This is a genomic window from Streptomyces sp. NPDC002232 (genome assembly GCF_042890295.1).
GTDB lineage: Bacteria > Actinomycetota > Actinomycetes > Streptomycetales > Streptomycetaceae > Streptomyces.
The window spans coordinates 282,589-338,908 of the sequence record NZ_JBIARV010000004.1 but is presented as its reverse complement, the minus strand read 5'-3'; the positions used below and the strand labels follow the sequence as shown (position 1 = coordinate 338,908).

Sequence of the window (56,320 nt, the reverse complement as noted above, 5' to 3'; positions counted from 1 at the left end):
CCTTCCTCGGGGAGTGCCCGTCCTTCCCTGGGCGCCCGTCGGGTGCCCTCCTTCGTGTGCCCGCAGGACTCCCCTCTTCGAGCGCTCGTACGGCTCCTCCCGGCGCCGCGCCCGTGGTGGACCGCCGCCCGAACCGCCTCTCCCGCTGCCGGTCCCGGCGGCCCGGGCGCGAGAACGTGGGCGCGGCCCACCATCCCGCTGTGAGGAGATCCCGTGCTCGAAGGCTTCGGCGAGGCGCTCGCGGACCGGGAGTACTACCTGCCGCTGACCAGCGTGGCCGACCCCGGACCGCGCTTCGCGCCGGGCGAGGTGCCGCCCGGTGCGCGCGGCTCCGACCACGGCATCTGGACGCTCTGGGCCCCTCCGGGGACCGGGCTCGCCGACCAGGGCTGGAAGATCCACGTGTCGGCACGCCTCGACCGGGCGCAGCACGTGCTCGACACGGTCGCCGGGATCTGCTTCTCCGAGGGCGTCCCGTTCAAGCACCTGAGCGCCCGGCTCCCCTTCCTCTTCCTCCACCACAAGCACGCCCCGCGCGCCCAGGCGGGCAAGTTCTGCGCCGTCTACCCGCCGGACACGGCGACCGCCCGCCGCCTGCTCGAACGCCTCCGCGACGCGCTCGACGGGGAGGAGGGGCCGTACGTCCTGACCGACCGGCGCTTCCGCGATTCGCGGACGGTCCACTACCGGTACGGCTCCTTCGGCGGCGCCCGCAGCCGCCTCCGGGCCGACGGCACCCGGGAGGGGCTGGTCCTCGACGGCGCGGGCCGCGAGGTCGTGGACGCGCGGCTGCCCGCCTTCCACCTGCCCCCGGGGATCACCGACCCCTTCGCGGAGCGGGAGGAGGAGCCGCACCGGGGCCCGATCCTGATCCGCGACTACGAGGTGACCCGCGCGGTGCGCCTGAGCAACGCCGGCGGCGCCTACCAGGCCCGTGACCGGCGGACGGGCCGTACCGTCTTCCTCAAGGAGGCCCGCGCGCACAACGGCCTGGTCTTCGACGGGACGGACGCGCGGCAGCGGCTGCGGCACGAGTACGAGGTGCTGCGCGAGCTGCATGCGGCGGCCCCGGGCGTGGGGCCGGAGCCGCTGGACCACTTCACGGAGTGGGAGCACGACTTCCTCGTCACCGAACACGTCGCGGGGCAGCCCCTGGTCGGCTGGCTGAGCCGCTCCACCCCGCTGGCCCGCGCCGACCGCACGGCCGCCTCCGTCGCCGCCTACCACGAGGCGTGCCGACGGCTGCTGGCCTCGCTGGACGCCTCGCTCGGGCGGCTGCACGCGGCGGGCTACCGGTTCGGGGACGTCAGCCTGGGCAACATCCTGGTCACGCCCTCGGGCGGGGTCCGTCTCGTGGACTTCGAGGCGGCCTCGGCCCTGTCCGCCGCCCCGTCCCGGATGGGCACTCCGGGATTCACGCCGCCGCCGGGGCTGCGCCGGGCCGAGACCGACCCGCTGCTGCGGGACCGGTACGGCGCGGCGGCGGTCGCGCTCGCCTTCCTGGCGCCGTTCCACGAGACCGCCGAGCACGTGCCCGGCCACCTCGCGCTGCTGCGCCGTGACCTGGCGGACGTGGCTCCGCCGGAGGACCTGTGGCGGCGGGCGACCGCCTTCCACCTGTCCGAGGACCGGGAGCCCACCCCGTACGGTCCCGGGCGCGCGCCGTCCCCCGCCGAGCTGGACGCCGATCCGCGCGGCTGCCTGACCCGGCTGGCGGAGGAGGTGACCTCGGGACTGCTGGAGACGGCCGACGCCGACCGGCCCGAGTGGGCCTTCCCGCCCTCGCCCGAGGCCTTCCGGACCAACACCGTGTGCCTCGCCCACGGGACCGCCGGCGTCGTGCACGCCCTGCGCCGCGTCGGGGCTCCGGTGCCAACGGAGATCCGCGAGCGCCTGCGCCGCGACGCGCTGGCGCTGCGCGGAGCGCTGCCGCCCGGGCTGCTCGTCGGATCGGCCGGGATCGCCCCGGTCCTGGCCGGCCTCGGCCTGGTGGACGAGGCCGTCGCTCTGCTCCGGGACGCCGACCGCCACCCGCTCACCGCCTCCTGCGCCACCCTGTCCGGCGGGCGGGCCGGGGTCGGCCTCGGCTGGCTCGCCCTGCACCGGCTCACCCGTGAGGCGGACCACCTGGAGCGGGCCGTCGCCGCCGGAGAGGGCCTGCTGCGCGGCGCCGACCCGCGGGCCGACCTCGGCGCGCACGACGCCCGGGGCCTGCTGCACGGCCGCTCGGGTCTGGCCCTTTTCCTCCACCGTCTGGCCCGTGCCACCGGCGAGGACCGCTTCCTGGAGGCGGGCCGCCTGCTGCTCCACCAGGAGCTGGACCGGACCTTCGCGCTGGACGACGGCGCGCTGTCCCTCTCCGACGACGCGCGGTTCACCCGCGCCATGCCCTACCTGGCCACGGGCGCGGCCGGCCTCGCGACCGCGCTCACCCGGTACGTGGCGACCGCGCCGGACGAGCGCTGCGCCGCGGCCCTGCCGGGACTGGTCGCCGGGATCCGGGTCTCCCGCGCGACGAAGGAGGCGGGGCTCCACCGGGGCCTCGCCGGACTGGCCTGGTTCCTGACCGGGCACGCCGAGCTCACCGGGACGGCCGCGGCCCGCGAGGACGCGGTGCGCGCCGCGACCGGCCTGTGGAAGTACGCCGTGCCGTACCGGCGCGGTGTCCGCTTCCTCGGGGCGGGCGGGCAGCGGTTCACCGCCGACCTGTCCACGGGCGGGGCCGGTGTCCTGCTGACTCTGCACCGCCTGCTGGCCGGCCCGCTCCTCGACGAGCCCCTCCGGGCCCGCTCCCACCCGGCTCCGCCCCGGCTCCCGGTGCCCGTCTGACGGCGCCGTACGCCCTCCCCCGATCCCCGAGGCACGGCGCGACACCGCCCCGTGCCGAGGTGCACCACCCCGACGCACGACCCCGACGAAAGAGGAGATCAACCATGAGCCAGATCCTCGCCCTCCAGGCCCTGGAGACCGAGCCGGAGGCCGATGCCTTCGCCCCCTGCTTCAGCGTCGCCTGGAGCATCAGCGACATCTTCCCCGAGCCGATGTGACGGACCGGAGGTCACGCGGGCCGGGACGGGGGGCGGTTCCCCCCGTCCGAGCCGCGGACCATACTGGTCGGGCCCCGATCGCCGACCGAACGGTTCCATGGCCAAGAACAGCGTTTCATCGACCGCCGTCCCCGACACCGCCTGGCTCGGGCGTGGGCGTCACCTCGGGCCCGAGCCCGAGCGGGACGTCCGGCGCAACCTGCTCGCCCTCAAGGCGGCCCGGGTGATCGACGACTTCCTGGACCTCGACCCCGTCGAGGCGGCCCGCTCCACGGACCTGTATCCCCGGGACGAGTCCGCCGACCCGGGCCCCTCGGCCCGCCGCGTCTTCGAGGCCCGCTGGCGCCCGGCGGAGGGCGTCACCGTGCGCGCGCAGCTGACCACGTACGCACCCGAGTCCCGCCGCTCCGAGGGCGAGGGCGTCACCTGGGTCCTCGGCGCCGAGGCCGAGCGGCCCTGGGAGGCGGACTGGCCCTCACCGGCCACCGTGTTCTGGCCCGACAGCGACCAGGTCGTGTGGGACCACGACACGGTGGCGGACGTGCGCCTGCGGACCGCGAACCACCTGCCGCAGGACGACGGCGAGCTGCGCCGCCTGCTGCGCGCCTGCACCCGGCAGAGCTGGTTCCTGCACGTCGTGGTGCACGAGGCGATGACGCCGGACACCCTGGGGCGCCGCCCGGTCACGGCGTTCCTGCCGCCCGGCCTGCGGCACCGGGTGGTCGAGCACCGGGCCGCTCCGGACCAGGTGCTGGCCGTGGACTTCGCGATGAAGCGCGAGCTGGGCGTCGGGCTGTCGCGCGGCGGCGCCGTCGTCCTGCCCCCGGCGTCGTACTCCCTCGACGACACGGAGCACCTCACCGTGCGCAACGTCTTCCTGGACGGCACGGAGCCCACCGAACTCCTGGGCAAGATCGCGGAGTTCGCCGCGCTCCCCCAGCGACTGCCGGCCGACGCCGAACCGGTCCTGACACGGCTGCGCCAGGGCTGGCACCTGCTCACCCCCGACGAGGAGCTGGCTCACGCCCGGGGCATGGTCACCCAGTACGCCAGGGCGCTCGAAGCGATGACGGCGTCCTGCGACCTCTACCGGGAGGCCGCCGAGTCCGCGCTGGAGGCCCTCGCCGAGGCGAAGGGCGGCGACAGCGCGCCCCGGGCCGCGTCGCCGGCGACGGCCAGGGAGGAGGCCTCGCCCTGGAAGAGCCTCACGAAGACGCTCAGCCGCTTCCGCGGCCCGGCGACCCCCCACGCGCCGGGCGCCACCGAGACCCCGGAGCCTCCGCACGGTTCCTGAGGGAGCGGGGTGACCGGACCGGCCGCGCTCCGGTCACCCGGGGGATGCCGGTCGGCGTCCGGTGTGCCCGTGGCGCCGGACGAGGCCGTACGGAGCCCCCGGGTCAGGCTCGGCCCGGCGGGCTCAGTTCGCGTGCGAGGGCGGACACCGCGAAGGCGTGCGCGGAGGTGTCCTGCCAGCGGGACCGTCCGAACATCACGTCCTCGGAGAGTCCGCTCAGCATGGCCACGGCCCGGACGGTGAACTCCGGAAGGTCCACTTCGGCGAAGCGTCCCAGCTCCCGGCCCTCCCGGAGGATGGCTTCGAGTCGCTCGTCCCAGCCGTCGAGCAGGGCGGTGAGGACGCGACGGCCCTCCTCGTCGTGGCGCTGGGCCAGGACCTGCGTCCAGAGCGCGTACCGCTCGTCACCCTGATGACGGGGCAGGTAGAAGCGGACGAACAGGTCGAGCTTCTCCTCGGGGGACGCGGCGGCGTCGACGGCCCGCTGGAACTGGTCCCAGAGGTCCGCCTGGCTCCAGGCGAGGACTTCGAGCAGCAGCCGGTCCTTCTTGCCGAAGTGATAGAGGATGTGGCCGGTGCTCATGCCGGCCCGCGCGGCGATGTCCGACATCCGCACGGCCGCGGTGCCCTTCTCCGCGATGACGCTGATGGCCGCGCGCATCGCCCGCCCCCGTGCCTCGTCCCCGCTCGGCTGACGCTTCCGGTCCACCGGGGCCCGCACCGCGGACCGCGCGGCGGCGCCGGTCCCGGCGACCGCCGCCCCGGACGCGCCGTCCGGCGGGAGGAAGGGGTCGGGCGCCGTGCCCCCGGTCTCTGACGTCGGCATGAGCTCACTTTCGGTCACGGAAATCCGGTCCCAGTGTAGGTTCCGTAACTCTAGACCGTTAGTCTAGACTGAAGATCTAGTCAGCACGATGGGGAGTGTGACGACCGGCTGTGCCCGGCCGCCCCGACGGCCAGCGGCCGCGCGTGCCCCACTCACGGACCCAGGAGACACCCGTATGACGCGCGGATTCGATGTCGTGGAGACCTGTATCGCCGACCTGCGCGAGGCGCTGGAGAAGGGCGAGACCACCTCCGTCGAGCTGCTCGACGCGTACCTCGCGCGGATCGACGCGTACGACCGGCCCGGCACGGCCACCGCCCTCAACGCGATGGTCGTGATGAACCCGGACGCCCGCGCCGAGGCGGAGGCCTCCGACGCCCGCCGCGCGCGCGGCGAGACGCTGGGCCCGCTGGACGGCATCCCGTACACCGCGAAGGACAGCTACCTCGCCAAGGGCCTGACGGTCGCGTCCGGCTCCCCCGCCTTCGAGCACCTCGTGGCCCAGCGCGACGCCTTCGCCATCGAGCGGCTGCGCGCGGGCGGGGCCGTCCTCATCGGCCTGACCAACATGCCGCCCATGGCGAACGGCGGCATGCAGCGCGGCGTGTACGGGCGCGCGGAGAGCCCGTACAGCGCCGAGTGGCTCACCAGCGCGTACGGCTCCGGTTCCTCGAACGGCTCCGGCACGGCGACGGCGGCCTCGTTCGGCGCGTTCGGCCTCGGGGAGGAGACCTGGTCCTCGGGCCGCGCCCCCGCCTCGAACAACGCCCTGTGCGCCTACACCCCGAGCCGCGGTGTGATCTCGGTCCGCGGCAACTGGCCGCTCGTACCGACCATGGACGTCGTCGTCCCGCACACCCGCACCATGGCCGACCTGCTCGAACTGCTCGACGTCGTCGTCGCCGACGACGAGCAGACCCGCGGCGACCTCTGGCGCGCGCAGCCGTGGCTGACGCTGCCGTCCCCGTCACGGGTGCGCCCCGCCTCCTACCCGGCCCTCGCCCCCGCCGACGCCGAGTCCGCGTCCGACGCGCTCGCCGGCAAGCGCGTCGGCGTGCCCCGGATGTACATCAACGCCGACCCCGACGCCGGGACGAACCCCGACGGGGGCATCGGCGGCCAGACCGGACAGCGCGTCGACACCCGCCCCTCGGTGATCGCCCTGTGGGAGGCCGCCCGCCGCGACCTGGAGGCCGCCGGCGCCGAGGTCGTCGAGGTCGACTTCCCCGTCGTCTCGAACTACGAGGCCGACCGCCCCGGCGCGCCCTCGCTGTTCACCCGCGGGCTGGTCAGCCGCGCGTACCTCACCTTCGAGATCGAGGACCTGTCCGCCTGGGCGTGGGACGACTTCCTGCGCGCCAACGGCGACCCGGCGCTCTCCAGCCTGACCGAGGTCGACGGCAGCCGCATCTGGCCCAAGCAGGAGGGCGAACTGCCCGACCGCTACGAGGGGTTCGACGACACCATCGGCGACTACCCCCGCTTCGTGCGCGAGCGCCCGTACGCCTCCCTCGCCGACATGCCGCTCCTGGAGCAGGGACTGCGCGGCCTGGAGGAGACGCGCCGGGTCGACCTGGAGCTGTGGATGGACGGCCTCAGCCTGGACGCGGTGGTCTTCCCCGCCGTCGCGGACGTGGGCCCCGCGGACATGGACGTCGACGTGGCGTCCGCCGACCTGGGCTGGCGCAACGGCGTCTGGGTCGCGAACGGCAACCTGGTCCCCCGCCACCTCGGCATCCCGACGGTGACCGTGCCCATGGGCACCATGGCGGACATCGGCATGCCCGTCGGCCTGACCTTCGCGGGCCGCGCCTACGACGACAACGCCCTGCTCACCCTCGCCGCGGCCTTCGAGCGGACCGGCAGTCGGCGCACGGCGCCGACGCGCACGCCGCGCCTCGCGGCGGAGTGACCTGACGAGGACCTCGGGACAGCCCCCGCCGGCCGCGAGAGCGGCCGACGCGAGGGGCCATGGGGCCCCTTCCCACTGTGCGGGGGAAGGGGCCCTTTTCCGTGCGCGGGGGACCTCTCCTTGTACGTGTGCGGGGAAGGGGCCCCTTCCCCGGGCGGGCGTCCGGCACCCGGCCGCCCGGGACGCCCGTCGTCAGGCCGGCAGACCCAGGAGGAGCAGCGGGGTCGTGGTGGGCCGGGCCGATCCCGCGACCGGTTCGAGGGTGAGGCCGACGGCGCTGGCGTCGGCCGGGTCGCCGTCGAGGGCGACGGTGCCGTCGGAGTGGATGAACCCGGCCGGCCTCATCGTCCCGTCGTGGTCGAGCCACAGCTGGTACGTCTTGCCCGGCTCCGGTGCCGGCAGACCGGTGGCGGTGAAGACGGCCCGGTTCTGCCGGTCGGAGCTGACGACCGTGGTGACGGCACCGTTGGTGGCCCGGCCGTGGACGGCGCGGGCGTCCGGTGCCGCGAGCACGGCACTGACGGAGTCGAGCTGCTGCTCCGCCTGCGCCGCCTGCTGCCGGGCGTCCTGGTTCTCCTGGTACTGCCAGGCGGCGAGCCCGCCGAAGGCGACGGCGGCGGCCACGCTGGCCGCGAGGGCCAGCGGGACGGCCTTGCGCCGCAGGGTGCGGGTGATCCGCCGGGCCGAGCCCGTCGCGGGCACCTGGGGCGGGAGCTGGCGCACCCCGTCGATGGCCGTCAGGGTCAGCTGCTTCAGGGCGGGCGGCGGGTCCTGGGCCGCGGCCCCGGCCAGCCGGGCGGCGGTCGCCTCGAACTCGGCCACGTCCCCGCGACAGTCCTCGCAGTGCGCGAGGTGCGCGACGAACGCGTCCCGTTCGGCGGGGTCGAGCGCGTCGAGGGCGTACGCGGCCGCGAGGGTGTGCAGGTCGGCGTGGTGCTGGTTCATGTGGTCACCCCCATGCAGTCGCGGAGCCGGATCAGTCCGTCGCGCATGCGTGTCTTGATGGTGGGAAGCGGCGTGTGGAGCGTTTCGGCGACTTCACGGTAGGTGAGTCCCCCGTAGTAGGCGAGGGTGACGGCCTGGCGCTGTAGTTCGGTGAGCCCGCGCAGACAGCGGCGTACCTGCTCGCCCTCCAGCCGGGTCTCCACCTGCTCGGCGACCTCGTCGAAGGCGGTGGCGTGTTCGCGGGCGGCCTGGGCCTGCTCCCGGTCGGTGGCGGCCTGGGCCGAACGGACGCGGTCCACGGCCCGGCGGTGGGCGATGGTGGACGCCCAGGCGGTGACGCTGCCCGAGGAGGACTGGTAGCGCGCCGCCTGCCGCCAGAGGTCGATCATGACCTCCTGTGTGACCTCCTCCGACTGGGCGCGGTCGCGCACCACTCTGACCACGATGCCGAACACCATCGGCGCGAGGGCGTCGTAGAGGGTGGAGAACGCCCGCTGGTCGCCCTGGGCGACCTTCCCCATCACGTCGGCCAGGGCGTGACGGGGGGACGGGCCGGGGTCGCCGACGGGATCGGGCCGGTTCACCGGGCGGGCTCCGTGCGGAGGGACCAGGCGCAGCCGTCCGGTACGGCCGTCCGGGGGCGGGGTGTCCATCGCATGCGGGTCCTTGGTCGGGAAGCGGGGCCGCCCCGCGGGGCGCGGCTGCGGCCACAGTACCGGTGGCGGCCTGTGCAGTGCCTTCGTAGCGGACAGCCGTACGGATGGGGGGCGTTTCCACCGCCGCCTCCCGGGGGGATTCACCCGTACGAGTGAGAGCGGGCCGAGACGCTCCTCGGCCGGGCCGGTGTCGCCTACGGGGCGGCCCCGGGAGGCGGGCGGTGCGGCACCGGGCCGACCGGTGCCGCACCGCCCTTCGGGGTCCCCGGGCTACTTCGGCATGAGGACGGTGTCGATGATGTAGACGGTGGCGTTGGCGGTGGGCACGTTGCCGCAGACGATCTTGGCGGAGTCGTTGACGGTGAACATCTCACCGGAGCCCTTGGTGGTGATCTTGCCCTTCTCCAGGGTCACGAAGGAGCCGTTCTCCAGCTGCTTCGGCGTCAGCTTCTCACCGACCACGTGGTAGGTGAGGATCTTGGTGAGCGTCGCCTTGTCCGAGAGCACCTTGTCCAGGTCGGCCTTCGGGATCTTCGCGAATGCGTCGTTCGTGGGCGCGAAGACCGTGATGTCCTTCGCGTTGTTCAGCGTGTCGACGAGTCCGGCCTTCTTGACGGCGGTGACCAGCGTCGACAGGGCCGGGTTGTTCGAAGCGGCGGTGGCCACCGGGTCCTTGGCCATGCCCTCGAACGAACCGGCGCCGTCCTTGGGGACCCCGGCACAGCCCGGACCGAACGGGCCGTCGGCCTGCATGGCGCCCGAGGACGACGACGCGGCGGGCGCCGCGGAGGAGGACCCGTCGGACGACGCCGCGTTCCCGGAGCCGGAACAGGCGGTGAGGGCGAACGGCAGGGCGACCGCGGCGGTGACGACCACCGCGGAACGTCGGAAGCGGAGGGTGTTCATGAGGTGCTCTCCTGTAGGTGTCGCGTGCGTGCGGAGGCTGCGGAGAGCATCCGGCCGCGGCCGCTCGCACCACTCGGCGGTCGCCGGTGGCGGAGGGTCGTCACGTCGGTGCTCATGTCCCTGATTCGGAGCGGAGCCCTCACCGGATGGGTGCCGTCCCGCGCCGCGCCGGGCCTGGGCCCCCGGCACGGGCGCGGCCGGGTGCTCCGTCCTGTGGCCCACGGGGCTCGGCGTACCCCCGGATGGCGCCGCTTGACGCCACGTGAGGTATCGAATGCACCACCCCAAGTCGCCGTTCCGGCAGCGGCGGCTGACGGTGAGCAGGTCGCTGCGGTTCGAGAAGCCGACAGACAGTCAGCCGACGCATGCGACGGAAGGAAGTTCATCGATGCGCTCTGCCCGCATTCTCTTCGCAGCGACGGCCGCCGCCGGCACCCTGGCGCTCGTCGCACCCACCGCCTACGCCAGCACCGCGGGCGACTGGGACAAGGACGACCAGTCCCACAGCCGCCAGCAGGACCACGACAAGCCGCACGGCGGTATGCACACCGGCTCCGGCGCGCTCTCCCTCGTCACCGGCGACGACTGGTCGAAGGGTGACCAGGAGAAGGGCGACCACGACAAGGGTGACCACGACAAGGGCGACCACGAGAAGCCCAAGGGTGGCATGCACACCGGCTCCGGCGCGCTCTCCCTCGTCACCGGCGACGACTGGTCGAAGGGTGACCAGGAGAAGGGCGACCACGACAAGGGCGACCACGACAAGGGTGACCACGACAAGGGCGAGCACGAGAAGCCCAAGGGCGGCATGCACACCGGCTCCGGCGCGCTCTCCCTCACCAACGGCGACGACTGGTCCAAGGGCGACCAGGAGAAGGGCGACCACGACAAGGGCGAGCACGAGAAGCCCAAGGGCGGCATGCACACCGGCTCCGGTGCGCTGTCCCTCGTCAACGCCGACGACTGGTCGAAGGACAAGGAGGCCGAGAAGGACAACGGCTCCAAGTCCGAGAAGGACAACGGCTACAAGCCGGAGAAGCCGTCCGGCGGCATGCACACCGGCGGTGGCGGCCTGGCGGACACCGGCACGAGCGTGACGGGCGCGCTGGTGGTCGCCGCGGGGCTGGCCGGCTTCGTCATCGTCCGCCGCAGGAAGGCCTCCGCCCAGGCCTAGCAGGACCCGGACGCGGGGGCACCGCCACGGCGGTGCCCCCGCGTCCGGCCCGTACGGTATCCGCCCACATCCGAAAGGTGTCCTCCGGTGACGACCCCACCCGACCCCGCCAGCACGGGATCGCCCCGACGTACTTCGCGATGGGTCGTCCGTGGCGTGTTCTGGGCCCTGGCACTGGCCGTGCTCCTGTACGCATTCGGCGGGAGGATGTTCCATACGGACGCCATCTCCCCGCCCGCGCCCCCCGGACCCACCGCGACGCGGCAGGCCCCGGCGCCCGCACCGCAGCCCGCCCGGCCCAGCGCCTCCGCCCCGGCCGGATCCGGCACGAGCTCCGCGAGCAGCCCGGTCATGCCCCGCTCCGCCCCGATCCGGCTGCGGATCCCCAAGATCCGCGTGGACGCCCCGTTCACCGGGCTGAAGATCGGCCCGAGCGGCGCCCTGGACCCGCCCCCGGCGGACGAAACGAACCTGGTCGGCTGGCAGAGCGCCGGGATCTCGCCCGGTCAGCGCGGTACGGCGATCGTCGCGGGCCACCTGGACACGAAGACCTCCCCGGCGGTCTTCGCACGCCTCTCCGAGCTCGCACCCGGCGACAGCTTCGAGGTCGACCGCGCGGACGGCACGACCGCCGTGTTCCTGATCGACTCGGTGGAGAACTTCGACAAGGGCGACTTCCCCGACCAGCGCGTCTACGCGGACACCCCCGACGCACTGGTCCGGCTGATCACCTGCGCGGGCGCCTACAACCGCACCGCACGCGACTACACGGAGAACCTCGTCGTCTTCGCCCACCTCGACGCCATCGCCTGAGGCACTGCACCTGCGTCACCGGGCGGGTCCGCCGCGAGCTGCATCCGGCCCAGCGGCATCGGACCGTCCTGGCGCCTGACCGCTCGCGGGGGCGGGCACCAGGACGTGCTGACCCGCGCGGTGCTCCTGGCCATGCCTCAGCAGGCCTCCTCGCTGCCGATGGCCCGTGTGAAGGGCTGGTCCACCCCTGACCGGAATTGGTCGGGTGTCCCCCGGGACGACGCCAGGCCGCCCCGTCTCACCACGCCTTTGGTACGCGTCAGAGGGGCGAGCGCGCGAGGTGGACTCGAGCGGACGACGTGGCCGGCGGACTCGGGGGCGCTGTCGATCGCTGCGCCCTCTCCGCGCGGGGACGGTCTGTGTCCTATCCGTTTCCTGTTGCCGCGCGGATGGTGAGGCCGAGTCCGACGGCGATCACGAGGAGCGAGGTGAGGATGGGCCCGGTGCGGGCGATCCTGCGGAGTAGGAGGCTTTCGCGCAGGGCGTGGGTGCGGTGGTGGGCTTCGATGTGTTCGCGTACGCGGACGAGGAGGAGTCCGGCGAGGGTGAGTGTGGCGGCCATGCCGAGTCCGTAGCCGATGACGAGGGTGACGCCGAAGGCGGTTCGGCCCAGTGCGACGGCCCCGAGGAGGACGATGAGTGCGGAGGGGCTCGGGACGAGGCCGCCGGCGATGCCCATGCCGATGAGCCCGGCCTTCCCCGGACGCCGGACGGTCCTCGGCGCAGCGGGTTCCGTGGGAGGGCTGTGGGTGTGGTGCGCGGGGGCGAGTGTGGTGACGCGGCCCGTTTCCTGAGGCCGACCGCTCGGAGCGTGACGCCTGGAGGGGATCAGCGTGCCAGTGCCGTGCGGAGGCTCGCCCCTGTGATGGTCATGGTGGTGGGTGTGATCGTCCGCGTGGCTGTGGCTGTGGCCGTGGTGATGACCGTGGCCGTGGTGGTGTGAATGGTCGTGATCGTGGGTGTGCGCGTGGTTGCCGTGGTGATGGTGGTTGTGGAGGGTCTTGCCGCGTAGTGCGGCAGCGAGGAGCCAGAGGCCGATGCCTGTGACGAGGAGGCCGCTGGTCGTGCCGAGCAGGCGGAGTACGGATTCTCCCGCGAGGTGGGTGGCGGCGGGTAGGGCGAGGCCGAGGACGAGGACGCCGGCGGTGTGGGTGAGGGTGACGGTGGCCCCGACCGTGACGGCGTCGCGGCGGGTGCCTCGACGGCCTGCGAGGTAGGCGGCCATGATGGTCTTGCCGTGGCCGGGCATCGCGGCGTGCGAGGCTCCCAGTACGACGGCCAGGAGCAGGGCCAGCAGTCCGATGGGCAGGGTGATCTCCCTGGCGCCGACGAGTGAGTCGAACACGCTGGTGACCTTGCCGATGGTCCCGGTGATCAGACCCGCACCGGGGAAGTCCACCGCGGCGGGTGCCGTGCCATGGCCCTGGCCGGGTTCGGTGTGCAGGTTCGCGGTGCGCTGGTCGAGGGGGGACGCGAGGGGGTCCTGCGGGTAGACGCGGAGTTCGTGGGTGCCGGAGACGGCTGGGACGTCGGACCGGGTGATCTTCAGGTCTCGCGCGGTGACCGTGATCTCTCTCCAGCCGATGCGCCGGGTGTCGTAGGCGGTCGCCACGGAGATGTCGGCAGGCTGCGTGAGCACGGTGGGGGCGGTCAGTTCGCAGGTGAGTCTGCTGGTCTGGAGGCCGGCCTCGCCCGGTTGGAAGGTGAGCCCGGCCGACGTCGCCTTCCAGTCCGCGTCGCGGCTGCCCGCGTGGACGTGGAGTTGGCGTTGGAGGACGGCGCAGGCGTTCTCCGCGTAGACACGGGTTTCGGCGGCGCTGACGCTGCCGTTGTGATCGGTGTCGACGAGGGTGCGTTCCTGGAGGGCGGAGATCTCCGCGCGATCGACGACCATGCGGGCGTCGATGCGGTCGGGGCGCAGGGTCAGGCCGGTGTGGTAGTTGACGGTGAAGTTGCCCAGCGGGTGGGCGTTCGCGGCGGGGGCGAGGGCGACGCTCACGGTGGCGGCGAGAGCGGCGGCGGCCACGGCGGTGAGGGGAAGGCGCAGGGCGTGGTTCATTCGGTGGTGTCGATTCGCTGGAGCAGAGCACGGGCGTCGCCGGCGTGCAGGGGGTGGAAGCCGGGCTGGCGCAGTGCCTGGTCGAGGTCCTGGCGGGCGCCGGTACGGTGGCCGAGAGCCTGGCGGATGGCCGCGCGATGGTAGTGGTAGAGCGCGCTGCGGGTGCCCAGGGCAAGGGCTTGGTCGGCCTGTTCGAGGGCTTCGGTGTCGCGGCCGGCGCGGTGCAGTGCCCAGGCGTAGGCGTCGTGGACCGCGATGAACGGCCTGGTGCGCAGAGTCTCCTCGGCCATGGTGATGGCTCGCTGGGGGTTTCCGTGGTCGGCTTCGAAGAGGATCGCGTCGGTATCGGCCGGTGCCTTGTTGTTCACCCGGATCCGATCCTGTGCCCTCAGCAGGGCGAACTGGGCCTCCGCCTGGTCTTGGCGGCCGAGGGACTGTTCCAGTTCCCCCAGGCCCAGCAGATAGTGCGGGAGCGGGGCGACCGCGATGGCCGCCCGGTAGTCGGTGGCCGCCTTGGCGGGCCGGCCCACGGCTTCGTGGGCACGGGCCCGCGCTTCGAGGAGTGCCGAGTCGCCGGGCGACGCCCGAAGACCGCTCTGTGCCTCGGCCAGCGCAGTCCGGGCATCACCGTCCTGGAGGGCCAGCGATGCGAGGACGGCGTGGGCGAAGGCCGAATCGGCCGGGGTGGCGGCCGCGGTGAGGGAACGGCGCATCAGGTCACGGGCCCGGGGGACGTCGCCCTTGAGTTCGACGGCGTAGGAGGCACGGGCCAGGGACGCCGCGTCGGGGCGCAGGTCCGTCATCCTCTGGACGGCCGCCTCCGCTTCGTCGTAGCGGCCCAGCTGCGTGTACGCGTCTGCGAGGACTCCCTGGGCGGAGGCGTTGTACGGGTCGCCCGTGGTGGCTCTGAGGGCCCAGGTGAGTGCGGTGGGGAAGTCGTGCCGCGCTGCGGCGAGGGCTCCCATGCCGATCTCCGCGTCCGTGTTGTCGGCGCGTTGCACGGTCAGCGAGGTCGTCAGGGCCTTCTCCGCACGCGCGTACGTGGCCGGGTCCGCGGTCGTCCGCCCCTGCTGTACGTACGCCATGCCGAGCGCCGCCCAGCCTCCGGGGTCCTTCGGCAGGCGCTCCACGCGCGCCCGGAGCGCCTCGATGGAACCGGGTGCCGGGCCTGCGGGCCGGGCTGTTGGGGACCCTTGCGCGGAGGTTGCGCCGTTCGGGTTCAGGGCGACCGCACCGACGGTGAACATGACCGCCCCCAGAACCAGCACGACTGCGGTGCTGCGTAGCCGTCTGCGCCTGCCTGACGGTGGTGGTGTGGGTCGGCATGCGGTGGCGTGGTGCTGCACGAAGGGTCCTCCCCGGATCCCGGATGGCGTGTCACGGCCCGAGGGTGCGTTCCCGGGCCGTGACACCGTTGGTCGCGGCCTGTCCTGGGGCCACGACCGGGGTTCAGCTGTTCTTGTTGCGGCGGCGCAGGCGGAAGCCGCCGGTGCCGAGGAGCAGTGCGCCGAGACCGCCGATCGCGGCGGCGTGGGTGGTCGTGAGGGCGGGGGCTTCGGCTGCGGAGTTCTTCATCGAGGCCTGCCCGGCGTTGCGTTCCGGTCCGTTGGGGCCCTGGTTGACGTTCTTGGTGTGCGGAAGCGCCACGTAGGGGAACGTGTTCCCGAACGGGACCTCGTTGGTGTCGACCCTGTCGCCGTCGGCGAGGGCGGGGACGAGGACGCCCGTCTGGGCGGCTCCTTCGACGGCCTGGAGGGAGATGTCGATGACGTCGTCGGCGAGGCGGCGTCCGTTGGGGAAGCCCGCCAGGTCTCCGGCGAGGACCCCGAGACGGTTGGGCCGCGCGGTCGGCGGGACCGCGGTGTTCAGGCGCAGTTCCTCTGCGGGGACGATCCTCCTGAGGTTGGCGTCCTTGTTCAGGCGGTGTGCGTTGAGGTCGGCCTGGATGGGCCCGCAGGCCTTGCAGATGCCGGTCAGATAGATCTCGAACAGGTCCCTGCGCGGGGTCGCGGGCGCCGGGACCCCGTACACCTGCTGGATGAGCTTGGGCAGAATCGGGTCCAGGACCTTGTCGACGACGGGCTGGACGGTGCGGTCCTGGGACGGGTTGAGCGTGTTGAAGGCGTCCTTGTACTTGATCGGGACGACGACCTCGTTGACCAGCGGGTTGCCCAGTCGGGAGACCTGCTTCCAGTCCTTCCCGTGCTGCGCCTCGCGGGAGTCGCTGAGGGTGACGCCCTCGCGCTCGGTGGTCGACCAGATGCCGATGACCGGGTTGCGCGAGCTGTTCCCGTTCAGCGCGAGCTGCCTCTTGGGGACCTGGATGGCGATGGTGTTGACGTTGTACCCGGCCAGGGTGTCCTGGCCGCGCTCGCTCAGGTCGCCGCCGTAGAGGAGGTCGAAGACCCGCAGGTCGGCGAAGAACGGGTCTTCTGCCTGGCCGGCGTACGTCTTCCCACCGCCCGGCAGGTTCAGGGTCGCCTGATTGCGCAGCGCGGCGTAGTTCGGCATGGACGCCTTGCCCGTGCGGGAGGGAGCGGCCGGCACGTTCCGCAGGATCGTTCGGCTCTTGTTGCCGGTCGTGACGACGAGGTCGTAGAACTGGCGGAAGTTGAGGTCCGGGTCGTTGAGCGAGGTGACCTGGCCCGTGTTGTACAGGAACTGGTTCGCGGCGTCCCGGTAGCGGTTGTGGAAGCGCCAGGTGTACGTGACGTCGCAGTTGCCGTCGCCGTCGTTGTCGATCTTGATGTTGTAGCGGAGGTCGTCGCCGAACGCGTAGAAGTTCGGGCCGCCGTTCGGCTCCTCCATCGGGATCCAGTTCGCCACCATGGTGACGGTGTCCGCCTTGTCGGGGCTGGTGAACGCGTACACGTCGGTGTTGTCCGCGCGCGGGTCCCCGGCGATCAGGGGTGCCTCGCGGTGGCTGGAGGCCGCGCTGATGCCCGGCGCGAGCGTCATCGCACCCAGGCCGGCGGCCAGGGTCGTGGCGCCGAGGACGAGCAGGGACTGGTCCAGGACCCGTCGGGAACGCGGCCTGACCTGAAGAAGCTTCACGGCAATCCTTCTGTCTGCGGACACCCCGGCACCGGACACCTCACGGCATGCGTGCTGCAGGGGTGAGCTGTTGGGGATGGCGGCCGGCACAGCGGCGAGACTTTCTCGCGCCACCCGGGCAGGCATGAGACCTGCCGACAGGAAGGCCGAGGCGCTCTGGCACGCCACCACGCAGGAGATGCGCAGCGGTAGAAAAGCACGCCGAAACGCTGCTCCGTGCACAACGCGGACCAAAACTGCGGAAGACATCGCGTCTTTTCACGCGAGAAAAGGCCGGTGGGGCAGGCAGTAGAGGCCTGGAATGCACGCGCGGAATCCGCTCTCGATACAGTTGAAGTCGCTACTCCAAACGAGTCAAGACCGCCTTATTGCAAGCTATGCGCAATAGTGGAATCCGTAGGCCTTCACTCTTCTCGCGCATGCGGGCGGACGACCGATAGGCTCCTGAGCTGTCAGACCACCCCGCCCTGGGGATCGGCTTCCGCAGCCAAGGAACGCGCCGGCAGCTGAAGGGCCACCATCGACGGGTTCGTTCCGCCACCAGAATGAATTTCCAGGACTGGGCCAATCCGCACGCGCATGGATTTCGAAGAGCAATTGAATCGCTTGTCGACCGATTATTCGCCTTCAGCACAGAACCAGTTCTCGTCGCCGATCCCGCCCATGTCCCCGAGGTCGTGCTGCCCTTCGAGATGCGCGGCATCGAACTGAGCCACCGGCACGACGAATGCAGCTTCGAAACGAGCTTGCGGGTCCACCGCCTCACACCGGCCAGGGGCATCCTCTGCTCGTCCATGACGGCGCGGGTGAGCGGCGGTAGGGCCCAGCGCTCCGATGCCAGGAGTTGATCACGGGCGCTGCTTTTGCAGGTGAAAGATGACGAAAGCCTGACGGACGGGCGTCAGCCCTGGCCCTGGGCGAAATCGCCTGGTCGAATCGCTGCCATGGATGACGTCGAAGACGGGAACCGGGGTGCTCCGGTCGGCCGACGGGTCGTGCTGGGGATCCTCGGGCTCGGCGCGGCCGGAGTGCTCGCGGGACCACGGCTCCAGCGCGCGCAGGAGGCGGTGGTGAGCAGGGACCCGAGCGGGCTGACGGCTGTGCTGCCTGGATCCGGTGGTTTCCGGTACTACTCGGTGACGTCTTCGGTCCCGGAGCAGGGCCCGGATACGTACACCCTGAGCGTGGACGGGCTGGTGGAGCGCCCCGCGCGGTACCGGCTGGCCGAGCTCCGGGCGATGCCGCAGCGCAGGATCGTGCGCGACGTGCAGTGCGTGACCGGCTGGCGGGTGCCGCACACTCCCTTCGAGGGAGTACCACTCGCTCACCTCCTCGAGGCGGCGGGTGTGCGGCCCGAGGCGCGTGCCGTCCGGTTCCGGTGCTTCGACGGGGTCTACACCGAGAGCCTCACCCTGGAGCAGGCCCGTCGTGACGATGTGCTGATCGCCCTGAGGCTCCGCGACGAGCCGATCTCCCACGCCCACGGAGGCCCTGCCCGTCTCTACGCCGCACCGATGTACTTCTACAAGTCGGCGAAGTGGCTGTCCGGCATCACCGTCACCGACGCGGTCCGGCCCGGATACTGGGAAGAGCTCGGCTACGACACGGACGCCTGGGTCGGGTCGTCGAACGGGCGTGACGATGACGCCACCGTCTGACCGCCTGCTTCGCTTCGACCGGTCCGTGCGCTGGGTGCACCAGGCCACGGCCGGTCTCATGCTGACATGCCTGGCCACCGCTGCCTGCCTGTATCTCCCGCCCCTGGCCCAGCTGGTGGGCAACCGGAGAACCGTCGTGCTCCTCCACGTGTGGTGCGGGACGGCGCTCCCCGTGCCCTTCCTCTGCGGGCTCGCCCTCCGGGCCGTGCGCGACGACGCGGCACGGCTGAGCCGCTTCGGTCGCGCCGACTGGGCGTGGCTGAGGGCCGTGCGCCGACGCCTGCCCGACCGGCCCGCCGGCAAGTTCAACGCCGGGCAGAAGCTCTACGCTCAGTGGACGTTGGGGTCGATGCTGGTGATGCTCGGCACCGGCCTGGCCATGTGGTGGACCGGTCTCGCACCGCTCGCCTGGCGGATGGGCGCCACCTTCGTACACGACTGGGTGGCCTGGGCGGTCGGGGCTTCGGTCGTCGCCCACGTCGTCATGGCGCTGCGGGACCCGGAGGCCAGGAAGGGAATGAGCACCGGCACGGTGGACCGTGGCTGGGCCGCGCGCGAGCATCCCCTGTGGAGTGGCGAACCGGACCGGGACGACGAGCCCATGGTGCAGGAAGGCCGCCAGATCTCACCCTGAACCGGTGGTGGGCCCGCAACAATCCGCAGCGGCGAGCGCAGGACACCCCCTGGGGCCCGCCCGACGGGGTGGACCCTGGGCAGGGTCAGCGGTGGCGGAGGACAGCTCGCACTGTCCTCCGCCCCCTGGCCGTTCCGTTCACACCTATGACTCCGCGACAGGCGGGGTGCGATCAGTCCGACAGGCCCATCAGCCTCTCCCGCCCGGACACTATCGGGAGAAGCCGACGACCTTCACCCGTACTTCGGACACGCATCAGGTACGGATGGGCCGGCTCGGCGCACTCACTCCAACGAGTGGCGGCGAGCCATCGCTGTGGCCGACTGCACCCCGCGATGCAAGGTCCGCAGCGCAGGATCTTCCTCGACCGCAGGGCGGGTTCCAGGGCCTGGTCAGGGCCCGGCACCGATGCCTGTGCGGTGGCTTCCAGGCGATCCGCATGATGACGTCCCAGTGTGGTGGGGACTGTCGCCCACCGCGCAGCGCTCATCAAGCCGGCGGCCCGTTTTGCCTGTCTCTGCCTGCGGACGGCGGGCTGCGGCATCAGGACGGCCCGTGCTGAGGACAGAGGGGCACCGAGCACTGCCGGCTCCGTGGCCTGATCAATCTCGGCGCTCCATGCTGTGGCGCGACTACCCCCGTGCTTGCTGCTCGGCCCTGGAGGCGGCAGGCGGGGTGCGAGGTCGCAGGCGCTCTCCCTGCGGTCCGAACATGATCAGGTACTCGACGGGACCGCCGGGTCCGGCGTTGGCGACCCCGTGGGGATGGCGGGTGTCGAACTCCGCGACGTCCCCGGCGCTCAGGACCAGGTCCTGGTCGCCGAGTGCGAGCCACAGCCGCCCGTACAGGACGCACAGCCATTCCCAGCCGTCGTGGGAGACCTGCCGGGGCCGTGCGGGCGGCTCCTCGACGGCGGGCAGGACGTGCTTGTGGGCGTGCAGGCCACCGACGTACCGGGTCAGCGGCAGCACCGCCTTGTCGTCGCCGAAACGCCGGAGCGCGGAGGTGCGTGGCCCGGTGGCGGAAGCGGTGCCGGCCAGCTCGTCCAGGGAGACGCCGTACTCCTCCGCCAATTGCAGCACCACTTCCAGGGTGGGCCTGCGTCGGCCGGTCTCGATCCGCGACAGCGTGCTCGGGGAGATCCCGGTCGCGCGGCTGACGCCGGTGAGCGTGGAACCGCGCTGTTCGCGTGCGGTCCGCAGCCGGGGGCCCATCGCCGCCAGCGCGTCTGCCACGTCGCCGTTCGTCATCCGCTCCGCCCCCTTCTCGGGCGGGTAGCTCCACCGCCCTGTCCTGCACGTTTGCCAGCATGGCAAGGGTAATCGCGGTGGACGGCCGCTGCGCCGCATGATCGACGCGTACCGCCTCCACCCGCGATCCGAGAGAAGACCCCCATGCGACCCGAGCCGTCCGCGCCTCTCCGCCACCGCACCATCGAGACCCCGGCCGGACGCCTGCACCTGGTGGAGCAGGGCACCGGCCCCCTGGTCCTGCTCGTGCACGGCTTCCCCGAGTCCTGGTACTCCTGGCGCCGTCAGCTCCCGGCCCTCGCCGCGGCCGGCTACCGGGCGGTGGCGATCGACGTGCGCGGCTACGGCCGCTCCTCCAAGCCCGCCGCGACCGACGCCTACCGCATGCTCGACCTGGTGGAGGACAACGTCGCCCTCGTGCACGCCCTCGGTGAGGAGAACGCTGTGGTCGTCGGCCACGACTGGGGCTCCCACATCGCCGCCACCTCCGCCCTGCTCCACCCCGAGGTCTTCCGGGCCGTCGGCCTGCTGAGTGTTCCGTACGCGCCGCCCGGCGGCCCCCGCCCGACCGATGTCTTCGACCGGATCGGCGGCCCCGAGCAGGAGTTCTACGTCTCCTACTTCCAGGAGCCCGGCCGTGCCGAGGCAGAGATCGAGCCCGACGTCCGGGGCTGGCTCGCGGGCTTCTACGCCGCCCTGTCCGCCGACACCATGCCGGCCCGGGGCGAGCCCGACCCGCACTTCGTCGCCCACGGCGGCCGGCTGCGTGACCGTTTTCCCGCCGGCGTCCTCCCGGCCTGGCTGACCGAGGACGACCTCGACTTCTACGCCGGAGAGTTCGAGCGCACGGGTCTGACGGGTGCTCTCCACCGCTACCGCAACATGAACCGCGACTGGGAGGACCTCGCTCCTCACCACGGAGCCCCGATCAAGCAGCCGTCCCTGTTCATCGGCGGCGCCCTGGACGCCTCCACCACCTGGATGTCCGACGCCATCGACGCCTTCCCCACCACCCTCCCCGGCCTGACCGCCTCCCACCTGGTAGAGGGCTGCGGCCACTGGATCCAGCAGGAACGCCCGGAGGAGATCAACCGTCTTCTGACCGGCTGGCTCGACACGCTCACGGGGATCAGGCCCGTGTGATGGACCGGCTGCTGACCGCCGGGCACAGCGTCGACGCGGTCATCGGCGTCGAGGGCGCGGGCAAGTCCACGCTGATGGACGCCGCCGCATCGCCTGGGACGCCACCGGCACCACCTACGCCGGGGCGTCATCAGCGCCGCCGTCGGCGCGCGTGTTCGGATCAAGGCGGAGGCCCAGGGTGTGGACGCTCCGGTAGAGTGCGTCAACTGGGTTGACGGCGTCGCGGTCGGGTGGCTTGCCGGAGTGGATGGTGAGAGGGCCGTGGAGCATTTCGCACGTCTGACGGCCAGCGTCCTTGGGGCGTCCGGCGCCGTGGTGGCCTCCGTCGTTTCCCTGCCCGGAGGTGAGGTACGGGTGGACGTCGTCGCAAGCAGACCCTCTCCGCTACCGGGGCCGAGAGCTGAGCTTTCCCACTGGCTGCGCCGCGTGGCGCAGGACGGCCGCCTTGTCGCCCTGGACTCCGGTACGCAGGGAGCCGCCGCTCTGGCGGACACGGGGTACGAGGCGTTCGCCGGAGTCCCGTTGTACGACGAGGGCGGCGCCCTGCTGGGAGTCCTGGCCGCCTTCGACACGGGCACACGGTCGTGGAGCGCCCAGAACGTGCAGGACCTTTCGGATCTGGCGGAGACGTGCGCGGTCGAACTGGGACTGCGCTCCAGTGAGGCGCGGGCCCACGATGCCCGGCGGGGTGCGTGGCAGGCCCCGTACGAGGCCAAAGCCGCGACAGGCCGGGCCCACGACGGCGCGCAGGACCTGAAGGGCCGCCTGGACCGCTCCGAGCTGATGCTGCGGGCAGCCGAGCTGCTGGGGAACACCTCCGGTCTGCACGAGGTGCGCCGTACCGTCGGTGAACTGGTCAGCGGGGACTTGAAGCCGGCCTACGTCGGCTTGACGCTGCGCGATGACGACAGTGCGCTGCGCAGAGCGGTCGATACGGCGAGGGGGCCGGCAGAGCTGGAGAAGCAGCTCCCGCGCTATGCCCTGTCCGACGACTGGCCGTCGGCGCAGGCCGCGCGGGAGAACCGTGTCGTGCTGGTGCCCGACCGGCAGACCCTCGTCGAGGGCTATGACCCGCAGACGGTGGCTGTCTTCGACGCCATGGGCCTGCACACGGCGATCTGCGTACCCCTGCCCGGTACGAGGAGGGCGACCTTGGGAACCCTGGTGGTCGCGTGGGACGAGCCGCACGAGATCGACGTGCACGAGCGGGCCGTGCTGACGGCGATCGCCGGTTACACCGCTCTGGCGGTTCAGCGCGCCGCGCACCTGGACGAGCGGGTCACCGTGGCCCGTCAGCTCCAGCAGGCCATGCTCACGGACCTCCCGGAGTTCGAGGGACTGGAGATCGCCGCCCTGTACCGGCCCGCGGCCGAACGCGACATGGTCGGAGGCGACTGGTACGACGCCTACCCGCTGCCCGGTGACCGCCGCGCAGCCGACCGGCGCCGAGCCCTGGCCGTCACGGTCGGCGACATCACCGGACACGACATGCACGCCGCCGCCCTGATGGGACAGGCCCGCAGCATGCTCCGCCAGGCCGACATCGAACGCGCCGACAGCCCGGCCGCCGCCGTCGCCTCCCTCGAGGACGCCAACGAGCACCTGAACATCAAGCTCAGCGGCACGCTCGTCCACGCCCACCTGACCCCCCGCCCGCACGGCGAGTGGCTGCTGAACTGGATCAACGCCGGACATCCCCCACCGCTGCTGGCCCACCCCCACGAGGGTGTGGAGCAGCTGGAGGAGCACTCGCTGCTCATGCACCCGGGGTTCGCGCCGAGCGGAGTGCGGCCGCAGTACGAGCGGGTTCTTCGGCCCGGTGCGCTGCTGCTGCTCTACACCGACGGCTTGATAGAACACCGCGGCCGAGGTCTCGACCAGGCCCTGGGCCACGCCGAACGCATCCTGGGCCGGGCAGCCGACGAGAACACCGCCCTGCCGCATCTGCTCGACCTGCTCGCCGACACCCTCGCCGGCCCCGAGCACGACGACGACATCGTCCTGTTCGCCCTGCGCGTCGAGGACCAGACGTAGGCCGGCCGGCCCGTTCACGCGGTAGAGCCCTCCTCGTCCCACTCCCGGGCGTGCGGGTCGCGCGGCGGTCGCAGGGCGCCGGTGGCCAGGACCGCCGTGCGGCGGTCTCCGGGCCTCGGGCGCGGGACGGGCGGCGGCCGACCCCGTAGCGTCCTCCCGCCGGTGCGAGGGTGTCCGGCCGGCCGTGGGCGGAGCCTGAGTATCCTTTGCCGGGGCGGGCGTTGTCGGCTGTTACAGACCGGGGGGAAGAATGCGCGTAGCGGTGTATCTCGCACATCCGCGTGCGGGGAGTTTCAACCACGCTGTTTTCGACGCCGTGGTGGGGGAGTTGCGCGAGCGGGGTGCCGAGGTGGTGGCTCATGACCTGTGCGCGGAGGGCTTCCCGGCGGTGCTGTCCGCCGATGAGACCGGAACGGTCGAGGAAGCGGGTCGCGCTCAGGAGAGTCAGGTGGCCCTGCACCGTGCGGAGGTGGCCACTGTGGACGCCATGGTGTTCGTCCACCCGAACTGGTGGGGTATGCCTCCGGCCGTCCTCGCGGGGTGGGTGCAGCGTGTGCTCGTGCCGGGTGTCGCCTACAAGCTGGGCGCTGCGGAGGGCGAACCCGTCGGGCTCCTGAAGGTGTCCAAGGCGCTCGTGCTGAACACGTCCGACACTCCGGCCGAGCGGGAGGACAGCGAGTTCGGCGATCCCTTGGAGAGGATCTGGTCGGCCTGCGTCCTGCCGTACGTCGGGGTGAGCGAGGTGCGTCGGGTCGTCTTCCGGACGGTCGCCGACTCGACGGAGGAAACGCGCGGGGACTGGCTGGACCAGGCCCGTCAGCAGGCGGCCGCGCTCGTGACCTGAACCGGCAGCGGCGGGTGTCTCCGGCGCCGTAGGACTGCTCGGTGCGGCCGACGCACCGGGCCACCCCTCGCGCCCGGCCGTATGCGATGTGGGTGCCAGGTTGTTGCGCGGCTGTCGGGTCGCCCCACGGTGGCTCCCGGTGAGGCGATTGTCCGTGGACGGACAGGTCTCTCGTGGCGTAGCTTCCCTCTGCACGCAGGTCCGCGGGCAGTTCCCGTTCCTTGCCCGTAAGGGGTCACACCGCCATGTCCTCGTCTCCTCTGGGCGCTCTGCGCCCACGTCCTGCCTTGCCCGACCGGATGCCCGGCCCCGGGCGCCCGTTGATCGTCGCGGTGTGTGTGCTGCTCGCGGGTGTTGCCGTATGTGATCTGTTCGCCGTGTACGCCGGGTTCCGGACCCACTTCGCGGTACGGGCGGACGGCGGTTTCAGCTTCGCCCGACAAGACGAACTTGAGTCGGCGGACGCCTTGTTCAGGAGGGTGGACCGGTTCTACGTTCTGGCCTTGACGGTCTGCGCCGCCCTGTTCGTCACCTGGTTCCATCGCATGCGGCGCGCCACCGGAGCCCTGGCGCCGGATGGCTTCAGGTGGGGAAGTGGCTGGGCGATCGGAGCCTGGTTCGTGCCCGTGGCGTTTCTCTGGATGCCGTACCGCATCGCCGTCGAGATGTGGGCCGCCGTCTCGCGGGGCCCCAGCCGTGGTGGTGCGGTCTCCAGCCCCTCCCTCTGGCCCGTGAACCTATGGTGGGGGACCTTCGCCGGCTCGCTCTTGCTCCGCTGGTATGCAGGGCGGAGCCATCAACGGGCCGACGGTCTCACCGCAGTGCTGGACGCCGTGTCTCTGGGGATGGTGGGCGACGCGCTGAACGTCGTCGCGGCCGGCGCGGCAGCGTACTTCGTCGTGCGGCTGACCCGCATGCAGGTCGCAGCCGGCCGTTGAGTGGCATCGAGACCGAGACCGGCCCGGTAGCTGCCGCGATGCTCTCGCACATGCCAACCAGGCTTTCGCTTCGCGCAGTTGGCTTCTTCACCATAGGGTCTGCTGCCGAGGGGGAGCCCTCGCTCGACGGGAGAAGGGGGGAGCCGTGGAGATCTATGCCCACTGGCTTGACGGTGAGCACCTGCGCGTGTCGGGGTGGGAACCGCGGGACACGTCGTTGGCCGTCATGCTGAAGATCCAGGCCCTGTTGGGGCACACGGTGGTGCTGAGCGACGTGCAGCTCATCGACAGCCACGCGGTGCAGGCGCTGTTCGAGACGGAGGACTTCCGGTCCTTCGTACGCGGCTGCCCGTCGTTCCTGCGCTGCACCACCGCCGCTCCGGCCGGCAGCGACCCGTTCGCCCTGGTGACCACCGGCCTGCACCGCGCCCTGGAGCCCGGCTGGCTCTCGTCCTCGTTCGACACGGCGGAGCCCCTGGTCAGGCTGTCCGAGGCCGTTCTGGAGCGCGGGGAGGCGAACCCCGGGCCGCTGTTCGCGCGGGGCACCGCGTTAGGTGCACGGTACGAGGAGGGCGGGGCGATCCGGCGCAGGCTCGAGGCCGTGGCCTGGACCCTGCACCACTTCTCCCGCGAAGCCGGAGTGCCGTTGGGCACGAGCGCCGTGGCGCGCCCCTGCTCGTACCGCGACGTGCTGGAGGAGGTGGCGGAGCTGCCGGGGCTTCCGGGCCACGACTACGCCCCGGTGGAACGCACGCTCGCCTATCTCGACGAGCACGTGGAGTCGTCGGACCGGCACCGCAGAGCTGTGCTCTTCGCCCGGCTCGACGCGACGAACCCGCCACACAGGACAGCGATGTGGAACACCGCGACGCAGGCCTGGAACGGGGCGGTGCAGCGGACTCTGGGCACCGACGGGGCGTCGCCGCGGTCGCTCCCGAAGGCGGCCGACATCGGGCTGTACCTCGGGCGTCCGACGGACGCACTCTTCGAGCCCGCAGGCCCCGGGGCCACGGTCCCCGCGGAACACGGGATGGCGCCGGGCAGCCTGGCGGCGGTCGCCGAACTGGGCTGGCAGGACATCGCGAAGATCCATCAGGACGAGGTCGTGACGCGTCGGCGCGACGCCTTCCAGGCGGCGCTGCGCGCCGGGGACGCGGCGGGGGCCGACGATGCCCTCGCCGCTCTGCTCCGGGCGGTCCGGCGGAAGCTGCCGGCCTCCGGGGAGCGGCCCGGCCGGCTCGCCTGGGCCGCCGCCGAGACCGGCCTCGGGCTCGTCGGCGCGGGGCTGGCGCTCGGCACCGGCGAGACCGTCGGACTCGTAGGACCGGTGCTGGCGTTCGGCCTGGCGGCCGAGCGACTGCTCCGGGGCGGGCGCAACCGGTCGCACATCGTCAACACGCTCATGACGGCCGGCGGAAGAGGGACCTGGACCCGTCGCGACGAAGCCTGACGGGGCGCCGGGGCGGCTCCGGGCCGGAGATGTTCCGTGCCGGCGGTCGCCGGGCCGGTGACGTGGCATCGGGAGTGCGGGCGGGTCGTCGCCGACACGGGCGCCGGTCAAGTCCTCCGCGCTCCGGGCGCGGGCAAGTTCGTCCACGTCGAAGGTGGTCCTGCGCGGGATCGAGCCGAGCCCGGCCCCGAGGCCGGGCATCGGCAGGGAGAACTTTGGTCCCATGGGCCGGCGTTGGTCTGTTCGTGCACCGCGGAGTGCACGAACAGCTGGCCCGCGTGCTGCCGGCCCCGGGACACGGCGGTGGACTGGGCGGAGAGCTCGTGGCAGGTGTCAACACCGGGTGCTGCCGCGACACGTCATGGAGGGCGGACGGCACTCGTGTTGTTGAGCCGAGGGCGCCGCCCTCTCATGGATGCAGAAGGCTGTTCGTCTGGATCGCTACCGTGTCCCGAGTCTGACGCTGGGCCGGAGGTTTGCGCCGGGATTCCCAGTGCGGGGCAAGCCAGTCGAAGATCAGGTGATTGTGCCAGCGGCCTTCCTTGAAGTCGACTTCGCGGAAGAGACCTTGCTGTTGTATTCCGAGGCTCAGGTACAGGCGCCTGGCTCTGGTGTTGTCCTCCCGGCACATGCACCAGAATCGGTGCAGTCCGAGTTCCTGGAAGCAGAAGGCCGCCGTCAGTTGAGCCGCCTCGGCACCGGCGAGGGACAGATTGCGTGCTCCGGGATGAAGGACGAAGGAGTGCACACACGCGCTGCTCCTCCCCTCCAGATTGACCGCCACGCTGCCGATGAGCGTGTTGTCGTCGTGCTGGGCGATGCCCAGGTGGTAGGACCGGCGCTGGGCCGATGTGGCCGAATGGGCGGCGCGCTCGATGGTGTCCTCGGCCATCTGCCTGCTCATCGGATCAGCGGTCAGGAATCGCATGGCACCGGAGTCGCCCCACATCTCAGCGGCTCGGTCGAGGTCGCCCGGAGCGAGTTCTCGGAGCAGGACGAAGCGGCCGGAGCGATGCGCAAGGGCGTTACCCATGGGCGGTACGCCTATGAAGCGGGTTGATGTCTTTCATGTGCTTTCGGCCAGCCGTTCTGATGCGTCGAGCACGCGAGCGTGCGGGATGGCACCGAAACCGCCACTCAAGCAGGCCGCCACGATCCTCCCGTACTCGTCGGGCAGTTCGACATGGATCATGTGCCCCGCGTCCTCGACGACCGCGAACCTTCCGCGCGGATAGCTCATGGCCAGCCGGCGCGCATCGCTGGGCGGCGTCAGGATGTCGTTGACACCGGTGAACACATGCACGGGCACGTCGGGCAAGGGGAGTGTGGCGTGCCCTGACGGGAACCAGTCGCGGTACAGGTGGTTCCGAAGGTCTTCGAGGACTCCCGGTTCCAGCGCACTGATCCGGTCCCTGAACAGAGGTACGGAGGATTGTCCCGCGCGTTCCTCGGACCCTGCCGCGGAACCGAAGAAGAGATGGCTGGCCACGTCGAGCAGGGTGGCCTGGTCTCCACTGTCGCTGGCGACTTCCGCGTTCTGCAGTTGAGCGCGTACCTGCGGACTGGGCCATGGACCCGCGGACACGCCCGAGAGAACGACACTGCGGACCCCGGGCCGGGGCTGGTGCAGCATCTGCTGGACCACGAATCCGCCCAGACACTGCCCGACGAGGTCGTACTGGCTGAAGCGCAGGTATTCGACAGCTCGCCACGCGGCTTGCGCGAGAAAGGAAGCGTCGCAGGACGGAGGCGCGGGATCGGCCGCCCCGAACCCCGGCAGGTCGACGGTGACGACCGCCCTCTGTGACGTGAGTACTTTCTCCAGCCTTCTGGCCCACCCGTGGTTCCGGTGCAGCGCACCTCCGAAGAGGAAGACCGGCGGGTCGGATCCGTCGGGCCGGCGATTGATGCGACACGAGTAGCGGAAGCCCTCGTGACTCAGCGAAACAGTCTCTTCACTCACATGTCCTCCTCGTCAGCGGGGCGGAGAGGCCGACGGGCGCGCGGAGGCGGTCCGTCAGTTTTCCGTATGCCGTCGCCGCAGTGGCGGGACTGCGTAGTCGCGGGGGCAGGCAGCTCTCGCCCTGGACATTCATGCAAGGTCAACGAATGCGTCCTGCGGCCGGACACGGGCACTGTCTGGTCTTCGCCATGTCTGGAGTCACGGCTGATCACCCGCACGGGCACCGACGAGCGCACCGCGCGCGATTACACGGAGACCTCGTCGTCTTCGCCCACCTGGACGCCGCTGCCTGAGCGGGACCCGTCAGGCCCCCGACGCATGGGGACGCCGTGCGACGGGCCGTCCTCGTGGGGGCGGATGAGCCGCTCGTCGGGTCGCGGCTCTCAGTGGACCAGTGGCCCCTTCCCGGGGCGCAGGCTCTCAGTCGCCGCTCCCCCGGCCTCGGCCCCCGCGGGGGCGGCCGGACCAGACCGGTTCGACCTGTTCCCACTCCCGTTCCCAGGCGGCGAGCCTTCGGCCCTCGGCCCGGCGACGGACGAGGAGGACCACGCCTGCGCCCGTCACCCCGACGACGGCTCCCGCCGCGATGCCTCCCGAGAGGGACGTCAGCGCCCGGTCGGCCGTACTGCCGGGAGGCCGGGCGGGGATCCCCGCGTCGTCCACCCAGATCGCCACGCTGTGCCCCTGGGGCGTCCGGGGCGGAACGTAGACGGTTCCGGACCGGTGGACGTGGGCGGGCTGTTCCCACACCGCGGGCGCGACGGCCTGCGGCTTCGTCCCGAAGCGGGCGGCGGCCGGCGGTTCCCTGGCCGGCCCGGTGGTGGTGGCCTGGACCCGGTGACGGTGAGCGGCGAGGTCGCGGTCGGCCCTTCCCCCGAAGGTCCACAGCGAGCCGGCCGCCACGACACCGCAGATCAGAGCGGCCACCAGCACGAACACCAGGGCCCCCCGCCCGGAGGGCTCCTGCGGTCGCGACGCGGCCCCTCCGCCCGGTGACTCCTGGCGGGACACGGCGGGCCTACGGTTCCACGGCGCCGCTGAAGCGCGCGGACCGCCCGGCGGGCAACCCCCCGTGGACCGGTCGCCGACGTCCGGGACGCGGCTGTGCCGTGGGCTCCACGTGATCTGCGGCCATGGCTCTGCTCCTCGTGCACGGGACGGCGAAAGTCCTCTCGCTCCACTGTCCCGCTCCCGGCCCCGGAGCGCCCGGTGCGGAGCGGGGCACGGGCCCCGGGGCCGTCCGGTCCGTCGGCGTGCGGGGCCGCTCGGCGCACCCGGTCGCCCTGGTTCCCGTACGTGGTGGGCCACGCCCGGGGTCAGGTCGTCACGCCGTACGGTCCTCCGGTTCCGTCAGCGCTCCACCTGCGGGAACTCCCCGTGCCGGTGGGGCACCACGGCGACCGGGCAGGCGGCATGGTGCAGCACGCGGTGGGCCACCCGGCCGAGCTCCCGGCCGGCGAGCGCGTCCCGGCGCCGGGCCCCGAGGACCAGCAGGTCGGCCGCGGCGGAACGCTCGGTCAGGACCTTGGCGGCGGTCCCCTCGACCGTGCGCCGGCGCAGACGCACCCGGGGGTGCGCGGTCGCCGCGGCCTCAAGGGCCCGGTCGAGCGGCTCGGACGGTCCGTCCCCGGCCCGGACGCCGGGGTCGCCGCTCGGCGGCGCGTGCGCGGGCCGTCGTACGGCGAGGACGACATCGAGTTCCGCGTCCCGCACGGCCGCCTCCCGGAAGGCGAACCACACCGCCGGGGCGTCCGCGTCCTCCTCGCCGAGGCCGAGCAGGACGCGGTCGTGGCGTGCCTCCAGGGCCTCCCCGTCCCCTCTCACGACGACCACCGGGCACGGCGCCCGGGCGGCCACGACGAGGCCGACGGATCCGAGCAGCAGTTCGGTGAACCCACCCCGTCCACGGGACCCGACCACCACGGCCAGGGAGCCCTCCCCCTCTCGGAGCAGGGCGGTGGAGGCGTCCTCTCCGAGGACGTCCGTGGTCACGGGGAGAGCGGGGGCGCGCAGGCGGACGCGGCCGACGGCGGTGGCGACGACGCTCTCCGCCAGGATCTGAGCCGGGGGCCGGTCGGTGGCCGAGTCCGGGGCGACGCCCTCGTACCGCTCCCACTCCGAGGCGTGGATGATCCGGAGGGGGCGCTCGTGCCGGACCGCCTCGTCGGCGGCCCAGTCGACGGCCGTGAGGCTCGCGTCGGACCCGTCGACGCCTACCACCAGGGGCGATTCCACGGCGCTCACCGCCTTCCGGGCCGTGACCCCCACGACGGACGGAGGGCCTGTCCGCTCCTCCCGGGGCGCGACGGCGCGACGCACGGCCCGAAGCCGCCTCGCCGGGTCCGGGGCGCGGTCCCCTCCTCACCTCCAGGAAAGCACCGCCCCGCGGTCCCTGCCACGGCTGTCCGGGCCACCTCAGGCCCGCGGCGGGCCCGGGGCCTTCAGCGGGGCTCTGTGAGGCGGTCTCGGCAGGCGGCCGCGACGGCTTCGGCGACGCCGGGCATGTCCGGCCGCCAGGTGGGGTTGCAGTTCACCTCGCACACGGTGAAGGAGCCGTCCGCCTCGAAGAGGAGGTCGACCCCGGCGACGCCGAGGCCGACGGCGTCCGCCGCCGCGACCGCCAGCGCCTCCGCCGCCGGGTGGCGGCCGGTGCAGACGGCGTGCGTGCCGCCCTGCGCCAGGTTCGAGACGAGGCGGTCGTCACCGGCCGTGCGCACGGCGGCGGCCACGGCCCGGCCGTCGACCACGACGACGCGCAGGTCCCGGCCGTGGGAATGGGCGACGTACCGCTGGAGGAGATAGGGGTGGCGGTCGTCCAGGCTCCCGGCCACGGAACGCAGCGACGCGTCGTCGGCGGCGAGGAAGACCCGTCGGCCACGCTGGCCCCGGACGGCCTTCACCACGCAGGGCTCCGGCACCCCGGCGTCGAGCAGGTGCTCCAGCGGGGCGTCGGTGTGGGTGCGGGTGTCGGGGACGGGGATTCCGGCCGCGGCGAGCTGCTGGAGGTGCCAGAACTTGTTCACGGCCGCCAGGACCGCCTCGGCGGGGTTCAGCAACCGCGTTCCCATCGCCGCGAGATGCCGAAGCAGCGTGATCTCCCGGTCGGCCGACACGCGGGGCGTCGACAGCCGCGCGTACGCCACGGCGGGCGCGGGGACGCCACGGCCGGTGGTGTCGGTCAGCGTGAGGTGTCCGCCCTCCACGCCGAGTACCAGTCGGCTGCCGTGGACCACCTCGGCCCGGTGCCCGAGCTCCGCCTCGAAGGCGGCGATGAGGGACGAGGTGACCGGTCCCGGACGCCGTCCGGCGGCGTCCGCGCGCGAGCTGAGCCCGGGGCAGAGCAGCAGCCACGCCCGTCCTTCGTCCACCGACGTCATGCCGGTCCCTTCGCTCACGGGCGCCCCTGTGCCGGTCCCGACCGATGATAGGGCGGGCGCGCGCCGGCCCGAACGGTCCGGCCGGTCGTACCCGCCAGGCCTCGCCCCGACTCCAACAGCGGCTTTCCGCGACGCGGTTGGTCCGCCGGCCCGGCCCCGCGGAGTCACGTGCCTAAGATCGACAGGACGGTGGACGGGGTACGAGACACGGGAGGGAAGCGGACATGGCGGACGAGCGCGTGTACCTGGTGACCGGGGGCGGAACGGGGATCGGGGCGGCGACCGCGCACTCCCTGGCCGAGGCGGGCCACAAGGTCGCGGTGTCCGGGCGGCGCCCCGAGCCGCTGCGGCTCGTCGCCGAGGAGACCGGCGCCCTCGCCGTGCCGTCGGACATCGGGGACCCGGCGGCGGTGGCCGCGCTCGTCGAGACGGTGGTCGGCGCGTACGGGCGGCTCGACGGTCTGGTGCTCAACGCGGGCATCGGGCGGGGCGGCGGGGTCGGTGACGTCACCCTGGAGGACTGGGACGACGTGATGCGGACCAACCTCACCGGCCCGTTCCTGCTGCTGCGCGCCGCCCTCCCGCACCTGCTCGACGCCCGAGGCGCGGTGGTCGCGGTGGCCTCGGTGTCCGCCCTGCGCAACGGCGTCGGGAACGCCGCGTACGCCACCTCCAAAGCCGCGCTGCTGCAACTGTGCCGCTCGCTCGCGGTCGACTACGGGAGCGCCGGGCTGCGCGCCAACACGGTGTGCCCCAGCTGGGTGCGCACCGACATGGCCGACCGCCGGATGAACCGGTTCGCCGAGGAGGCGGGTCTGGAGGGGAACGGTCTGGAAGCGGCGTACGACGAGGTGACCCGGGTCCTGCCCGCCGGGCGGCCCGGTGACCCGCGGGAGGTCGCGGAGGCCATCGCCTGGCTGCTGTCGCCCGCCGCCTCCTTCGTGAACGGTGCGGTGCTCACCGTCGACGGCGGCGCGACCGCCCTGGATCCGGGGACCCTCGGCTTCGATTTCCGTCTGGAGCCACGGAACCGGTGAAGGAGGCGGAACCGCCTGTGGAGGCGGGAGCGGGCGATCCCGCTCCCCCGGCCTCGCGCGGCGCCTCCGCCGCCCCGCCGTTCCACGACGACGGGTCCGCTCGCCGCCGAGCCCGGGTCGCATATGCCAGGCCCGGTTCGTGCACGACTCTGGCGCACCCGGCCGGCCCGGTGGCAAGGTGAACCGCAAGCGGCCCCTCCGCACCGCTCACCCCGCGGTCCGGCCGTCGGCCGTGCTCCGCGTCCCCGTGGGAGCCCTGGCCGCGCCCGCCTCCCGGCTCCCCACGGGAGGCCACAGGCGCGCGGTGCGTGCGACCGTCGTCGCGGTCCACCGCGTGGCCCACCCCGAGCGCTCCGTCCCCCCGCACCCGCACGGCCCGAGCGCTCCTCCCCCTCACCCGCGCGGCCCGGGAGCCGGTCCCGCGCGGTGCTCACGGTGGCCTCCCCGTCGTGGTGCGGACGGCGTAACCCGCTGCGTGAGGGAGGCGTGATCATCAGGAAACCGGCCCTCCCTACCCTGGAGCCGTGGGAATCGCCCACCTGTTCGTCGAGGGGGAGGGGTGCCGGTGGCGTCGCCGGACTCAGGGACCGAGGCCGCGCGGACGGTCTGCTCGTACTGCGGGGTCGGCTGCGGGATCGTTCTCGACGTCACCCGGGACCCCGCCACCGGCCTGCGGCGCGCCGTGAGGGCCTCGGGCGACAGGAGCCATCCGACCAACTCCGGCCGGCTCTGCACCAAGGGCTCCACGAGCGCGGACATGCTGGCGGCCACCGGGCGCGCCACGGCCGCGCTGGTCCGCGCGGAGCGGGGCGGCGAGGCGGTCGCGTCCGACGTCGACACCGCCGTCACCGAGGTCGCCCGGCGGCTGCGCGCGATCCTCGACGAGCACGGTCCCGACGCCCTGTCCTTCTACGTGTCCGGGCAGATGTCGCTGGAGGCGCAGTACCTGGCGAACAAGCTGGCCAAGGGCTTCGTCCGCACGCACCAGATCGAGTCGAACTCCCGGCTGTGCATGGCGTCCGCCGGATCCGGCTACAAGCTGTCGCTGGGGGCGGACGGTCCCCCGGGCTCGTACCAGGACTTCGACCGGGCCGACGCGTTCTTCGTCATCGGCGCCAACATGGCCGACTGCCACCCGATCCTCTTCCTGCGGATGATGGACCGGGTGCGGTCGGCCGGGGCGAAGCTGATCGTCGTCGATCCCCGGCGCAGCGCCACCGCCGACAAGGCCGACCTGTTCCTCCAGATCAAGCCGGGTACGGACCTCGCCCTGCTCAACGGCCTGTTGCACCTGCTCGTGGAGGACGGGCACGTCGACGAGGCGTTCGTCGCCGAGTTCACCGAGGGGTGGGAGGCCATGCCCGCCTTCCTCGCCGACTACGCGCCGGCCGAGGTGGCCCGGATCACCGGCCTCCCCGAGGCGGACATCCGCCGGGCCGCGCGGTGGATCGGCGAGGCCGGCGAGTGGATGAGCTGCTGGACCATGGGGCTCAACCAGTCCACGCACGGCACCTGGAACACCAACGCGCTCGTCAACCTCCACCTCGCCACCGGCGCCCTGTGCCGCCCCGGGTCCGGGCCCTTCTCGCTGACCGGCCAGCCCAACGCCATGGGCGGGCGGGAGATGGGCTACATGGGTCCCGGCCTCCCCGGGCAGCGGTCGGTCCTCGTCGACGCCGACCGTGCCTTCGTCGAGGACCTGTGGCGGATCCCCGAGGGATCGCTGCGGACCGAGGTCGGGCGCGGCACCGTCGAGATGTTCGAACGGATGGCGGCCGGGGAGATCAAGGCCTGCTGGATCATCTGCACGAATCCCGTCGCCTCCGTCGCCAACCGCAGGACCGTGATCACCGCCCTGGAGGCAGCGGAACTCGTCGTCACCCAGGACGTGTTCGCCGAGACCGAGACCAACGCGTACGCGGACGTCGTGCTGCCCGCCACGCTCTGGGCGGAGTCCGACGGCGTCATGGTCAACTCCGAACGGAACCTCACCCTGGTCCAGGGCGTGGTCGACCCGCCCGGCCAGGCCCTCCCCGACTGGCGGCTCATCGCCCGCGTCGCCTGCGAGATGGGCTTCGCCGAGGGCTTCACGTACGCCTCCGCCGAGGAGGTCTTCGAGGAGCTGAAGCAGGCCTGGAACCCCGCGACCGGCTGGGACCTGCGCGGCGTCGACTACGCGCGGCTGCGCGCCACCCCCGTCCAGTGGCCGGCCCCGGACGCCGACGGCCCCGACCGGAACCCGATCCGCTACGTGAACGACGGTGTGAGTCAGTCGCTCCTGGAACGGGAGGACGGCACCCGGCCCCGGCTCGCCTTCCCGACGCCGAGCGGCCGCGCCCGTTTCTTCGCCCGCCCGCACCTCCCCCCGGCCGAACTCCCGGACGACGACTATCCGTTCGTCCTGAACACGGGGCGCGTCCCGCACCAGTGGCACACGATGACCAGGACCGGGAAGGTCGCCAGGCTCGCGAAGCTCGGCCCCGGCCCCTTCGTCGAGGTCCACCCCGAGGACGCGGCCGCGCTCGGCGTCGGCGAGGGCGACAGCGTGGAGATGGCCTCGCGGCGCGGTCGCGCCGTCCTGCCCGCGGTGGTGACCGACCGGGTCCGGCCCGGGAACTGCTTCGCGCCCTTCCACTGGAACGACCTGTTCGGCGAGTACCTCAGCGTCAACGCCGTCACGAACGACGCCGTCGACCCGCTCTCCTTCCAGCCGGAGTTCAAGGCGTGCGCGGTGACCCTCGCGAGGACGGCCGCGCCTATACGTGTCGCACTCCCGGAGCCGCGGTCCTCCGGAGAGCCGCTGCCCACGGCGCCGCCGCCTGCCCCGGACGGAGACGGCGCACGCGGCGGAGACCTCGCGGACGGCGTGCCCGACGGGGGCCTCGCGCCCGACCGGGACCCCGTACCCGGCGGCGACCCCGTCCCCGCGCTCGCCCGCCTCTTCGGCGTCGCCGACCTCGTCCCCCCGCCCTTCACCGAGCCCGAGCGCCGCTACCTCGCCGGATTCCTGTCCGGGCTCGCCGGAGCCTCCGCCGACGGCCGGGTCCCCGTCCTCCCGGCGTCCGCGCCCTTCGCGCCGGAGCACGGTCTGTGGGTCGACGGGGTCCTCGCCGGGGCGTACTCCCGCACGGCCTCCCCACCGGATCCGGCCCCGTCCGTCGCGGCGTCGGCATCCGCAGCGGCACCCCCCGGTGGCGGGTCTCGGACCGCCCCCGCACGGCGGCTGCTGGTCCTCTGGGCCTCCCAGACCGGGACCGCCGAGGACTTCGCCGCCGTGCTCACCGACCGGCTGACCGAGGCCGGGCACGCACCGGCCCTCGTCCCCATGGAGAGCGTCGATCCCGGGGAGGTGGGCCCCGACACCGACCTGCTGGTCGTGACGAGCACGTACGGGGACGGGGACGCCCCGGACAACGGCGCCTCCTTCTGGCAGCGGCTCGCGTCCCCCGAGGCACCGCGCCTGGACGGCGTCCGGTACTCCGTCCTGGCCTTCGGCGACTCCGGCTACGGCGACTTCTGCGGCCACGGGCGGCGGGTCGACGAGCGCCTCGCCGCACTCGGCGCCACCCGCCTGCACCCCCGTACCGATTGCGAACCCGACCACGAGGACAGCTCCGAGGCCTGGTTCACCGCGCTCCTTCCCCTCCTCTCGGCCCGTCCGCCGGAGCCGCCCCCCGCCGCGGCCCCCGGCCCCGCCCGTTCCGGCCCCGCCGGTTCCAGGGAGGCGGCGGTCCCCAGCTCCGGGCCGTACACGAAGGCCTCGCCGTTCCCCACGCTCCTCGTCGGCAACCGCCTGCTCAGCCTGCCCGGCTCCGAGAAGGAGGTGCGCCAGTTCGCCTTCGACACCCGCGGCGGCGAGCTCGCGTACGAGGCGGGTGACGCGCTCGGCGTCTGGCCGGCCAACAGCACCGACCTGGTCGCCGAGTGGCTGGCCCTGACCGGACTCCACCCCCACGAGCCGGTCGACGTCGGCTCCCCCGGTCCGCTCCCACTGGCCGAGGCCCTGCGGACCCGCTTCGACATCACCCGCCTCACGCCCGACCTGCTGAGGTTCGTGGCCGAGCGCACCGGCAGCGTCGACCTCGGGCGGCTGCTCCGCCCCGGGAACAAGGACGAGCTGGCGAAGTGGAGTTGGGGCCGGCAGATGGCCGACGTGATCGGCGGCTTCCCGGTACGCGCCTCAGCGGCCGAGTGGACCGGCGTCCTCAAACGGCTCCAGCCGCGCCTGTACTCGATCTCCTCCAGCCCGCTCGCCCACCCGGGCGAGGTCCGGCTCACCGTCTCCGTCGTCCGCTACACGAACGGCCTCGGGCGGGACCGCACCGGCGTCTGCTCCGCCCATCTCGCCGACCACGCCGACGACGGGCCCGTCCAGGTCTTCGTGCGGCCTTCCCCGCACTTCCGTCCGCCGGCCGACGCCGCCGCACCCATGATCATGGTCGGTCCCGGCACGGGCGTGGCGCCCTTCGTCGGCTTCCTCGAGGACCGCCTGGCCCGGGGCCACACCGGCCGCAACTGGCTGTTCTTCGGCGAGCAGCGCGAGGCGACCGACTTCTACCACCGCGAGGACCTGGAGGCCCATGTCGCCTCCGGTCACCTCGACCGGCTCGACGTCGCCTTCTCCCGCGACCGGCGCAACAAGGTGTACGTCCAGGACCGGATGCGGGAGCACGGCTCCGCCGTGTGGTCCTGGCTCCGGGACGGCGCCCACTTCTACGTGTGCGGCGACGCCACCCGCATGGCGAAGGACGTCGACCGGACGCTGCGCGAGATCGTCGCCCGGCACGGGAGGATGAGCGGCGAGGAGGCCGACGCCTTCGTCGAGCGGATGGCGGCCGAGAAGCGGTACGTCCGCGACGTCTACTGATGCCGGGCGCGCACGGGCGGCGGGTGTGTCACCTCGTCCGTCACGCGAGGTCGAGCAGCTGCTCGTAGAAGCCGCCGAACCCCTTCTCCCGGTCGACGAAGTGCAGTTCGAGGATCCAGTGGCAGGGGCGGCCGGACCGGTCGGTGCGGCGCAGCGTCGTGGTGTTCTCGGGCGTGATGTACGACTGCGCCTTCTCGCCGTCGTTGGTCTCGTGCGGGAACTCCCCCACCAGGTGGCCGGCGTGCCAGATGCCGATGTCCCAGCCGGCCTCGGCGGCCAGTCGCTCGACCTCGGCGTACAGCTGCGCTCCGGTGATGTTCCCGTCGGCCCGGAAGGCGGCCCGGCCGGCGTCGAAGACGCGCGGCAGGTCGGTCAGGAGGCGCTGCTTGTCCGGGTCGTCGCCGAAGACGTAGGTGCGGCCGAAGTCCGCCTCGTACTCCTCGAAGATCGGGCCGAAGTCGGCGAAGGCGACGTCGTCCTCGCCGATGACGCGGTCCGGCGGGTTGTCCCGGTAGGGCAGCAGGGTGTTGGGGCCGGAGCGGATGATCCGCTTGTGCCAGTGCTTGGTGGTCCCGAACAGGTCGTTCGCCAGGTCACGGATCGCGTCGCTCACCTCGCGCTCGCCCCGGCCCGGAGCCACCAGCCCGCGCTTCTCGATCTCGGCGAAGAGCTCGATCGCCTTCTCCTGCGCGCCGATCAGGCCCGCCACCCGCTCGCTCTCGTCGAACGCCACCGTGAACCACTCCCCGTACACACCCTCGCCAGGTCTCGATCGGGATCAGCATGGCACAGGGCGGCGCGGCGCCCCGGCGAGCCCGGCCCCGGACTCCTCAGGCCGGGGGGCCGTCCGGCGGGTGGTCGTCCTCCTGGTACGAGTAGCGCTGCTCGGTCCACGGATCGGCGGTGTTGTGGAAGCCCCGCTCCTCCCAGAAGCCGCGCCGGTCCCGGGTCATGTACTCGATGCCGCGCAGCCACTTGGGCCCCTTGTAGCCGTAGAGGTGCGGCACGACCAGGCGCAGGGGGAAGCCGTGCTCGACGGTGAGGGGTTCGCCGTCGTGGTGGGTGGCCATGAGCGTGCGGTCGGCGGTGAGGTCGGACAGCCGGAGATTGGCGCTGTAGCCGTACTCGGCCCAGGCCATGACGTGGGTGACGTCCGGGGCGGGCGGTGCGAGGTCCAGGAGGACCGAGGCCGGCACGCCGAAGAACTCGTGCCCGCGGGTCGTGGTGCCCGAGGCGCAGTGGAGGTCCGTGGTGATCGTGGTCCCGGGGAGGGCCATGACCTCGTCGAAGGTCCAGGAGTACTTCCCTCCCGTCGCGGTCGCGCCGAAGACCTGGAGGCTCCAGCGGTCGGCGCGGAACCGGGGCACGGGGCCGTAGTGGGACACCGGCCACCCCCGGGCCTCGCGCTGCCCCGGAGGGAGGGCGTCACCGTGCACGCCGCACCTGGCCCGTCCGGGACGCGCGACCGCGCCGCCGTGGAGACGCATCCGCGAGATGCACCGCGCCTCTCAGCTTGCAGGTGTGATCCATGAGGGCATTCTGCCCTCTCGGGTGCCCCGCACGCCCCCGCCACCCGGAGTCCGCGCCTCCCGATCGTCGGCACATCATCCAAGTCGCATCTGTGGCGCTCACGGGCGATCGGATAGGCATGTGCCAGCCGTCTTACGGAACGACCCTGGCGGATGCAAAATGCTTCCGTGGGGGTTGACCTCGGCCCTCCGCGCCCGCAGGTCGGCACCCCCGGTGACGGCGGGCCGCCCCCGTCCCTGCTCACAAGGCGAGGTAGAGCCCCCATGCACGCACGCACCCAGGACGCCGGTGCCGGAGACGTCGCCCACGGCGCCGTCGGCTCCGGACACGCCGCGCACCGCGGGCCCGACGGCCGCGTCGCCCAGGCCATCGCCGAGGCGCTCGGCGGAGCACGGACCGTGATCAACGTCGGCGCCGGCGCCGGGTCCTACGAGTCCGCCGCCCGGGCCGTGACGGCCGTCGAGCCGTCCGAGTCGATGCGGGCCCGGCGCCCGGTCCGGCTGACGGCCGCCATCGACGCCGTCGCGGAGGACCTGCCGTTCCCGGACGACGCGTTCGAGGGGGCCATGACGCTGTTCAGCGTCCACCAGTGGAGCGACGTCGCGGCGGGCCTGCGGGAGATGCGCCGCGTCACCCACGGGCCGGTCGTCGTCCTGACCTGCGACCCCCGGCTCGTACGGGACTTCTGGCTGTACGCGTACGCCCCCGAGGTCCTGGACACCGAGGCCCGCCGCCATCCGCCGGTCGAGGCCATGGCGGCCGCCCTCGGCGGGACCGTGACGACCCGTCGCGTCCCCATCCCCCTCGACTGCACCGACAACTTCAACGAGGCCTACTACGGGCGGCCCGAGATGCTCCTCGACCCGGCGGCCCGCCAGGCCTGCTCGGCATGGAGCTTCATCGACGACGGGGCACGCGAGCGCTTCGACCGGATGCTCAGCCGCGATCTGGAGTCCGGGGCCTGGGACGAGCGCTTCGGACACCTGCGGACGCAGGCCACCTACGAAGGGTCCCTCGTCATCGTGCGGGCGACCCCGTGAAGGAAGAGAGCAGGGCACCATGGGAGCACCCGACCGGATGGACGAGAGGCTGCGCACGCTGAGCCTCGTCGAGGCGCAGCGCAGGGCCGAAGCCCTCTTCGCCGAGGTCGAGGCCCGGGGGCTGGTCGCTCCCGGCACCGGCGAGCAGGAGGCCGACGACCGGATCCGGGACCTCTCCCACACGATGTTCGGGACCGCGCGGCACGGACGGCGGCGCCTCGTCCGCTCCGGCCCGCACACGCTGCTCCCGTACGAGCCGGGCCTGCCGGACCGGACCATCGGCCGCGACGACCTCGCCGTCCTCGTCCTCGGCCCGGTCTTCGACGCGTACGAGGTCGACTTCTGCCGCACCCTGGTCCTCGGGGCCGACCCGGTCAGGAGGCGCCTGGGCGACGACCTCGCCTCGGTGTTCGCCGCCGGGCGGGACGCCTTCCGGGCCGACCCGGACATCACGGGGCGGCAGTTGTACGCGGAGGTCGAGCGCCGCGCCGCCGACGCCGGATGGGTCCTGGCGAGCCGGAGCGCGGGCCGTCTGGTCGGAGGCGCCCCGTACGAGCACGCCGACGGTGCCTCGCCGGAGGCGTACATCGCTCCGGAGAACGACCGCCCGCTGCGCCGTGCCGACGGCGCCGGCTGGCGCTGCCGCTGGATCCTGGAGGTTCGTCTCACCGATGGGAAGGGCCGTTTCGGCGGGCTCCGCGCGCAGCTTCTCGACCTGACGTGAAGGCGGCGCCCGCCCCGCCGTCGGGCGCCGGTACGGTCGGCGCATGGACAGCAGCCGACAGCCGACGCCCGACGAGATCGAGGAGCGGTTCGCCGCGCTCGTGGAGGGTCGTCTGACCCGGGACGAGGCCGACCGCTGGGCCGGGCGGTGGGTGGCCGCCGACGGACTCGTCTGGGACGAGGTCTCCTGGTGGGCGCTGGGCCTCCTCCACGGAGTCGACCTTCCCGCGGACGCGAGCGGCGCCTCCGTGCACGACGACGAGCAGCTCCGCGCGTGGCTCGCGGAGCTGAGGGACCGCCGGACGGCGTGACGCGCCGTCAGTGCACCGGCTGCGGGGCCGCCTCCGCGGGTGCCGGGTCGGGGGTCCTGCCCAGGTGGTTGAAGGCCAGGTTGAGGAGAACGGCGACGACGCAGCCCGTGCTGATCCCGGAGTCGAGGATGATGCGCAGGCTCTCGGGGAAGGCGTGGTAGAAGTCCGGGGCGGCCATGGGGATGATGCCGGCGCCGAGCGAGACGGCCACGACGAGGACGTTGTCGCCGCGCTCCAGGGAGGCCTTGGAGAGGGTCTGCACGCCGCTCGCGGCGATGGTGCCGAAGAGCGTGATGCCCACGCCGCCCAGGACGGGCTGGGGAATCAGCGCGACGAGCGAGGCGAGCATGGGGCAGAGCCCGAGCAGCACGAGGATGCCGCCCGCCGCCGCGACGACGTATCGGCTGCGGATCTTCGTGAGGGCGACCAGGCCGACGTTCTGGGCGAAGGCGCTGGCCGCGAACGCGTTGAAGAGGGGACTCAGGGCGGTGCCGAGGCCGTCGGCGCGCAGTGCGGCGGCCAGGGTCTTCTCGTCGGCGGGACGCCCGACGATCTCACCGAGGGCCAGCACGTCGGCGGTCGACTCGGTCATGATCACGAGCATCACGACGCACATCGAGATGATCGCGGCGGCGGTGAACTGCGGGGCGCCGAAGTGGAAGGGCGTGGGGAATCCCACGAGGTCGGCGTCGGTGACGCCGCTGAAGTCGGCCACGCCGAGCGGCAGGGAGAGCAGGGTGCCGGCGATGAGCCCGAAGAGGATGGACAGCTGCTTGAGGAAACCGCGCAGCACCCGCCGCAGGACGACCGTGATCAGCAGGCTCGCGGCGGCGAGGCCTATGTGGGTGAGGCTCCCGTAGTCGTCGGCCTTCCGGTTGCCGCCCTGGGCCCAGTTGAAGGCGACGGGCAGCAGCGAGACCCCGATGAGGGTGATGACGGTGCCGGTGACGATCGGCGGGAAGAACCGGACCAGCTTGCAGAACCAGGGGGCCAGCAGGAAGCCGAGGACTCCCGCGACCAGGACGGCACCGTAGATGACGGGCAGGGCGTCCTCGGGGCTCTGCGCCTTCGCGATCGCCAGCATGGGGGCGACGCCGGCGAAGGAGACGCCGTTCACGAAGGGCAGACGGGACCCGATGTTCCAGAATCCGAGGGTCTGGAGCAGCGTGGCGATGCCGGAGGCGAAGAGGCTCGCGCTCATGAGGAACGCGATGTCGGCGGTGGGCAGGCCCACGCCGATGCCCACGACGAGGGGCGGGGCCACCACGCCCGCGTACATGGCCGCCACGTGCTGGAGCCCGGCGCCGATCAGTCTGCCCGGGGGCAGGGTCTGATCGACGGGGTGTACGGCCGCCTCGCGTTCGGGGGTCCGGGGTTCGTTCATGGTCGCGTCACTCCTGGGCTGGGCATGACCGGAGGCGCGGCCGGCCCCGTCCGCGCGGGCTCGGCCGAGCGCGCGCGGGAGGTACCGGCCGCGCGGCTCGCGGTCGGAGGTGAGGTGCACGGGCACGGCTGCGGGCGCGTGGGAGCGGCCGGGCGTGCCGGTGGGGGTCCGTGGCTCGGCGGCGCGGGGGGAGCGCGGGGCGTCGGCGCGGATCCCTCTCCGGAGGCCCCGGCGGGGCCTGATGCGGCGGGAGTCCGGCGTACGCCGGTGGCGTGGATCGGCGGCCGGGACGGGGATGGTGTCGCGGGCCGTGCCGATCGACCGGAGATGCCGCACCGCCGTGGTGTCCACGCGATCGGGGGCGGCTCCGGTCTCACCGAGCCGGCTCAGTCCCTCACGGTTTCAGGCTTCTGTCAAGGACACCCGGTCCCGGCCGGGTTCGGGGGTTCTCGCAGGTCGGGCGGGGCGGGGCGGGGCGGTCCGGGTGGGGTCCCCGGCCGCGACCACCAGAACGGGCGGACAGCGCGGGCGTTCTTTCATCGGATCGTACGAAGCGCGGGACGAGCCGTCTCTGCGATCTTGAACGGGTCACCGCTGCACGGGAGGGGGCAGGCGGCGGGCCCCCGCCTGCCCCCTTCTCGGCTCAGCCGCTCGGCCGGCCCGGCTCAGCTGGTCGGCCAGACCCCGGCTCAGTTCAGTTACCCGGCCGGTCCGACTCAGTTCAGCTGGTCGGCCACCCGGCTCAGCTCAGTTGCTCGGCCAGCCCGACGATGATCCCGCTCGGTCCGCGGAGGTAGCACAGGAGGTAGCTGTCCTCGAACCGCATCACCTCGCCGACGAGTTCGGCGCCGTGCGGCCGGAGGCGGGCGAGGGTGTCCTCGATGTCGTCCACGGCGAACATGACGCGGTGCAGGCCCAGGGTGTTCGCCGGGGTGGTGGCCGGCTCGGGGGTGATCGCCTCCGGGGCGTGGTACTGGGCCAGTTCGAGGCGGCCTGGGGCGTCCGGGATGCGCATCATCGCGATCTCGCACCGCATGCCGTCGAGGCCGACGACCCTTCCCGCCCAGCTTCCCTCGATCGGGGCCCTGCCCTCCAGCTCCATGCCGAGCTCGGTGAAGAAGGCGACGGCGGCGTCGAGGTCGCCGACGACGATGCCGACGTTGTCCATGCGCTGAATCGTCATGTCCCGAGCATAGGGACCGGATCCGTCGCCGTCGGCCCGACCGGCCGTCCCACGGCGCGCCGTGCTCCGGCCCGGCGGCCGGAGGCGGCCGGTGGGGACGTCCACGCGCCGTCGGTGCCCCGGGCCACCGGACGCGGCTCGCGTCACATGGGCGGCGAGTACAGCCGTACCGTGTCCGAGACCGGGCGGGCGTCGTCGTGCAGGGGCGTCGTCATGGTGCGCAGGGGCATGGTCACCAGGCGGCCTCCGGGCTGCTCGACGAGGACCTCCTCTTCGAGCAGGTGCCATCCCAGGCGCCGGTAGAGCGGCACGAGGGGAGGGCGGCAGAAGAGCAGGGCGTGCCGGGGGCCCAGGGTGCGGGCGTGCGCCAGGGCGGCGCCGACGACGAGCCGGGCCAGGCCCTTTCCCTGCTGGGCGGGCGCGACGGCGACTCCGCCGACCCCGACCACCTCCGTCCTGGTGCCGCCGATCGCGACGGGCAGGCGCAGGAGCCCGGTGTGCGCCACGAGGCGGCCGTCGTGCCGGATGCCGAAGTGCTCCTCCTTCGGAAGCCAGGTCAGCCCCGTCGAGGCGACGCCGAAGGGATCGTCGCCCGTGCCGAGGATCTCTTGCTGGTCCGTCTTCGTGTACGCGGCGAGCCGCACCACGGGGGGTGTCACGGGGGTTCGGTGGTCGGACATCCCCCCATCATGATCGCCCGACGGGTACGGGCCAAGGGGGTGCCGGTGGACGAACCGGTCGGCCGCCCGCCTCCGTCGGGGCCCGGCAGGACACCTACTGGGTGGCGTCCTCGACGTTGGCGACCATCGTGCGCAGCACCTTGAGCGCGGCCACGTACTCCTCGTCCGTGATGCCCCGGTGCACCACGGCACGCGTCTCGGTCACCAGCTCGCGGATCCGGACCCGGGCGGCCACCCCGGCATCCGTGAGGCGCAGGCGGTCGTCCTCGTCGACGCGGAGCCAGGCACGGTGGAGGAGCTGGTCGACGACGCGGGCGATGTCGTGCGGCCCGTCGGCGAGCGGCGTCAGCTGCGCGACCGCCTCCTCACGGGTCGGCGGCACGGGCCCGCCGTTCACGCGGTTGAGCACCCAGTACTGCGGCTGCGTGACGTCGACCCTGGCCAGGGCGTCGCGCAGATGCCGGGTGACGGTCGCGTGGGCCAGGCCCGTCCAGTAGCCGACGGGCTGTGTCGCGAGCTGCTCGTCGGAGGCGGAGGGGTCGGCCGGGGCCTGGTCGGTGCGGGTTCCGGTGCGCGATTCCATGATCGCGACGCTACGCGCCGCCGACGCGTCCTCGCCACCCCGCCCCGGGCCGCCCCGGGCCGCCACGGGCGGGCCGGCTACCCGTCATACCTGAGAGCTACCCAGGGGTTTGGCTCTCGGGCGGGACGACGACCGGAGGGTGCGCTGTCTAGGTTCGGGAGCGGATCGCATCCCGGTACGGAAGGACCCCCATGGCACGCCTCCCGCGCGGCCCCCGCCGCGCCCCCGCTCACGGGCGGCTCCGCCGTGGGCCGCTCGGGGCCCGGCCCGACGCCCGGACGGAGGAACCCCGTGCCTAGGCTGGGGCGACAGAACGATCTTCGACCGGCGAGCCGGTGGCAGGACGCCGGTCCGCACCACCACCACGACGACCGGACACACGCCAGGGGGAGCACGGTGAGGGAAGCCACTCGGGGGGAGGCCGCGCTGCGCGCGGTGCCCGGCATCCTGCGGGCGGAGCTGTGGACCGGGCGACGCGACCCGCTGCCGCGCAACCGCTGGCTGAACTGGCTGCCTCACGCGCATCTCGCGCTCCTCACCGTGGTGTTGGGCGTCTGGAACCTGAACCTGTACGCGCGGTTCATGCAGCCGATGCCCGGCGGCGTCACCGCGCTCGTCGTCGCCCAGGGTGCCGCCCCCGTCCTGGCGCTCACCCGGCCGGCGCCCGCCTGGTGGCTGTCCACGGCCTCGCTCATGGCGTCGGTGACCGTCACGGCGTACGTCCCCTGGACCGAATGGCCGTGGAGCGCCGGCGTGATCGCCCTGCACACCCTGGTGCTGCTGCTGCTCTCCCTCCGCGTCCGGCCGGTCGCCTCGGCGGCCGCCCTGGGCATCACGCTGTTCACCGGGATCGGGGCGCTCGGCCGCGGGGACCTACCGCACGCGCCCACGCTCTGGGCGGGCGCCACCGCCTTCGCCACCGCCACCGTCGTCGGGGCCTCCCTCCGGGCCAGCCGCGTGTCGCGCACCCGGCTCGTCGAGCAGGAGGAGCTGACCGCGGAGGAGCGTGCCCGCCGCGCGCTGCTGGAGGAGCGCGGCCGGATCGCGCGGGAGCTGCACGACGTCGTCGCCCACCACATGTCCGTCATCTCCATCCAGGCCCAGGTCGCCCCCCACCTGGTCGAGAACCCCTCCCCGGAGCTCCGCGAGAACCTGGCCGGCATCCGGCAGAACGCCGTCGACGCCCTCACCGAACTGCGCCGCGTCCTCGGCGTCCTGCGCGGGGACGGGGCGGCGGGCGACGCGGCGGCCGGCGTACGGCACGCCCCGCAGCCCACCCTCGACCGGCTCGGCGACCTCCTCGCCAACGTCCGGGCGACCGGCCTCGACGTCACCTCCGAGACCGTCGGCGCGCCCCGGCCCCTCTCCCCGGGCACCGAACTGTCCGCGTACCGCATCGTCCAGGAGGCGCTGAGCAACGCCATGCGCCACGCGCCCGGCGGCCGGGCCGCCGTGGCGACGCACTACCATGCCGACGGGCTGACGGTACGGATCACCAACACCGCCGCGACCCGGCCGGTCGGGTCCGTCGGGCCCGACGGGCGCCGGGAGCCCGGCCACGGGCTGCTCGGGATGCGCGAGCGGACCGCGATGCTGGGCGGCGAACTCGCGGCCGGGCCCACCCCCGACGGCGGCTGGGACGTGACCGCGGTCCTGCCCGCACCGCTCCACGACCCCGCGCACACGAAGGACGGTTCATGACCGACGGAAGCGGCTCCGGCCCGGACATCCGGGTGCTCATCGCCGACGACCAGGTGATGGTCAGACAGGGCTTCACCGTGCTCCTCGACGCCGAGCCGGGCATCCGGGTGGTCGGCCAGGCCGTCGACGGCGCCGACGCGGTCGCCCGGACCGCCGAACTCGCCCCCGACGTCGTCCTGATGGACATCCGGATGCCCGGCACCGGTGGTCTCGAAGCCACCCGCGTCCTCACCTCGGTCCCCGGCGCCACCGTGAAGGTCCTCGTCCTCACCACGTTCGACCTGGACGAGTACGTGTACGAGGCGCTGCGCGCCGGCGCGTCCGGCTTCCTCCTGAAGGACGCCTCCGCCGAGGAACTCGCCCAGGCGGTACGGGTCGTGGCCCGCGGCGACGCGCTGCTCGCCCCCCACGTGACCAAGCGGCTCATCGCCGAGTTCTCCCGGCTGAGCCCCACGCCCCGGTCGCCGGTCAGGGGGCGGGCGGGCTCCCTGACCGAGCGCGAGACCGAGGTGCTGACCCTCATCGCGCAGGGCCTGTCCAACGCGGAGATCGCCGGCCGGCTGGTGGTCGCCGAGCAGACCGTGAAGACGTACGTGGGCCGGATCCTCAGCAAGCTCTCGCTGCGCGACCGCACCCAGGCCGCCGTCCACGCGTACGAGACGGGCCTCGTCCGGCCCGGCGGGGCCTGACGGAGGGGCGGCGGTCCCTTAAGGGACGGACCGTACGGGACGACTCGACTCCCCCGGGCCGTTCACTCCGACGGCGTCGGGGCGTCCTGGTCCTTCGGGACGGCGCGGTCGCCCGGGTGGCGGACGGCGCACAGGAACCCGAGGCCGAGGGCGATGGCCATGCCGTAGAAGACCCACTGGTTGGCCTGGGCGAAGTCCACCTGGATCGCCGACATGGCGTCGCGGGTCGCCTGGGCGACCTGGCCGGTGCCGGTCGGCGGGGTGGCGTCGCCGTGGCCGGAGACGGAGTTGGTGATGCCTCGGGCGACCTGTTCCGCGGTGGCCGGGGCGACGCCCTTCGCGCGGAGCGTGTCCGTCACGTTCTCGGTCATGGCCCGGGACAGCAGGGTGCCGAACACCGCGAGTCCGATGCTCGCGGCGTAGTTGCGGACGGTCTGGGTGATGCCGGTGACCTCGCCGTAGGAGGCGCCGATGGCCCGGTTGACGGCGTCCGTCGACGCCGGGGCGAGGATGAAGCCGATGCCCGCGCCGGCGAGGGCCGCGTACGGCCACTGGTCGTGCATGGACAGGTCCGTCAGTTTGTTGGCCCACAGGGCGAATCCGACCGCGCCGACGATCGTCCCGGCCTTCAGCGCCGGGCGCGCGCCGCGCTTGTCGAGGATCCGGCCGCCCCACTGGGAGGCGAGCGCGAAGCCGACGAAGAAGTACAGGAGGAAGAGCGCCGCCTGGTTCGGGGAGGCGCTCAGGGACACCTGGGCGTAGACGGAGGAGAAGAAGAACACCGGCACGAACGCGAGCATCGCGAAGAACAGCACGGCCGTGTCCACCCGGAACGCCTTGTCCCGGAAGACCCGCAGGTCGATCAGCGGGTGGCGGACGCCGCGCTCGTACCGTACGAACACGTACAGGATCGCGAGGCCGCCGACGACGCACAGCCAGGTGGCCCAGCTGCTCCATCCCCAGGACCACGCCTGCTGGAAGCCGAGGACGCTCAGGCCCATGCCGACGGCGACGAGCGCCGCGCCGGGCACGTCGAGGGTGCCGGGACGCCGGCGGTCCGCGATGTGCGCCATGGCGGTCAGGATCAGGGCGATGATCGCGACCGGGACGTTCACCCAGAAGACGGCGCGCCAGGTCCAGGAGGCGGTGAGCCAGCCGCCGAGCAGCGGGCCGACGGCGGTCAGCGCTCCGGAGATCCCGAAGAACAGGGCGAGGGCCCTGCCCCGTCGTTCGACGGGGAACACCGCCACGACGACGGCCAGCGCCGCGGGGAAGAGCAGCGCCGCGCCGAGCCCCTGCACCGCCCGGAAGGTGATGAGCCAGGGCTGGGCGTAGTCCCCGGAGGGCACGCAGCCGCAGAGGACCGACGCGATGACGAAGACGAGGGTGCCCACGACGACGACGCGCCGTGGCCCGTAGAGGTCGGCCAGCCGGCCGCCGAGGGCGAAGAACGCGGCGAGCGCGAGGAGGTAGGCGTTGATCACCCATTGCATGCCCGAGCTGGAGAGTCCCAGTTCGCGCACGATGTCGGGGGCGGCGATGGACACGATGGTCTGGTCGATGAAGGTCATCGCCACCGCGAACATCATCGCCGCGAGTGCCACGGTCTGGTTCGGCGGCCGCCCGCCCTTCGGCTGGGCGGGGCCCGGCTGCGATCCCTGTTCCGTCCGGTTGCTCACTCTGTCCAGTCTGATCCCGTCCGCGGCGTCGCGCACGCCGCGCGGGGGTCAGGCCAGGACGCGGAGCGCCGCGGGCATCGCCCTGAGGGTCACCGGGAGGGTGGCGTCGACCTCGCCGTCCGCGCCGTACGGCAGGGGCCGGTCGGCCTCGATCCGGACCTCCTCGCCCCGCAGGATCTCGATCTGAGGACGGCTCACGTGGGCGCCCGTCTTCAGTTCGTTCATCATGGCGAAGAAGAGCCGTTTGGGGGCCTCCTTGATGACGACGACGTCGAGGAGGCCGTCGTCGACGCGTGCGCCCGGCGCGATGTTCCTCCCGAACCCGTAGAAGCCCGAATTGGCCGCGACGACGGTGTAGCCGGTCCGTTCGTGCCGGATGCCGTCGATCGTGATGCGGTACGAGGCCGGCTTCCAGGCCAGGACCGCCCGCAGGCCGCCCGCGTAGTAGGAGGCGGCGCCGCGCAGCAGACGGGAGGTGTTGGCGTGGCGGTTGGCCACCGCGTCGACACCCGCGTACACGCTGCCGAGGACGCGGGTCCCCCGGTGCGCGGCGGACTCCACCTCGATGGTGTCCACGGCGCGCGGTTCACCGTGGAGCAGCACCTCGGCGAGGCCCGGGGCGTCGGTGGGGAGCCCCAGGGCACGGGCGAAGTCGTTGCCCCGGCCGGCGGGGACCAGGCCGAAGACCGTGTCCGTGCCGCTGAGCGCGCCGCCGACGGTGCCGGCCATCCCGTCGCCGCCGACGGCCAGCACGACGTGCCCCTTCGCTCCGGCCTCCCGGGCGAGGTCCCGCGCGTGGTCCAGGCTGCGGCTGTAGACGGTGTCGAGCTCCGCGCCCGCCTCCCGCAGCAGCCGGGCCAGCGGGAGCAGGCCCGCCGTGCCGCTGGAGCCCCCTGCGGTGGGGTTGACGACGGCGGTGAACTGTCGCATGGATCTGGCCTCCGGCGGCAGAAGGAGAGGTTCGGGAGGAGGGTGGGGGCGTGCGGGTGAGGGTGCTCAGCGGACGGGGATCAGGACCCCGGGGCTCAGCACGCCGGAGGGGTCGACCTCGGCCTTGACGGCCTGCAACACGCGGACGCCGAGGGGGCCGATCTCGTGGGCGTACCAGTCGCGGTGGTCGGTGCCGACGCCGTGGTGGTGGCTGATGGTGCCGCCGGCCGCCAGGATCGCGTCGTTCGCCGCGCGCTTGGCCGGCGCCCAGTGCGCGACGGCGTCCTCGCCCTGCGCGGAGACGACGGTGAAGTACAGCGAGGCGCCGTTCTCGTAGGTGTGCGAGATGTGGCACATGACGAGCGGCGGGGTGCCGGCCTCGGTGAGGGTCCGGGTCAGCGCCTCGCGGACGGCCGCGTAGAGGCCCGGGATCGCGGACCAGAAGGCCGCGGTCTCCAGCGTCTCGGCGAACGCCCCGGCGTCCAGGAGCGCGTCGCGGAGGTAGGGCGCGTTGTAGCGGCCGTGCTCCCACTTGTCGCCGGCTTCCTCGCCGATGAACTCGCCGTCGCAGGCGAGGAGGACCTCGCGGGCGGCGGCGCGGCGGGCGGCCGTGTCGGCCTCGGTGCCCTCGAAGCCGACGATGGCCATGCAGCCGGGGTTCTGCGGGAGTTCGGCGCTGCCGATGGCGTCCGGCTGGGCCAGTCCGATGAAGGTCTCGGACTCGTCCGAGAGGCGCAGGACGGTGGGGCTCGGGCCGTCCTGGGCGAGGCGGCGCAGCGCCGCCGTGCCCGCCTCGAAGGAGGCGAAGCGCCAGCCTTCGTAGATCCGCTTCCGCGGCAGGGGGCGGATGCGCACGGTCACCGAGGTGATCACGCCGAGGGCGCCCTCGGAGCCGAGGACGAGCTGGCGCAGGTCGGGGCCGGCCGCCGAGCGGGGGGCCCGGCCGGTCTCCAGGGTGCCTTCGGGGGTGGCGACCGTCAGGCCGACGACCATCTCGTCGAAGCGGCCGTAGCCGGCGGACGCCTGGCCGCTGGAGCGGGCCGCGGCGAAGCCGCCGACGGTGGCCCATTCGAAGGACTGCGGGAAGTGGCCGAGCGTCCAGCCCCGCTCGTTGAGCAGCTCCTCGCACCGCGGGCCGCGCAGTCCGGGCTGGAGGGTCGCGGTGCGCGAGACCTCGTCGACGGCGAGCAGCCCGTCGAGCCGGCGGAGGTCGAGGGCGACGAACGGCCGCTCGGTGGTGGGCGCGAGGCCGCCGACGACAGAGGTGCCGCCGCCGAAGGGGACGGCGGAGAGGCCGTGCTCCGCGCAGGCCCGCAGGACGGCGAGGACCTCGTCGTGGCCGGCGGGGAGCACGACGACGGCCGGGACGTCCTCGACCTCGCCGGCGCGGATGCGCAGGAGGTCGGGGGTCGACTTGCCCCGGGTGTGCCGGATACGGCTCTCGGCGTCGTCGCGCAGCCCGTCGGGGGCGGCGACGGCGGCGCGCAGGGCGTCTGCCGCCTTGCCGGTCAGGGCCGGGGCGGGCACGTCGATGTCGGCGAGGACGGACGGGCCGCTCTCCCGCGGGGTGACGCCGAGCAGGTCCCGCAGCAGGCCGGTGACCGACTCGGGCAGGGGTGCCGCCTTGGCCGGGTCGCCCCAGCCGCTCCACAACATGTCCACTTCGAGAGGTTCCTCACGGTCTGTTTCACGAACGACGCTGCCACTCGGCCTGCGCTGGCATTACACTGTGACAGATGACGCCCATTCGTCACAACCATGCGGACGCAGATCCCGTGCTCGACGCCGCCCGCGACTGCGTGCTCGCCGTCGGCGTGCGGCGGACCACCCTCACCGACGTCGCCCGGCGGGCCGGTGTGTCCCGGATGACGCTGTACCGGCGGTGGCCCGACGTGCGCACCCTCGTCGGCGACCTGATGACCCGTGAGTGGATCGCCGCGGCCGCCGGCGCCATGCCGTCCTCCGACGACGACCGGCCCGAACGGGAGCGGATCGTCGAGGGTCTCGTGGCGGGAGTCGCCGCCTTCCGGGCCCACCCGCTCTTCCGGAAGATCCTCGACGTCGACCCCGAACTGCTCCTGCCGTACGTGCTCGACCGGCGCGGCGCCAGCCAGGACGCCCTCCTCGGACTGCTCGTCACCGCACTGGAGGAGGGCCACGAGGACGGCTCCGTACGCGTCCTCCCCACCGACCTCCAGGCCCGGTCGCTGCTGCTCGTCGTCCAGTCCTTCACGCTCTCGCTGCGCACCATGGCCGACGAGGCCGATCCCGAACTGAGCGAAGCCGCCTTCCTCGGAGAGCTCCGCACCCTGCTGGAGAGGACCCTCACCCCATGACCCCCACGAGCAGCACCGCCCTGCCCGGATCCTCGCTGCACGCCGAGCGCCGCCGGCGGGAACTGGAACAGCTCGCCGACGGCGGCACCGTCGTCGACGTCCTGGTCGTCGGACTCGGCGTCACCGGCGCCGGAGCCGCCCTGGACGCGGCCACCCGCGGCCTCACCGTCGCCGCGATCGACGCCCACGACCTGGCCTTCGGCACCTCCCGCTGGAGCTCCAAGCTGATCCACGGCGGACTGCGCTACCTCGCGTCCGGGCAGCTCGACGTCGCCCACGAGAGTGCCGTCGAGCGCGGCATCCTCATGGAGCGCACCGCCCCCCACCTGGTGCGCGCCCAGCCCTTCGTCCTGCCGCTCACCCCGCTGGTCGGCCGGGGTCAGGCCGCGCTCGCCCGCGCCGGGTTCCTCGCGGGCGACCTGCTGCGCGTCGGCGCCCGCACCTCGCGCCGCACGCTGCCGCAGCCGCGCACGCTCTCCGCCGTCGAGACCCGCCACCTCGCCCCGGCCCTGCGCCGCGTCGGCCTGCGCGGCGGACTGCTCTCCTGGGACGGCCGGCTCACCGACGACGCCCGCCTGGTCACCGCGATCGCCCGCACCGCCGCCGCCCACGGGGCCCGGATCCTCACCCGTACGCGCGCCCTGCAACTCCACGGCGACGGCGCGCTGGTCCGCGACGAGACCACCGGTCAGGAGCTGCGCGTCCGCGCCCGTACGGTCGTCAACGCGGCCGGGGTCTGGGCGGGCGGCCTCGTCGACGACGTACGCCTCCGGCCGTCCCGGGGCACCCACCTCGTGCTGCGCTCCGAGACCCTCGGTCCCCTCTCGGCCGGTCTGCACATCCCCATCCCCGGCGAGACGAACCGCTTCGTCCTGGTCCTGCCGCAGGGCGACGGCCGGGTGTACGTCGGCCTCACCGACGAGCCCGTCGACGGCGACGTCCCCGACGTGCCCGAGGTCCCCGAGACCGACATCGGCTTCCTCCTCGACGTCCTGGGCTCCGCGCTCGACGTCACCGTCCACCGGTCCGACGTGGTCGGGGCCTTCGCGGGCCTGCGGCCGCTGCTCGACACGCGGGACGCCTCGGGACGCACCGCCGACATCTCGCGCAAGCACGCCGTGCTCACCTCCCCCGACGGCATCGTCACCGTCGTCGGCGGCAAGCTGACCACCTACCGCCGCATGGCCCAGGACGCCGTCGACGCCGCCGTGGCCGCCCGGGGCCTGGACGCGGGCCCCTGCCGCACCACGTCCCTCCCGCTCGTCGGCGCCGCACGACCGCAGACCCTCGCCGGGCTGGACGTGCCGGCCCGTCTCGTCCAGCGGTACGGCTCCGAGGCACCGGCCGTCCGGGCCCTCGGCCTCGCGGATCCCGCGCTCGCCGAGCCCGTCGTCCCGGGCCACACGGTCACCGGCGCCGAACTCGTCTGGGCGGTCCGCCACGAGGGCGCCCTCGACGTCGCCGACCTCCTCGACCGCCGCACCCGCGTCGGCCTGGTCCCGGAGGACCGCGCCCTGGCCGAGGAGGCGGCGCGGGACGCCCTCGCGAGGACGGCCCCGGTGGGCTGAGACGGGGTGCCGTCCCCGGCCGGACTCCGGGCGGGGACGGCACCCGGGCCGGGGTCGTGACGTGCCCGGTCCTGGCCGGGGCGGGCCCGTACCGGATGCACCGCGCGACGTCCGGTGTTGGAATGGCGACCGGGGGCGTCCACGATCCGAGGTGACGTTGTGAGCGAGCAATTCGACGAGATCGGGCCCATCGACTACGTGGTGGTCGAATTTCCCGGCAACCGCATGACGGGCGAGGGCTTCCCGCTCCTGGTCGATCTGGTGGACCGCGGCATCATCCGGATCCTCGACCTGATGTTCATCAGGAAGGACGAGGACGGTTCGGTGACCGCGCTGGAGATCGCGGACTTCGACGGGGACGGCAATCTCGACCTCTCCGTCTTCGAGGGCGTCCAGTCGGGGCTGCTCGGGCAGGACGACCTGGACGAGGCCGCCGAGGCCGTGGAGCCCGGCAACTCCGCCGGACTGCTGATCTACGAGAACGTGTGGGCCGCGCCGTTCGCCACCGCCCTGCGGCGGAGCGGGGCGCAGTTGGTCGCCTCCGGCCGAGTGCCCGTCCAGGCCCTCCTCGCCTCGCTCGACGCGGCCGAGGAATCGGCCTGACCCCTCGGGCCCCCGGCTTCCGGGCCGGCGGGCCCGGAAGCCGTCCGACGCCGTCGCGTCGGTCACGAGAGGAGAACGCGATGCCCGGTCTGCTTCGCGGAGTGGCCCGTACCGCGGTCGTCGCGGGTACGGCGACCGCCGTGTCCAACCGCGTGTCCCGCCGTCAACAGGGCCGATGGGCCGCCCAGCAGGGATACCAGCAGCAGCCCGCCGAACCCCCGCCCGCCGCCGCGCCCGTGGCCGCGTCGCAACCCGACGAGAGCATGGAGAGCAAGCTCGACCAGCTCAAGCAGCTCGGAGACCTCAAGGAGCAGGGAGTGCTCACCGAGGCCGAGTTCGAGGAGCAGAAGCGCAGGATCCTGGGCTGACCCCTCGGGCGCCGCACGGCCCCCGGACCGTCCGGCAGAGAGATGCCCGACGGTCCGGGGGCCCGCGTCACGAGCGGTCGCGCTTGAGGGAGTCCATGATTCCCTCGGCCCGGTGGCGCACGCTCCTCGCCTTCTGACGGATCGTGGCCTTCGCCCGGTCCGTCCTGCCCTCGGCCTCCAGGCGCTCGTGCCCGGTGACCTTCCCGGCGATCTCCTTGAGCCTGCCCCTGGCCTTGTCCACGGCGTCGTTCATGCCCGCGATCCTCCGTCCGGATCGGTTTCCTCCCTCCACGCTAGGTTCGGAGCGTCCCGGGTGCGCGTCGACGGGCCCGAGGCGCCGCCTCACGACGTCGGGCGGCGCCCCCGCGAAGGGGGCAGACTTGTACGGGAGCCCCGCGCGGGCCGCCGGCCTCGCGGGTCCTCCGTCCCGGCCGCGCCACGCATGGAGTTCCGCGGCGGTCCACCCGGTGAGCGGGAGGCAGACACATGACCACACCACAGGGCTCCGCATCCGGCGCCGGGCCCACCCCTCCCGCGGGCGACCCGGAGGACCAGCTCGCGCGCCTCGGCCGTTCCTGGACCTGGCTCCTCGGCGCGGCGGTGGCGACCCTCGTACCGGGCGTCCTGGTGCTCGTCTGGCCGGACGTGACCCTGCACGTCCTGGCCGTCCTCATCGGGCTCTACCTGCTGGTGATGGGCGGCTTCCGCTTCGTGTCCGTCTTCGGCCGGGACAGCGGCGACCGCGTGCCCGGCCTCATCCTGGCGGTCCTGTGCGTCCTGGGCGGGGTGCTGTGCCTGCGGAACCCGCTCCAGACGATCGCCGCGCTCTCGCTGATCGTCGGCGCCGTCTGGCTGGTGTCCGGCATCGTCACCCTGTACTCCGCCATCGCCACCCGGAACATGCCGCACCGCGGCGTCGTCATGGCCGTCGGGATCCTCGGCATCGTCGCGGGCATCGTGGTCCTGGCGCTGCCCACCGAGTCGGCCCGCGCCCTGACCCGGCTGCTCGGACTCTGGCTCGTCCTCCTGGGCCTCGCGGAGGCGGCGGTCGCCCTGGCGTGGCGGTCGGCCCTGCGCAGGGCGGGCATCCCGCCCGGGGGACGGTGACGGAGACGCCGGGCCCGCCGCGCG

The 56,320-nt window shown here is 73.2% G+C and carries 48 protein-coding genes; 25 read left to right on the top strand and 23 right to left on the bottom strand.

Translation table 11 applies throughout. The features are described 5' to 3' along the window. Window positions 1-213 precede the first annotated feature (213 nt). Complete coding sequence (gene lanKC, locus ACFYXU_RS19515) at window positions 214-2,829, top strand: class III lanthionine synthetase LanKC (RefSeq protein ID WP_389458848.1); 2,616 nt, start codon at window positions 214-216, stop codon at window positions 2,827-2,829. Between the two features lie 315 nt (window positions 2,830-3,144). After that, window positions 3,145-4,341 (top strand): hypothetical protein, encoded by a 1,197-nt coding sequence (locus ACFYXU_RS19510; RefSeq protein ID WP_389458846.1) that lies wholly within the window; start codon window positions 3,145-3,147, stop codon window positions 4,339-4,341. A 103-nt stretch (window positions 4,342-4,444) separates the two neighbouring features. Here the strand turns inward: ACFYXU_RS19510 and ACFYXU_RS19505 are convergent, their stop codons facing one another. Beyond that, window positions 4,445-5,167: a TetR/AcrR family transcriptional regulator gene (locus ACFYXU_RS19505; RefSeq protein ID WP_389458844.1), complete on the bottom strand. Its 723-nt coding sequence runs from the start codon at window positions 5,165-5,167 to the stop codon at window positions 4,445-4,447. A 175-nt stretch (window positions 5,168-5,342) separates the two neighbouring features. On the opposite strand from ACFYXU_RS19505, the gene ACFYXU_RS19500 reads away from it, so the two are divergent. Then, window positions 5,343-7,079, top strand: a complete 1,737-nt coding sequence (locus ACFYXU_RS19500; protein WP_389458842.1) for an amidase — start codon at window positions 5,343-5,345, stop codon at window positions 7,077-7,079. 192 nt (window positions 7,080-7,271) lie between these two features. Here the strand turns inward: ACFYXU_RS19500 and ACFYXU_RS19495 are convergent, their stop codons facing one another. The 3 genes from ACFYXU_RS19495 to ACFYXU_RS19485 all read right to left on the bottom strand — a co-directional run bounded on the left by ACFYXU_RS19495 (window position 7,272) and on the right by ACFYXU_RS19485 (window position 9,586). Then, on the bottom strand, window positions 7,272-8,024 hold the full coding sequence (locus tag ACFYXU_RS19495) for an anti-sigma factor (protein WP_376512180.1): 753 nt from the start codon (window positions 8,022-8,024) through the stop codon (window positions 7,272-7,274). Continuing rightward, complete coding sequence (gene sigK, locus ACFYXU_RS19490) at window positions 8,021-8,608, bottom strand: ECF RNA polymerase sigma factor SigK (protein ID WP_376512261.1); 588 nt, start codon at window positions 8,606-8,608, stop codon at window positions 8,021-8,023. The genes ACFYXU_RS19495 and sigK overlap by 4 nt, the downstream gene beginning before the upstream one ends. 342 nt (window positions 8,609-8,950) lie before the next feature. Continuing rightward, on the bottom strand, window positions 8,951-9,586 hold the full coding sequence (locus tag ACFYXU_RS19485) for a fasciclin domain-containing protein (RefSeq protein WP_376517807.1): 636 nt from the start codon (window positions 9,584-9,586) through the stop codon (window positions 8,951-8,953). A 388-nt stretch (window positions 9,587-9,974) separates the two neighbouring features. On the opposite strand from ACFYXU_RS19485, the gene ACFYXU_RS19480 reads away from it, so the two are divergent. Together ACFYXU_RS19480 and ACFYXU_RS19475 are read left to right on the top strand one after the other, a co-directional pair. Continuing rightward, window positions 9,975-10,760, top strand: a complete 786-nt coding sequence (locus tag ACFYXU_RS19480) for a hypothetical protein (protein ID WP_389458840.1) — start codon at window positions 9,975-9,977, stop codon at window positions 10,758-10,760. 351 nt (window positions 10,761-11,111) lie between these two features. Continuing rightward, window positions 11,112-11,573 carry a class F sortase gene (locus ACFYXU_RS19475; RefSeq protein ID WP_389458838.1) on the top strand — a complete coding sequence of 154 codons (462 nt, stop codon included), beginning with the start codon at window positions 11,112-11,114 and terminating at the stop codon, window positions 11,571-11,573. A gap of 364 nt (window positions 11,574-11,937) precedes the next feature. On the opposite strand, the gene ACFYXU_RS19470 is transcribed toward ACFYXU_RS19475, so the two are convergent. The 3 genes from ACFYXU_RS19470 to ACFYXU_RS19460 form a co-directional block, all read right to left on the bottom strand. After that, window positions 11,938-13,632 carry a nickel transporter gene (locus tag ACFYXU_RS19470; RefSeq protein WP_389458836.1) on the bottom strand — a complete coding sequence of 565 codons (1,695 nt, stop codon included), beginning with the start codon at window positions 13,630-13,632 and terminating at the stop codon, window positions 11,938-11,940. Next, window positions 13,629-14,762 carry a tetratricopeptide repeat protein gene (locus ACFYXU_RS19465; RefSeq protein ID WP_389458834.1) on the bottom strand — a complete coding sequence of 378 codons (1,134 nt, stop codon included), beginning with the start codon at window positions 14,760-14,762 and terminating at the stop codon, window positions 13,629-13,631. Before ACFYXU_RS19465 ends, ACFYXU_RS19470 begins: the two co-directional genes overlap by 4 nt. Window positions 14,763-15,081: 319 nt before the next feature. Further along, entirely contained in the window at window positions 15,082-16,686 is a 1,605-nt protein-coding gene (locus tag ACFYXU_RS19460; protein ID WP_389458832.1) for a DUF4331 domain-containing protein, read from the bottom strand. 545 nt (window positions 16,687-17,231) lie between these two features. Between ACFYXU_RS19460 and ACFYXU_RS19455 the strand changes: the two genes are divergently transcribed. From ACFYXU_RS19455 to ACFYXU_RS19445, 3 genes are all read left to right on the top strand, one after another. Continuing rightward, window positions 17,232-17,534, top strand: coding sequence for a chromate resistance protein ChrB domain-containing protein (locus ACFYXU_RS19455; RefSeq protein WP_389458830.1), 303 nt, complete (start codon window positions 17,232-17,234; stop codon window positions 17,532-17,534). 96 nt (window positions 17,535-17,630) lie between these two features. After that, window positions 17,631-18,344 (top strand): molybdopterin-dependent oxidoreductase, encoded by a 714-nt coding sequence (locus ACFYXU_RS19450; RefSeq protein ID WP_389458828.1) that lies wholly within the window; start codon window positions 17,631-17,633, stop codon window positions 18,342-18,344. Further along, window positions 18,328-18,978, top strand: coding sequence for a cytochrome b/b6 domain-containing protein (locus tag ACFYXU_RS19445; RefSeq protein WP_389458826.1), 651 nt, complete (start codon window positions 18,328-18,330; stop codon window positions 18,976-18,978). Before ACFYXU_RS19450 ends, ACFYXU_RS19445 begins: the two co-directional genes overlap by 17 nt. A gap of 632 nt (window positions 18,979-19,610) precedes the next feature. On the opposite strand, the gene ACFYXU_RS19440 is transcribed toward ACFYXU_RS19445, so the two are convergent. Continuing rightward, window positions 19,611-20,228: a helix-turn-helix domain-containing protein gene (locus ACFYXU_RS19440; RefSeq protein ID WP_389458824.1), complete on the bottom strand. Its 618-nt coding sequence runs from the start codon at window positions 20,226-20,228 to the stop codon at window positions 19,611-19,613. Between the two features lie 144 nt (window positions 20,229-20,372). Here ACFYXU_RS19440 and ACFYXU_RS19435 point away from each other — a divergent pair, with 144 nt between their 5' ends. From ACFYXU_RS19435 to ACFYXU_RS19415, 5 genes are all read left to right on the top strand, one after another. Beyond that, complete coding sequence (locus ACFYXU_RS19435; RefSeq protein WP_389458822.1) at window positions 20,373-21,371, top strand: alpha/beta fold hydrolase; 999 nt, start codon at window positions 20,373-20,375, stop codon at window positions 21,369-21,371. A 180-nt stretch (window positions 21,372-21,551) separates the two neighbouring features. Then, window positions 21,552-23,405: a PP2C family protein-serine/threonine phosphatase gene (locus ACFYXU_RS19430; protein WP_389458820.1), complete on the top strand. Its 1,854-nt coding sequence runs from the start codon at window positions 21,552-21,554 to the stop codon at window positions 23,403-23,405. 250 nt (window positions 23,406-23,655) lie between these two features. Continuing rightward, window positions 23,656-24,249, top strand: a complete 594-nt coding sequence (locus tag ACFYXU_RS19425) for an NAD(P)H-dependent oxidoreductase (RefSeq protein WP_389458818.1) — start codon at window positions 23,656-23,658, stop codon at window positions 24,247-24,249. Between the two features lie 320 nt (window positions 24,250-24,569). Beyond that, window positions 24,570-25,187 carry a DUF4328 domain-containing protein gene (locus tag ACFYXU_RS19420; RefSeq protein WP_389458816.1) on the top strand — a complete coding sequence of 206 codons (618 nt, stop codon included), beginning with the start codon at window positions 24,570-24,572 and terminating at the stop codon, window positions 25,185-25,187. A gap of 226 nt (window positions 25,188-25,413) precedes the next feature. Next, complete coding sequence (locus tag ACFYXU_RS19415; RefSeq protein WP_389458814.1) at window positions 25,414-26,637, top strand: hypothetical protein; 1,224 nt, start codon at window positions 25,414-25,416, stop codon at window positions 26,635-26,637. A gap of 409 nt (window positions 26,638-27,046) precedes the next feature. Here ACFYXU_RS19415 and ACFYXU_RS19410 read toward each other — a convergent pair whose 3' ends face one another. The 5 genes from ACFYXU_RS19410 to ACFYXU_RS19390 form a co-directional block, all read right to left on the bottom strand. Further along, window positions 27,047-27,670, bottom strand: a complete 624-nt coding sequence (locus tag ACFYXU_RS19410; RefSeq protein WP_389458812.1) for a GNAT family N-acetyltransferase — start codon at window positions 27,668-27,670, stop codon at window positions 27,047-27,049. A gap of 33 nt (window positions 27,671-27,703) precedes the next feature. Further along, the gene (locus ACFYXU_RS19405) at window positions 27,704-28,600 is read right to left on the bottom strand and encodes an alpha/beta fold hydrolase (protein WP_389458810.1); all 897 of its coding nucleotides are present in this window, start codon (window positions 28,598-28,600) and stop codon (window positions 27,704-27,706) included. Between the two features lie 420 nt (window positions 28,601-29,020). Next, entirely contained in the window at window positions 29,021-29,539 is a 519-nt protein-coding gene (locus tag ACFYXU_RS19400) for a hypothetical protein (protein ID WP_376517118.1), read from the bottom strand. A gap of 411 nt (window positions 29,540-29,950) precedes the next feature. After that, entirely contained in the window at window positions 29,951-30,835 is an 885-nt protein-coding gene (locus ACFYXU_RS19395) for a universal stress protein (RefSeq protein ID WP_389458808.1), read from the bottom strand. Between the two features lie 206 nt (window positions 30,836-31,041). Further along, the gene (locus ACFYXU_RS19390; protein WP_389458806.1) at window positions 31,042-31,995 is read right to left on the bottom strand and encodes a RimK family alpha-L-glutamate ligase; all 954 of its coding nucleotides are present in this window, start codon (window positions 31,993-31,995) and stop codon (window positions 31,042-31,044) included. Window positions 31,996-32,201: 206 nt separating this feature from the next. On the opposite strand from ACFYXU_RS19390, the gene ACFYXU_RS19385 reads away from it, so the two are divergent. Continuing rightward, the gene (locus tag ACFYXU_RS19385) at window positions 32,202-33,014 is read left to right on the top strand and encodes an SDR family NAD(P)-dependent oxidoreductase (protein WP_376517111.1); all 813 of its coding nucleotides are present in this window, start codon (window positions 32,202-32,204) and stop codon (window positions 33,012-33,014) included. A gap of 565 nt (window positions 33,015-33,579) precedes the next feature. Beyond that, a complete protein-coding gene (locus ACFYXU_RS19380) occupies window positions 33,580-37,881 on the top strand; it encodes a molybdopterin-dependent oxidoreductase (protein ID WP_389458803.1) in 4,302 nt (1,433 codons plus the stop codon). 40 nt (window positions 37,882-37,921) lie between these two features. On the opposite strand, the gene ACFYXU_RS19375 is transcribed toward ACFYXU_RS19380, so the two are convergent. Both ACFYXU_RS19375 and ACFYXU_RS19370 read right to left on the bottom strand, forming a co-directional pair. Beyond that, window positions 37,922-38,614 (bottom strand): M24 family metallopeptidase, encoded by a 693-nt coding sequence (locus tag ACFYXU_RS19375; protein ID WP_389405982.1) that lies wholly within the window; start codon window positions 38,612-38,614, stop codon window positions 37,922-37,924. 97 nt (window positions 38,615-38,711) lie between these two features. Beyond that, entirely contained in the window at window positions 38,712-39,368 is a 657-nt protein-coding gene (locus tag ACFYXU_RS19370; RefSeq protein ID WP_389405983.1) for a molybdopterin-dependent oxidoreductase, read from the bottom strand. A gap of 306 nt (window positions 39,369-39,674) precedes the next feature. On the opposite strand from ACFYXU_RS19370, the gene ACFYXU_RS19365 reads away from it, so the two are divergent. The 3 genes from ACFYXU_RS19365 to ACFYXU_RS19355 are packed head-to-tail and all read left to right on the top strand — an operon-like array spanning window position 39,675 to window position 41,485. After that, a complete protein-coding gene (locus tag ACFYXU_RS19365; protein WP_389458801.1) occupies window positions 39,675-40,451 on the top strand; it encodes a class I SAM-dependent methyltransferase in 777 nt (258 codons plus the stop codon). Window positions 40,452-40,470: 19 nt separating this feature from the next. Continuing rightward, a complete protein-coding gene (locus ACFYXU_RS19360; RefSeq protein ID WP_389458799.1) occupies window positions 40,471-41,175 on the top strand; it encodes a M24 family metallopeptidase in 705 nt (234 codons plus the stop codon). 43 nt (window positions 41,176-41,218) lie between these two features. Continuing rightward, complete coding sequence (locus ACFYXU_RS19355; RefSeq protein ID WP_376517098.1) at window positions 41,219-41,485, top strand: hypothetical protein; 267 nt, start codon at window positions 41,219-41,221, stop codon at window positions 41,483-41,485. A gap of 7 nt (window positions 41,486-41,492) precedes the next feature. Here ACFYXU_RS19355 and ACFYXU_RS19350 read toward each other — a convergent pair whose 3' ends face one another. From ACFYXU_RS19350 to ACFYXU_RS19335, 4 genes are all read right to left on the bottom strand, one after another. Further along, window positions 41,493-42,869 (bottom strand): nucleobase:cation symporter-2 family protein, encoded by a 1,377-nt coding sequence (locus tag ACFYXU_RS19350; RefSeq protein ID WP_389458797.1) that lies wholly within the window; start codon window positions 42,867-42,869, stop codon window positions 41,493-41,495. A 742-nt stretch (window positions 42,870-43,611) separates the two neighbouring features. Further along, on the bottom strand, window positions 43,612-44,052 hold the full coding sequence (locus ACFYXU_RS19345; RefSeq protein ID WP_361391363.1) for a VOC family protein: 441 nt from the start codon (window positions 44,050-44,052) through the stop codon (window positions 43,612-43,614). Window positions 44,053-44,195: 143 nt separating this feature from the next. After that, complete coding sequence (locus ACFYXU_RS19340; RefSeq protein ID WP_389458794.1) at window positions 44,196-44,732, bottom strand: GNAT family N-acetyltransferase; 537 nt, start codon at window positions 44,730-44,732, stop codon at window positions 44,196-44,198. Window positions 44,733-44,826: 94 nt separating this feature from the next. After that, entirely contained in the window at window positions 44,827-45,315 is a 489-nt protein-coding gene (locus ACFYXU_RS19335; RefSeq protein WP_389458792.1) for a MarR family winged helix-turn-helix transcriptional regulator, read from the bottom strand. A gap of 396 nt (window positions 45,316-45,711) precedes the next feature. On the opposite strand from ACFYXU_RS19335, the gene ACFYXU_RS19330 reads away from it, so the two are divergent. Further along, window positions 45,712-47,016 (top strand): sensor histidine kinase, encoded by a 1,305-nt coding sequence (locus tag ACFYXU_RS19330; RefSeq protein ID WP_389405989.1) that lies wholly within the window; start codon window positions 45,712-45,714, stop codon window positions 47,014-47,016. Next, the gene (locus ACFYXU_RS19325) at window positions 47,013-47,705 is read left to right on the top strand and encodes a response regulator (protein WP_376512538.1); all 693 of its coding nucleotides are present in this window, start codon (window positions 47,013-47,015) and stop codon (window positions 47,703-47,705) included. The genes ACFYXU_RS19330 and ACFYXU_RS19325 overlap by 4 nt, the downstream gene beginning before the upstream one ends. A gap of 62 nt (window positions 47,706-47,767) precedes the next feature. On the opposite strand, the gene ACFYXU_RS19320 is transcribed toward ACFYXU_RS19325, so the two are convergent. The 3 genes from ACFYXU_RS19320 to ACFYXU_RS19310 form a co-directional block, all read right to left on the bottom strand. Next, window positions 47,768-49,294 carry an MFS transporter gene (locus tag ACFYXU_RS19320; protein ID WP_384574039.1) on the bottom strand — a complete coding sequence of 509 codons (1,527 nt, stop codon included), beginning with the start codon at window positions 49,292-49,294 and terminating at the stop codon, window positions 47,768-47,770. A 138-nt stretch (window positions 49,295-49,432) separates the two neighbouring features. Next, window positions 49,433-50,314 carry a diacylglycerol/lipid kinase family protein gene (locus tag ACFYXU_RS19315; RefSeq protein WP_376512536.1) on the bottom strand — a complete coding sequence of 294 codons (882 nt, stop codon included), beginning with the start codon at window positions 50,312-50,314 and terminating at the stop codon, window positions 49,433-49,435. Between the two features lie 66 nt (window positions 50,315-50,380). Further along, the gene (locus ACFYXU_RS19310) at window positions 50,381-51,976 is read right to left on the bottom strand and encodes an FAD-binding oxidoreductase (RefSeq protein ID WP_389458789.1); all 1,596 of its coding nucleotides are present in this window, start codon (window positions 51,974-51,976) and stop codon (window positions 50,381-50,383) included. Between the two features lie 74 nt (window positions 51,977-52,050). Between ACFYXU_RS19310 and ACFYXU_RS19305 the strand changes: the two genes are divergently transcribed. The 4 genes from ACFYXU_RS19305 to ACFYXU_RS19290 all read left to right on the top strand — a co-directional run bounded on the left by ACFYXU_RS19305 (window position 52,051) and on the right by ACFYXU_RS19290 (window position 55,189). Next, window positions 52,051-52,650, top strand: a complete 600-nt coding sequence (locus tag ACFYXU_RS19305; protein ID WP_329852510.1) for a TetR/AcrR family transcriptional regulator — start codon at window positions 52,051-52,053, stop codon at window positions 52,648-52,650. Beyond that, entirely contained in the window at window positions 52,647-54,218 is a 1,572-nt protein-coding gene (locus tag ACFYXU_RS19300; RefSeq protein WP_389458787.1) for a glycerol-3-phosphate dehydrogenase/oxidase, read from the top strand. Before ACFYXU_RS19305 ends, ACFYXU_RS19300 begins: the two co-directional genes overlap by 4 nt. A gap of 159 nt (window positions 54,219-54,377) precedes the next feature. Beyond that, window positions 54,378-54,821 carry a DUF6325 family protein gene (locus ACFYXU_RS19295; RefSeq protein ID WP_361391338.1) on the top strand — a complete coding sequence of 148 codons (444 nt, stop codon included), beginning with the start codon at window positions 54,378-54,380 and terminating at the stop codon, window positions 54,819-54,821. Window positions 54,822-54,901: 80 nt separating this feature from the next. Continuing rightward, window positions 54,902-55,189 (top strand): SHOCT domain-containing protein, encoded by a 288-nt coding sequence (locus ACFYXU_RS19290; RefSeq protein WP_376512530.1) that lies wholly within the window; start codon window positions 54,902-54,904, stop codon window positions 55,187-55,189. Window positions 55,190-55,256: 67 nt separating this feature from the next. Here the strand turns inward: ACFYXU_RS19290 and ACFYXU_RS19285 are convergent, their stop codons facing one another. Then, the gene (locus ACFYXU_RS19285; RefSeq protein WP_376512528.1) at window positions 55,257-55,442 is read right to left on the bottom strand and encodes a CsbD family protein; all 186 of its coding nucleotides are present in this window, start codon (window positions 55,440-55,442) and stop codon (window positions 55,257-55,259) included. A 233-nt stretch (window positions 55,443-55,675) separates the two neighbouring features. Between ACFYXU_RS19285 and ACFYXU_RS19280 the strand changes: the two genes are divergently transcribed. Further along, window positions 55,676-56,296 (top strand): HdeD family acid-resistance protein, encoded by a 621-nt coding sequence (locus tag ACFYXU_RS19280; protein WP_389458785.1) that lies wholly within the window; start codon window positions 55,676-55,678, stop codon window positions 56,294-56,296. The last annotated feature ends 24 nt before the right edge of the window (window positions 56,297-56,320 follow it).

Coding starts and splice junctions, on each gene's coding strand:
- ACFYXU_RS19445 (WP_389458826.1), top strand. CDS start 18,328: ATGACGCCACCGTCTGACCGCCTGCTTCGCTTCGACCGGTCCGTGCGC.
- ACFYXU_RS19290 (WP_376512530.1), top strand. CDS start 54,902: ATGCCCGGTCTGCTTCGCGGAGTGGCCCGTACCGCGGTCGTCGCGGGT.
- ACFYXU_RS19495 (WP_376512180.1), bottom strand. CDS start 8,024: ATGAACCAGCACCACGCCGACCTGCACACCCTCGCGGCCGCGTACGCC.
- ACFYXU_RS19505 (WP_389458844.1), bottom strand. CDS start 5,167: ATGCCGACGTCAGAGACCGGGGGCACGGCGCCCGACCCCTTCCTCCCG.
- ACFYXU_RS19475 (WP_389458838.1), top strand. CDS start 11,112: ATGCCCCGCTCCGCCCCGATCCGGCTGCGGATCCCCAAGATCCGCGTG.
- ACFYXU_RS19450 (WP_389458828.1), top strand. CDS start 17,631: ATGGATGACGTCGAAGACGGGAACCGGGGTGCTCCGGTCGGCCGACGG.
- ACFYXU_RS19440 (WP_389458824.1), bottom strand. CDS start 20,228: ATGACGAACGGCGACGTGGCAGACGCGCTGGCGGCGATGGGCCCCCGG.
- ACFYXU_RS19315 (WP_376512536.1), bottom strand. CDS start 50,314: ATGCGACAGTTCACCGCCGTCGTCAACCCCACCGCAGGGGGCTCCAGC.
- ACFYXU_RS19410 (WP_389458812.1), bottom strand. CDS start 27,670: ATGGGTAACGCCCTTGCGCATCGCTCCGGCCGCTTCGTCCTGCTCCGA.
- ACFYXU_RS19355 (WP_376517098.1), top strand. CDS start 41,219: ATGGACAGCAGCCGACAGCCGACGCCCGACGAGATCGAGGAGCGGTTC.
- ACFYXU_RS19325 (WP_376512538.1), top strand. CDS start 47,013: ATGACCGACGGAAGCGGCTCCGGCCCGGACATCCGGGTGCTCATCGCC.
- ACFYXU_RS19320 (WP_384574039.1), bottom strand. CDS start 49,294: ATGATGTTCGCGGTGGCGATGACCTTCATCGACCAGACCATCGTGTCC.
- ACFYXU_RS19500 (WP_389458842.1), top strand. CDS start 5,343: ATGACGCGCGGATTCGATGTCGTGGAGACCTGTATCGCCGACCTGCGC.
- ACFYXU_RS19350 (WP_389458797.1), bottom strand. CDS start 42,869: ATGAACGAACCCCGGACCCCCGAACGCGAGGCGGCCGTACACCCCGTC.
- ACFYXU_RS19285 (WP_376512528.1), bottom strand. CDS start 55,442: ATGAACGACGCCGTGGACAAGGCCAGGGGCAGGCTCAAGGAGATCGCC.
- ACFYXU_RS19415 (WP_389458814.1), top strand. CDS start 25,414: ATGCTGAAGATCCAGGCCCTGTTGGGGCACACGGTGGTGCTGAGCGAC.
- ACFYXU_RS19480 (WP_389458840.1), top strand. CDS start 9,975: ATGCGCTCTGCCCGCATTCTCTTCGCAGCGACGGCCGCCGCCGGCACC.
- ACFYXU_RS19280 (WP_389458785.1), top strand. CDS start 55,676: ATGACCACACCACAGGGCTCCGCATCCGGCGCCGGGCCCACCCCTCCC.
- ACFYXU_RS19485 (WP_376517807.1), bottom strand. CDS start 9,586: ATGAACACCCTCCGCTTCCGACGTTCCGCGGTGGTCGTCACCGCCGCG.
- ACFYXU_RS19300 (WP_389458787.1), top strand. CDS start 52,647: ATGACCCCCACGAGCAGCACCGCCCTGCCCGGATCCTCGCTGCACGCC.
- ACFYXU_RS19455 (WP_389458830.1), top strand. CDS start 17,232: ATGAATTTCCAGGACTGGGCCAATCCGCACGCGCATGGATTTCGAAGA.
- ACFYXU_RS19365 (WP_389458801.1), top strand. CDS start 39,675: ATGCACGCACGCACCCAGGACGCCGGTGCCGGAGACGTCGCCCACGGC.
- ACFYXU_RS19305 (WP_329852510.1), top strand. CDS start 52,051: ATGACGCCCATTCGTCACAACCATGCGGACGCAGATCCCGTGCTCGAC.
- ACFYXU_RS19335 (WP_389458792.1), bottom strand. CDS start 45,315: ATGGAATCGCGCACCGGAACCCGCACCGACCAGGCCCCGGCCGACCCC.
- ACFYXU_RS19435 (WP_389458822.1), top strand. CDS start 20,373: ATGCGACCCGAGCCGTCCGCGCCTCTCCGCCACCGCACCATCGAGACC.
- ACFYXU_RS19425 (WP_389458818.1), top strand. CDS start 23,656: ATGCGCGTAGCGGTGTATCTCGCACATCCGCGTGCGGGGAGTTTCAAC.
- ACFYXU_RS19370 (WP_389405983.1), bottom strand. CDS start 39,368: ATGCGTCTCCACGGCGGCGCGGTCGCGCGTCCCGGACGGGCCAGGTGC.
- ACFYXU_RS19340 (WP_389458794.1), bottom strand. CDS start 44,732: ATGTCCGACCACCGAACCCCCGTGACACCCCCCGTGGTGCGGCTCGCC.
- ACFYXU_RS19360 (WP_389458799.1), top strand. CDS start 40,471: ATGGGAGCACCCGACCGGATGGACGAGAGGCTGCGCACGCTGAGCCTC.
- ACFYXU_RS19385 (WP_376517111.1), top strand. CDS start 32,202: ATGGCGGACGAGCGCGTGTACCTGGTGACCGGGGGCGGAACGGGGATC.
- ACFYXU_RS19510 (WP_389458846.1), top strand. CDS start 3,145: ATGGCCAAGAACAGCGTTTCATCGACCGCCGTCCCCGACACCGCCTGG.
- ACFYXU_RS19470 (WP_389458836.1), bottom strand. CDS start 13,632: ATGAACCACGCCCTGCGCCTTCCCCTCACCGCCGTGGCCGCCGCCGCT.
- ACFYXU_RS19345 (WP_361391363.1), bottom strand. CDS start 44,052: ATGACGATTCAGCGCATGGACAACGTCGGCATCGTCGTCGGCGACCTC.